The organism is Lysinibacillus sp. K60 (assembly GCF_019731275.1).
Taxonomy (GTDB): domain Bacteria; phylum Bacillota; class Bacilli; order Bacillales_A; family Planococcaceae; genus Lysinibacillus; species Lysinibacillus capsici.
Window position 1 is genome coordinate 57,009 of sequence record NZ_JAASJR010000014.1, and the last position, 43,673, is coordinate 100,681.

At 40.0% G+C, this 43,673-nt stretch carries 51 protein-coding genes (1 of these 51 only partly in view); 5 read left to right on the forward strand and 46 right to left on the reverse strand.

Annotated elements, in window-relative coordinates:
* The 11 genes from HCH28_RS21970 to HCH28_RS22020 all read right to left on the reverse strand — a co-directional run.
* Positions 1–637, reverse strand: partial view of a YndJ family protein gene (locus HCH28_RS21970; protein ID WP_221683089.1) — the 5' portion only. Its footprint begins 920 nt before the window's first position; 637 of the gene's 1,557 nt are visible here — the first part of the coding sequence; the start codon lies at positions 635–637; the stop codon falls past the left edge of the window.
* Positions 606–1,217 carry a DUF4166 domain-containing protein gene (locus tag HCH28_RS21975; protein WP_221683090.1) on the reverse strand — a complete coding sequence of 204 codons (612 nt, stop codon included), beginning with the start codon at positions 1,215–1,217 and terminating at the stop codon, positions 606–608. Before HCH28_RS21975 ends, HCH28_RS21970 begins: the two co-directional genes overlap by 32 nt.
* Positions 1,218–1,222: 5 nt before the next feature.
* On the reverse strand, positions 1,223–2,116 hold the full coding sequence (locus HCH28_RS21980; RefSeq protein ID WP_221683091.1) for a DoxX-like family protein: 894 nt from the start codon (positions 2,114–2,116) through the stop codon (positions 1,223–1,225).
* 385 nt (positions 2,117–2,501) lie between these two features.
* Positions 2,502–3,068, reverse strand: coding sequence for a hypothetical protein (locus tag HCH28_RS21985; RefSeq protein ID WP_221683092.1), 567 nt, complete (start codon positions 3,066–3,068; stop codon positions 2,502–2,504).
* A gap of 504 nt (positions 3,069–3,572) precedes the next feature.
* Positions 3,573–3,830 carry an alpha/beta hydrolase gene (locus HCH28_RS21990; RefSeq protein ID WP_255601724.1) on the reverse strand — a complete coding sequence of 86 codons (258 nt, stop codon included), beginning with the start codon at positions 3,828–3,830 and terminating at the stop codon, positions 3,573–3,575.
* Complete coding sequence (locus HCH28_RS21995; RefSeq protein WP_221683093.1) at positions 3,831–4,355, reverse strand: tubby C-terminal domain-like protein; 525 nt, start codon at positions 4,353–4,355, stop codon at positions 3,831–3,833. It lies immediately after the preceding gene.
* Between the two features lie 83 nt (positions 4,356–4,438).
* Entirely contained in the window at positions 4,439–5,407 is a 969-nt protein-coding gene (locus HCH28_RS22000; RefSeq protein WP_221683094.1) for a DUF4179 domain-containing protein, read from the reverse strand.
* Positions 5,404–5,811 carry a sigma factor gene (locus HCH28_RS22005; protein WP_221683095.1) on the reverse strand — a complete coding sequence of 136 codons (408 nt, stop codon included), beginning with the start codon at positions 5,809–5,811 and terminating at the stop codon, positions 5,404–5,406. The genes HCH28_RS22000 and HCH28_RS22005 overlap by 4 nt, the downstream gene beginning before the upstream one ends.
* A gap of 119 nt (positions 5,812–5,930) precedes the next feature.
* Positions 5,931–6,647, reverse strand: a complete 717-nt coding sequence (locus HCH28_RS22010; protein ID WP_221683096.1) for a toast rack family protein — start codon at positions 6,645–6,647, stop codon at positions 5,931–5,933.
* Between the two features lie 112 nt (positions 6,648–6,759).
* On the reverse strand, positions 6,760–7,140 hold the full coding sequence (locus HCH28_RS22015; protein WP_221683097.1) for an SRPBCC domain-containing protein: 381 nt from the start codon (positions 7,138–7,140) through the stop codon (positions 6,760–6,762).
* 29 nt (positions 7,141–7,169) lie between these two features.
* Positions 7,170–8,378: an MFS transporter gene (locus tag HCH28_RS22020; protein WP_221683098.1), complete on the reverse strand. Its 1,209-nt coding sequence runs from the start codon at positions 8,376–8,378 to the stop codon at positions 7,170–7,172.
* Positions 8,379–8,514: 136 nt separating this feature from the next.
* Between HCH28_RS22020 and HCH28_RS22025 the strand changes: the two genes are divergently transcribed.
* Together HCH28_RS22025 and HCH28_RS22030 are read left to right on the forward strand one after the other, a co-directional pair.
* Positions 8,515–9,372 carry a LysR family transcriptional regulator gene (locus tag HCH28_RS22025; RefSeq protein WP_221683099.1) on the forward strand — a complete coding sequence of 286 codons (858 nt, stop codon included), beginning with the start codon at positions 8,515–8,517 and terminating at the stop codon, positions 9,370–9,372.
* A 109-nt stretch (positions 9,373–9,481) separates the two neighbouring features.
* On the forward strand, positions 9,482–10,351 hold the full coding sequence (locus HCH28_RS22030) for a DMT family transporter (RefSeq protein ID WP_221683100.1): 870 nt from the start codon (positions 9,482–9,484) through the stop codon (positions 10,349–10,351).
* A gap of 34 nt (positions 10,352–10,385) precedes the next feature.
* Here the strand turns inward: HCH28_RS22030 and HCH28_RS22035 are convergent, their stop codons facing one another.
* From HCH28_RS22035 to HCH28_RS22060, 6 genes are all read right to left on the reverse strand, one after another.
* Entirely contained in the window at positions 10,386–11,375 is a 990-nt protein-coding gene (locus HCH28_RS22035) for a sensor histidine kinase (protein ID WP_221683101.1), read from the reverse strand.
* Positions 11,372–12,043, reverse strand: a complete 672-nt coding sequence (locus HCH28_RS22040) for a response regulator transcription factor (protein WP_221683102.1) — start codon at positions 12,041–12,043, stop codon at positions 11,372–11,374. The genes HCH28_RS22035 and HCH28_RS22040 overlap by 4 nt, the downstream gene beginning before the upstream one ends.
* 2 nt (positions 12,044–12,045) lie before the next feature.
* Positions 12,046–13,029: an alpha/beta hydrolase gene (locus HCH28_RS22045; RefSeq protein WP_221683103.1), complete on the reverse strand. Its 984-nt coding sequence runs from the start codon at positions 13,027–13,029 to the stop codon at positions 12,046–12,048.
* A gap of 126 nt (positions 13,030–13,155) precedes the next feature.
* A complete protein-coding gene (locus HCH28_RS22050) occupies positions 13,156–13,575 on the reverse strand; it encodes a DUF1801 domain-containing protein (RefSeq protein WP_004228761.1) in 420 nt (139 codons plus the stop codon).
* Positions 13,576–13,616: 41 nt separating this feature from the next.
* Positions 13,617–15,428: an ABC transporter ATP-binding protein gene (locus tag HCH28_RS22055; RefSeq protein WP_221683104.1), complete on the reverse strand. Its 1,812-nt coding sequence runs from the start codon at positions 15,426–15,428 to the stop codon at positions 13,617–13,619.
* Positions 15,425–17,158 (reverse strand): ABC transporter ATP-binding protein, encoded by a 1,734-nt coding sequence (locus HCH28_RS22060; RefSeq protein WP_221683105.1) that lies wholly within the window; start codon positions 17,156–17,158, stop codon positions 15,425–15,427. The genes HCH28_RS22055 and HCH28_RS22060 overlap by 4 nt, the downstream gene beginning before the upstream one ends.
* 161 nt (positions 17,159–17,319) lie before the next feature.
* On the opposite strand from HCH28_RS22060, the gene HCH28_RS22065 reads away from it, so the two are divergent.
* Positions 17,320–17,643, forward strand: coding sequence for a hypothetical protein (locus HCH28_RS22065; RefSeq protein WP_221683106.1), 324 nt, complete (start codon positions 17,320–17,322; stop codon positions 17,641–17,643).
* A gap of 101 nt (positions 17,644–17,744) precedes the next feature.
* On the opposite strand, the gene HCH28_RS22070 is transcribed toward HCH28_RS22065, so the two are convergent.
* The 13 genes from HCH28_RS22070 to HCH28_RS22130 all read right to left on the reverse strand — a co-directional run bounded on the left by HCH28_RS22070 (position 17,745) and on the right by HCH28_RS22130 (position 27,738).
* The gene (locus HCH28_RS22070) at positions 17,745–18,428 is read right to left on the reverse strand and encodes a hypothetical protein (protein WP_263082450.1); all 684 of its coding nucleotides are present in this window, start codon (positions 18,426–18,428) and stop codon (positions 17,745–17,747) included.
* Complete coding sequence (locus tag HCH28_RS22075) at positions 18,425–18,919, reverse strand: ECF transporter S component (protein ID WP_221683107.1); 495 nt, start codon at positions 18,917–18,919, stop codon at positions 18,425–18,427. The genes HCH28_RS22070 and HCH28_RS22075 overlap by 4 nt, the downstream gene beginning before the upstream one ends.
* A 31-nt stretch (positions 18,920–18,950) precedes the next feature.
* Entirely contained in the window at positions 18,951–19,343 is a 393-nt protein-coding gene (locus tag HCH28_RS22080; RefSeq protein WP_221683108.1) for a bifunctional adenosylcobinamide kinase/adenosylcobinamide-phosphate guanylyltransferase, read from the reverse strand.
* Positions 19,295–19,891 (reverse strand): histidine phosphatase family protein, encoded by a 597-nt coding sequence (locus HCH28_RS22085; RefSeq protein ID WP_221683109.1) that lies wholly within the window; start codon positions 19,889–19,891, stop codon positions 19,295–19,297. The genes HCH28_RS22080 and HCH28_RS22085 overlap by 49 nt, the downstream gene beginning before the upstream one ends.
* Positions 19,864–20,640 carry an adenosylcobinamide-GDP ribazoletransferase gene (cobS, locus tag HCH28_RS22090; protein ID WP_221683110.1) on the reverse strand — a complete coding sequence of 259 codons (777 nt, stop codon included), beginning with the start codon at positions 20,638–20,640 and terminating at the stop codon, positions 19,864–19,866. Before cobS ends, HCH28_RS22085 begins: the two co-directional genes overlap by 28 nt.
* A 20-nt stretch (positions 20,641–20,660) precedes the next feature.
* Positions 20,661–21,236 (reverse strand): bifunctional adenosylcobinamide kinase/adenosylcobinamide-phosphate guanylyltransferase, encoded by a 576-nt coding sequence (locus tag HCH28_RS22095; protein ID WP_221683111.1) that lies wholly within the window; start codon positions 21,234–21,236, stop codon positions 20,661–20,663.
* Positions 21,237–21,248: 12 nt separating this feature from the next.
* On the reverse strand, positions 21,249–21,857 hold the full coding sequence (locus tag HCH28_RS22100) for a histidine phosphatase family protein (protein WP_221683112.1): 609 nt from the start codon (positions 21,855–21,857) through the stop codon (positions 21,249–21,251).
* The gene (locus HCH28_RS22105; RefSeq protein WP_221683113.1) at positions 21,854–22,948 is read right to left on the reverse strand and encodes a pyridoxal phosphate-dependent aminotransferase; all 1,095 of its coding nucleotides are present in this window, start codon (positions 22,946–22,948) and stop codon (positions 21,854–21,856) included. The genes HCH28_RS22100 and HCH28_RS22105 overlap by 4 nt, the downstream gene beginning before the upstream one ends.
* Positions 22,935–23,891 (reverse strand): adenosylcobinamide-phosphate synthase CbiB, encoded by a 957-nt coding sequence (gene cbiB, locus HCH28_RS22110; RefSeq protein ID WP_221683114.1) that lies wholly within the window; start codon positions 23,889–23,891, stop codon positions 22,935–22,937. The genes HCH28_RS22105 and cbiB overlap by 14 nt, the downstream gene beginning before the upstream one ends.
* Entirely contained in the window at positions 23,888–24,571 is a 684-nt protein-coding gene (locus HCH28_RS22115) for an adenosylcobinamide amidohydrolase (RefSeq protein ID WP_221683115.1), read from the reverse strand. Before HCH28_RS22115 ends, cbiB begins: the two co-directional genes overlap by 4 nt.
* Positions 24,572–24,775: 204 nt before the next feature.
* Entirely contained in the window at positions 24,776–24,961 is a 186-nt protein-coding gene (locus tag HCH28_RS22120) for a hypothetical protein (RefSeq protein WP_048390624.1), read from the reverse strand.
* Between the two features lie 104 nt (positions 24,962–25,065).
* The gene (locus HCH28_RS22125; protein WP_221683116.1) at positions 25,066–26,424 is read right to left on the reverse strand and encodes an aspartate kinase; all 1,359 of its coding nucleotides are present in this window, start codon (positions 26,422–26,424) and stop codon (positions 25,066–25,068) included.
* Between the two features lie 561 nt (positions 26,425–26,985).
* Complete coding sequence (locus tag HCH28_RS22130) at positions 26,986–27,738, reverse strand: glucose 1-dehydrogenase (protein ID WP_221683117.1); 753 nt, start codon at positions 27,736–27,738, stop codon at positions 26,986–26,988.
* 202 nt (positions 27,739–27,940) lie between these two features.
* Here HCH28_RS22130 and HCH28_RS22135 point away from each other — a divergent pair, with 202 nt between their 5' ends.
* The gene (locus HCH28_RS22135) at positions 27,941–28,552 is read left to right on the forward strand and encodes a TetR/AcrR family transcriptional regulator (RefSeq protein WP_221683118.1); all 612 of its coding nucleotides are present in this window, start codon (positions 27,941–27,943) and stop codon (positions 28,550–28,552) included.
* Between the two features lie 104 nt (positions 28,553–28,656).
* On the opposite strand, the gene HCH28_RS22140 is transcribed toward HCH28_RS22135, so the two are convergent.
* From HCH28_RS22140 to HCH28_RS22200, 14 genes are all read right to left on the reverse strand, one after another.
* Positions 28,657–29,502 (reverse strand): nucleotidyltransferase, encoded by an 846-nt coding sequence (locus HCH28_RS22140; protein ID WP_221683119.1) that lies wholly within the window; start codon positions 29,500–29,502, stop codon positions 28,657–28,659.
* Positions 29,503–29,610: 108 nt separating this feature from the next.
* The gene (locus HCH28_RS22145) at positions 29,611–31,740 is read right to left on the reverse strand and encodes a type IA DNA topoisomerase (RefSeq protein WP_221683120.1); all 2,130 of its coding nucleotides are present in this window, start codon (positions 31,738–31,740) and stop codon (positions 29,611–29,613) included.
* Positions 31,741–31,903: 163 nt separating this feature from the next.
* Positions 31,904–33,004, reverse strand: coding sequence for an alpha/beta hydrolase (locus HCH28_RS22150; protein WP_221683121.1), 1,101 nt, complete (start codon positions 33,002–33,004; stop codon positions 31,904–31,906).
* A gap of 497 nt (positions 33,005–33,501) precedes the next feature.
* Complete coding sequence (locus HCH28_RS22155; RefSeq protein WP_221683122.1) at positions 33,502–33,819, reverse strand: hypothetical protein; 318 nt, start codon at positions 33,817–33,819, stop codon at positions 33,502–33,504.
* Between the two features lie 152 nt (positions 33,820–33,971).
* A complete protein-coding gene (locus HCH28_RS22160) occupies positions 33,972–34,796 on the reverse strand; it encodes a copper amine oxidase N-terminal domain-containing protein (protein ID WP_221683123.1) in 825 nt (274 codons plus the stop codon).
* 251 nt (positions 34,797–35,047) lie between these two features.
* Positions 35,048–36,163 carry a hypothetical protein gene (locus HCH28_RS22165; RefSeq protein ID WP_221683124.1) on the reverse strand — a complete coding sequence of 372 codons (1,116 nt, stop codon included), beginning with the start codon at positions 36,161–36,163 and terminating at the stop codon, positions 35,048–35,050.
* Positions 36,150–36,647, reverse strand: coding sequence for an RNA polymerase sigma factor (locus HCH28_RS22170; protein WP_221683125.1), 498 nt, complete (start codon positions 36,645–36,647; stop codon positions 36,150–36,152). The genes HCH28_RS22165 and HCH28_RS22170 overlap by 14 nt, the downstream gene beginning before the upstream one ends.
* A gap of 243 nt (positions 36,648–36,890) precedes the next feature.
* Positions 36,891–37,394, reverse strand: a complete 504-nt coding sequence (locus tag HCH28_RS22175) for a hypothetical protein (protein WP_221683126.1) — start codon at positions 37,392–37,394, stop codon at positions 36,891–36,893.
* A 136-nt stretch (positions 37,395–37,530) separates the two neighbouring features.
* The gene (locus tag HCH28_RS22180; protein ID WP_202341909.1) at positions 37,531–38,037 is read right to left on the reverse strand and encodes a GNAT family N-acetyltransferase; all 507 of its coding nucleotides are present in this window, start codon (positions 38,035–38,037) and stop codon (positions 37,531–37,533) included.
* A 101-nt stretch (positions 38,038–38,138) separates the two neighbouring features.
* Positions 38,139–38,369 (reverse strand): hypothetical protein, encoded by a 231-nt coding sequence (locus HCH28_RS25225; RefSeq protein WP_274772861.1) that lies wholly within the window; start codon positions 38,367–38,369, stop codon positions 38,139–38,141.
* A 153-nt stretch (positions 38,370–38,522) separates the two neighbouring features.
* Positions 38,523–38,834 carry a hypothetical protein gene (locus tag HCH28_RS22185; RefSeq protein WP_221683127.1) on the reverse strand — a complete coding sequence of 104 codons (312 nt, stop codon included), beginning with the start codon at positions 38,832–38,834 and terminating at the stop codon, positions 38,523–38,525.
* A 156-nt stretch (positions 38,835–38,990) separates the two neighbouring features.
* Positions 38,991–39,584: a VanZ family protein gene (locus HCH28_RS22190; protein WP_221683128.1), complete on the reverse strand. Its 594-nt coding sequence runs from the start codon at positions 39,582–39,584 to the stop codon at positions 38,991–38,993.
* A 163-nt stretch (positions 39,585–39,747) separates the two neighbouring features.
* The gene (locus tag HCH28_RS22195) at positions 39,748–40,242 is read right to left on the reverse strand and encodes a hypothetical protein (RefSeq protein ID WP_255601725.1); all 495 of its coding nucleotides are present in this window, start codon (positions 40,240–40,242) and stop codon (positions 39,748–39,750) included.
* On the reverse strand, positions 40,239–40,445 hold the full coding sequence (locus HCH28_RS22200; protein ID WP_004228831.1) for a helix-turn-helix transcriptional regulator: 207 nt from the start codon (positions 40,443–40,445) through the stop codon (positions 40,239–40,241). The genes HCH28_RS22195 and HCH28_RS22200 overlap by 4 nt, the downstream gene beginning before the upstream one ends.
* A gap of 227 nt (positions 40,446–40,672) precedes the next feature.
* Between HCH28_RS22200 and HCH28_RS22205 the strand changes: the two genes are divergently transcribed.
* Positions 40,673–41,164, forward strand: coding sequence for a DinB family protein (locus HCH28_RS22205; RefSeq protein ID WP_202341906.1), 492 nt, complete (start codon positions 40,673–40,675; stop codon positions 41,162–41,164).
* Positions 41,165–41,324: 160 nt separating this feature from the next.
* On the opposite strand, the gene HCH28_RS22210 is transcribed toward HCH28_RS22205, so the two are convergent.
* Both HCH28_RS22210 and trhO read right to left on the reverse strand, forming a co-directional pair.
* Entirely contained in the window at positions 41,325–42,218 is an 894-nt protein-coding gene (locus tag HCH28_RS22210) for an SDR family oxidoreductase (protein WP_221683129.1), read from the reverse strand.
* Positions 42,219–42,488: 270 nt separating this feature from the next.
* Positions 42,489–43,427, reverse strand: a complete 939-nt coding sequence (gene trhO, locus HCH28_RS22215) for an oxygen-dependent tRNA uridine(34) hydroxylase TrhO (protein WP_221683130.1) — start codon at positions 43,425–43,427, stop codon at positions 42,489–42,491.
* Positions 43,428–43,673: the final 246 nt, after the last annotated feature.

Consider the following 43,673-nt stretch of genomic DNA (forward strand, 5'->3'; position numbering starts at 1 on the left):
TGGCGAAAATATAAAGAGCAACGGCAATGATTTCGATGAGAACGGAAAAGGCAATACCTATCGCAACAAGGATTGGTCCTGCTAGCAATATCATCACCATGACACGATACCCATTACTATCATGTAATCGACCTAAAAGTCCTACGGAAATGGGTAATAAACAAGCTGAATAATGAAAGTGAATCGCTGTTAACCACGTTATTAATGGTGAAAAACCCGTATCCATGTTGGCGACATAGGCGAAAAACCACAAACCACCAAGAGCTAGGTAGAAAAGCCCCATGTCGATAGCAAACTCCGCAATATTCGTAAAGCCTCGTTGTAAAAACCTTTTCACGCCTTGTATGGCAATATAGAAGGTATACAGTAAATACATGCCTGCCAAAACATTAGCCAATAAGCCATCCGTCGACCAATGCAGCAGTGTAACGGCTAGCATCATCCCAATAATGATGGCTTTGCCCGCTTTTGTAACATCGACAACCATTGAAACCATGGTGGGAACGAAAATCAGTTGAGCAACTGTTAGTAACCATAAGTAATTGGGTTGTCCACTAAGCACAAAGCAAATCACCGTGAACAAAATCCCTAGTAAAAAAATAAAATTACTTCGATTGTTGCGTAAATTCACCAGCATACATCATGAGCCTCCCTATGAATGGATTATGGATGGAGACATGAATGGTAAAGACATTTTTCGATTCATCAAAGCCTTCCTCTACAATGACTCGACCCTCTAACAGTCGAGGCATCGGGCATTCGAAACGCGAGAGGACAAAGCGCTGCTTACCTGACCGAATGACTAATGTCCCCTCTCGTGTCACCGTAAAGTGCAAATCGGAATAAAAAAGCGCGGGTATGCCTAAATAATCTTTCACAATTTTTTGGATTGGATCAATGGTCATCCTTGCATCAAAATGCCTGGTTTTCTGCGGGAAATAAAAGGTACGCTCCCATAGCACCTCTAGTTCCCCACTTGGCAGGGCTCTGCATGTATTCGAAATGGTAAAGGGGATATCCTCCCCTGACTCTGGGAACAGAAATCGCGTTTTCGCAGCCAGTGTATAGAAGGGACGCATCCATTTAGCACCAGATTTTATTTGATGCATCACGCCCTGAGCAAAAAATGGTTCATCTATTGGTAACGCATAACGCTGCTGTAGCATCGGATGAAGTCTCGCAAAATCATCCCCTAATATTGTTTGATAGATCGTCATCCTTGTTATCCTCGCTTTCTTTTGCAACTTTTAGCACTTGGTACATCCTTACTTAAGCTAAATCCGACAATTGACAACACCCATAAAGCGCTATTAAAGGTAAGTGGATTAAAGGGTGCTTGTACACTTGTCGGGTCCGCAACAATAGCAGCTATCGTCAAGAGCGGAAAAATGATAATTTGCATGCCAAAGAGCCAGCGTTTTCCTCGCGGGTAAAGCCAACATAAAGCAAAGAGAATTTCCGCTACCCCTATCCACATAACTAGCTGATCTGCATGGTTTAGGAATGAAGCCGTCATCTTTAATTCCTGCGGATGTAAATGGATAATCTTCGGTACAAGACCATGATAGAACCAGACAAAGCAAAAGAATAGACGCATGAGCATCGTTAAAAAGAATCGTCTATACTGTGCGGCAGGATTTTCTCCTTTTTCTAGCCATCTTTTTAAAACATCAAAGCTGAGTGCCGTCGCCCACCCCATTAATGGACGAAAAAGTAAATCAAAGAATACGCCAAGCTTGCCGTAGCGTGTGTCATAATCATATTGGGTCAGGAATGTCAGCCCCTGTTGATGCGGGATATATTGCCAATAGCCCTTTCCCTCCGCTATGGGTGAGCGCTTTTGAGGCGTACCAAAATGCAGTGAGGATGTTCGCGTGCCATTTTCTTTATGATGCTCCCCCTTGCTTTCTCCCCAGCCGCTTACCTGTAAGCCTGGCATGACCTTCGTTTCATAGGTAAATCGCTGTGGCTCCTCAGGTGCTTTTTTCGGACTATATGTAATGGATGTAAAACGTAAATCCCATTGTTCATGCAGCTGAGGATTTTGTGTATAATCCCATGCTTTCTCTATAGGAGCCTGAATGTCTATCTCGACATAAATAGGTTTTCTGCTCATAAACTCACTCCTTTTTTTGATGAAGCCACTATCATTATAGCAGTAAATTGATAACCTTCTATTAAATGGGTATGCAAATTACGTTTCTCAATAAAAATAAAAAACTTGAATCGAAATGATGACTTGAGTCTAATGGTATCGTTAGTACTATTAGTTTTAACGAGAATACGAGGCTTTATTGATGATGGTATACCCATGTCCTATGTCTTCTTCACATTAGGCATCATGAGCATGCCTTTATGTACTACACTCATTCACTCTCTAGAGGTTATGGGAGGAGCGGACAAAGCTAGAAATTTAAATAACAACAGCCCCTCTATTTAATAGAAGGGCTGTTGTCTTTCGTGTTCAAAATTAAGCTTTTGAAGGGTCCTTTCATAAAATGTTATGGTTTTTGACAAGCAAAATTATAGCCGCCGATTTTTCTAGCCTCTGTCGCATTGGTTTGTCCATTTACACCAGCATCATCTCGGGAGTCAATGATTGGATTGCCTCCCTGTGCAAAGCATTTGTTCATATAATTCATTTTTTCTTTATGTGTCAAGTATCGGTCCCAGAAGAAATAGCCTATGAAAGAAACCAAACCAATTCCTGCAAGCCATGCTATAACAGCATATGGTGTTACTTCTCCATCTTCATTTTCTTTATAAATAATTGTGCCTTCATAATTGTCCATGTCTAGCCCAAAGGTTAAAAGTTTATGATGAACCTCATTAGGAGATAGTGATTCAAGAGATTCGTAATAATTTAATTCTTCATCTGTGAAATGATATAATTTCTGAGCTGCTTCTTCATCAAACTCTAATGTTTGTGTAGCCAAGTTATAGTAGATGGATTCGGCTAAAACACTTTCTTTACGTCCATATTCATCAGCATTCGCAAAATTCGGAAAAATTGTACCAACAATCAACGTAACAATCAAACTGCAAATAAAAAATTGAAGCTTCTTCATCACAATGAACCTCCTTGTTTTAATTTGTTTATGGCAAAATATTACATTAATGGATAATGTAACATTATCTTTATTATACATATAATCCAGATAAATGTATAATATATAAAGAAAGTGAGGTGTTTTTTTGTATTTCTCAAATATACAATTATTAATGCTTGTATTTGCTTTTGTTATTGCGATTTTCAGTGTAATTAAAGTGTATCAAATAAAAAAAGAGTATTTGATTAAACACAGAGAATTAGAGGTGGAATACGAAAGAATCCAACTGGAGAAACAAAAACAAAAGATTCTTTAATTTAGTATGAAACTTACTATATAAAAAGTGCACCTCGTCATTAGATTTTCCCTAACGATTGGGTGCACCTATTTTTTCCTAAATTGCTCTAGCTACTTATCTATTTATACTGACAATGATTTGTAATAGTTTATCGAATTTGGGCAAGCTTTATAGTAAAAATGCCTTCGTTGGATAACCCACTGACCGAAATCCTCTGATAGGCTTCAATCATTCACGACATCCTGCCACCAGTCGTCTACCTGATAGTGTAATAACTGTTCTGGATGAGTGCCATGTCCACGATATAACGGTGCATAGCAAGTATAGCCTTGGTTATGTAGTGCAGTGGCTACTTTCTTCATATCTCTTGTATGACTAGTAAAAGAATGTAAAAGTAATAGGGCATGCTCATTTCCCTGTAAATAAATTTCTTTTGCTGGTAGTATGTTTAGCACATCATCAAGCCCCTCATCTAACTTCATTTAAGCCCCAACAAACAGCACAGCCTGTCCGATCGCAATAAAAAAGGCTTCCTCCTGGATGGGACTACTGTCTTCAATTTCTAGCGTAATATCAAAATGCGTCTCACAGAAAGTCGCTTGCCAACGGGCGATGGGCTGCTCTTTCACAGTAAAAACAGACCAGTCCTCCATCTCCTTGTTAAGCTTGATCTGCTGTTCGCCATCGGTAATGACTAAATCAGGAATCATGATTTGCCAGCCATCATAGGCGATCATATAGTCTTTACCTGTTACCAAATCCTTGCCACGGAAATGCACGCGCCCGCGACGGGATACTTTTTTACACGTAAAAAGCGGCTGACCATGGCGATCGTGGACATCAAAACGAACGAAATAACGATAGTCCATCGTTTTATCGAATGCTTTTTTTAGTGCATTGGAATACACGCGTTGAACAGTGCACGATACCTCCCCCGCTTCATTTAAAATCGTAACGGTCTCTGTTGACTCGATGGCCGCTGGTTGCTTGTATGTATAGGTCTTCAATCTATTCGCTCCTTTGAAACATTGCTTTCTTAAAGCTACCATAAAATAAGCGCCAAATACAAAGGATGTATTTGACGCCCCTATTATTGTACGGGTACTTCTACTGTAAATGGTTGGAAGTTCACTTCTTTATAGGCTGATGGATTGAATGGAAGATGTGTTTCTTTGCCATCAGCATCTATTTGAACGCTCCCACCCCCTGTTGGAATAGCAACATAAGGCGTAATGGTTAATTTTCCAACGTGTTGTGCTATTGGATCAAAGGCTTTCGTGCTGCTTAATTTCCACACCCCATCATCAAATTGCGCTTTTCCACCGCCCGAATGAGAGGCGATCTCCCTGCCTTGCCCATCTGTTATGAAAAATTCTATAGATGCTGGTGGGTTATCGAGGATTCCATTCATCTTTGCTTCATAGTCAAGGGAGATCCCCGATGGACTGAAGGAGATGTTGGATATATCAAGCTCAATGCCTTCAACCTGCTGTCGATGATTCACAGGAACATGGACAATCTCTGTAATCTTTTCAATCGGGGTCGAAAACGTCCATTTTTCTCCCTTTTCGCCTGCTAATATTAAGCCCAATTGAAAGAAATCTGGCATTTCCTCAACCTGTTTGACATCAAACGTCGCAATACCTGTCCGAACCGTAGGACTTAACCTCTGTTCAGAATAGCTACCTGAGCTGACAGTTGGTTGGGCGCCATTAATGGTAAATTCCAAGCCTGCTCCAAAATATAGTTCACTCAATTCCTGCTCAGATTGCATCGTTACCCCAACCGTTATACGAGAATCATCATAAAGCACCTCATCTACTGTGACCGAAATCCCATTGATGGTTTGTGTTTCGCCAACAGCTTTGGTTAGTCCCTGTTCACTGGCTTGTTTTAGCCCAGGCAAGCCTGAGTCATTGAATACGGAACCGATAATTGGTAGCTTGGACAATGTGCTCGCAAATGTTGGTGATACATAGGCTGTGCCAATGGTTAAACTAAAAACGGCAACAGTACTGGCAATAAATACGAATGGTTTACGCTTGCTTCTTCTTTTCATTTGAATTGGTTTACCTTGTCCATCTGCTGGGAATGGTTTAATTGTTGGATAGCTTCTGCTAAATCAATAGGATTCCCTATGACCTGCTCCTGATCATGCAACCGCTCTAATAATTCCCTCTCCTCATAGGGAATCATTTTCTTGCCCTTTTTCAGCAAACGATAGCATTCATGAATTAAAATGCGGAACAGCCATGTCGAGAAAAATGCTGGATTTTTTAGTTGATGAACGGTTAAATAGGCTTTACATGCCGCTTCTTGAATAGCATCTAGCGCATCCTCTTTTTGACCAACATACGATAACGCCGTGTAATATAGTTTTTCTTCCTCTAGCACAAGTAGCTGTTCAAAGGCTTCCTTCTGCCCCGCAATCGCTTGTTTAACGATAGATAAATCATGTTCCATGCTTGTTTCCCCTCCTTCCATACTTAGAGTCTTTTATCCAAGCAAAAGGTTTCACTTTTATTTATTTTTTTGGCCATACAAAAAGAGACTACTTCAATGAAAGTAGCCTACTCCATTTTCTATCGATCTAACTTAAAGGTAATTTCCCCGATGCCCAATTCCGAATTGACCTCTAGCACGACATCCGCCTTGTCGTAAGCTTCGTTGACATAGACACCATTCCCTTTTGACATAAGACCCTCCACAGTAGACGAGCCAATGCCTTTTTCCGTCGTTAGTTTCACGCCAACCTTTGAAGGTAAAATAACTGTTGTTTGACCGACACCTGTTTCAATAGTTGTTGTAAAGCTCTTTTTCCAGTCGCCACCTAGATTAACCGTTAGATCACCGACACCCGCTTCAATATCGAGTTTTTCCAGCTGAAGACCCTGTAAATCGAGGTTGGCAAGAGAGGCACCCGTTTCCACAGTCAGATCCATCGGGATTCTGTCGTTCAGTTGAATCGCCCATGTGTTTTTAATATTGGAGAGCCCCAGCTTTGTTGAGCCCTTATGCTTGATTTCCACTTCTCCTGTATCGCCATGTACATCATAGTCTACCTGAGGGGCTAGCTTTTTTACATTATATTCTGCGTTGCCCTCAACCCATTCCTTTGCACCACTCGATACATTCATTTCGCCAACACCTAAATCAATGTCTACCTCTAATGCTTTCGCTTTATCCTTTTCCACCAAAATGGCTTCCTCTCGCATTTTATTTGGAATAAAGGAAAAGCACCCCGATAATACCAATGCTGACGTGCCCATCACGACACCTAAACCAACTAATTTTTTCACTATTATTTCCTCCCGCCGTATAATCTACCAATAATTTCATTATATAGGAGAAGGGAAATTAAAATACGACCCTACGCTTGAATTTCATCTAAGACCTAAGACGTAGAGAGGCTTACTGATAAGGAATGTCATGCCCCTCCAGCAATGCCTTTAAATTCGCAAGAGAGGCATCATAGCCTGGCGAATTAAAGCTCACCGTAGTGCCATTACCCTGTTCGGCTAGCGTAATAGCAATTAATGTTTCAGGAACTTCTAGATAGAAGGAAAATTCCTCATTTTTCTTCACTTGCTGAATCGTTAGCTCCATCGGCAGTTTTTCAGAAAGCTGATTATGTGCGTTTGGCATTAAAGTAAATGTCATTTTTTCTCCAGCTGCTAGAATAGGAATGTCCCATGTGGAGCCTGGTGCGTACCATCGGGAGAGGGATTGCTCCTCTGTAATCGCTTGCCATACTTTATCAATCTTTGCCTCAATCCAAATCGAACTGGTCATTCGCAGCAACCTCCATTTCCTCTTTTCCATTATTTTACCGAACTTTCAGGAGCTATACTACTTTGGGATGTTCTGTATAAGTGAAATGCCCCAAGTATGACCATCACAGCGATGACATCCAAAGCGAGCTGATAGCTGGAAAAAACAGCAACCAATAATCCATAAACTGTTGGTGCCAAAACAATAAAGAACTGATTAATCGTTAACGCTGCACTAACTGTCAGTCCTACTGCTTGCGAATCGGATTGTTCCGTGACACAGGTGATATATATGGAATACCAGCCAAGCGCTAAAAACCCAAATACACTGCAAAAAATAATCATGAGGCCCTTACTATGTATGACAAAGGGCAAACAGCCAACCATCAGAAATGTAGCGACCATGACGAGCACTAATAAAGGCTCTCGTTTTTGAGCGAAATAATGATCACTCATCCAAGCAAGTACAATTCTGCCAAGCATCCCACCAAGTAAAATCAGACTTAAATAGCGCCCTGCCTCGGTTAATGTATACCCACCTTCATGATGTAAATAGCTCATAAAGTGAGCAATAATAATCATTTGGAGGGACATCATGACCATGCCCACAAAAAATAAAGGATAGAGCGCTCGATTGTGCCGAATAGCACGCATCTTCTCTTTAAAAGGAATGAGAGGTGCCGTAGCGGTGTCATGCTGTTTTGGCTCTTTGTAAAGCAATAAAAATAATAGTCCCCCACCAACTGCCATCAAGCCCTGTGCTAAATGGACAGAGGAAAGATGATGATGTTGATACAAATAGGTCAACACAGTGGAAGCCAATGCACCACCAATTGGAATACCTGTTTGGCGAATCCCAATAGCCAGTCCTCGATGCTTGTTAGGAAACCATTTTACAATAGCAGTACTGCCACCTGTTTGCGCACTGCCATACCATATCCCCACAACTATTAATACGAGAAGCAATGTCGTATAATGATTCACGGGTATTAGCAATAAGGCTGACAGGCCCAGTAATATCGAGCCCCATCCAATAATCTGCTTTTCTCCCTTCTTATCCATGAGATAGCCGAATAGCAGCATGGAGAAAATTGGCCCAATATTGACGGCTGAAACAATTAGCCCTGTTTGGAAGGACGTTAAGTGCCACTCCATTTGATAAAAAGAGGCAACTGGCCCCATTCCGTAGGTCACAAAGGTTGCGGCTGTCTGCGAAAGTGTAGCCACAAGCAAAATGACCCATCGATAATATGTATGCATAATAACCCTCCATCAGGTTACTGCTTTTGCAGTCTACCTTTTCATTATCTAGAGTGTACGTGGACAGCTAGCGTACGTAAAATGGAGGAAAATGATAGCGGCTATTAAAAAAATCTATAGGTATGTGAGGAACAACATGAACATTGAAGAAATTGCCTTAAAAATGGAGCTTTTAGAGAGGCAAAACTTGAGTAAATCGGCTGAAATCACCAATTATACACAATCTGCCTTAACAGCAAAGGTGAAAAAAATGGAGCGTGAAATTGGGCAGGACGTCTTTAAACGAACACCCCAAGGCTTAAAGCTGACAGAGGTAGGTCAACATTATTTACAGTTTTTAAAGAAAGTTGCCGAGCAGTATGAAGACTTTTTACATACCATCGGCCCTGCACAAACGAGTATTTTGGTTGGTACATCTCATACAACCATTAAAATTTATGGTCCATCCATCATGAACGCACTGCAAACTAGTCGAAGTCCGATAGATGTTGATTTCACTGTGGAATCAAGTACAGCCTTAAATCACAAAGTTCATCTGGCGGAAATAGATTGCGCATTAACAAGTAATCCAATCAAGCATTATAGCGATCTACACTATGATGTACTAGCCACAGAGACATTTGAAGTTATCTCAAGCACCGCTCCTATCATCGACTTTGAACAACGAACACCTGTCACATTGCTTGTGTTAAGTAAGGGCTGCATGTATACCCATGCATTAGCACAATGGCTCACTGACAAGCAGGTACCTTTTACGATGAAGGAGATTAAATCGGTTAGTAGTATTTTAGATTTTCTTGAAATCGAACACACATTGGCTGTATTAAATACCAAATTACTAGCACTTTATCCTTGTCCTGACCTGCATTTTTACGATTTAGACGGGCTTCACAATGCGATCGAAACAGTTTATATCTATAAAAAAGATGACAGTAAGCAGCCCTTCATCCTGCAATTAAAACAGGTCATTGAATCCTTGCTTGAGCAGAATTAGCTATATAAACCTATTTTGTGCTAATATTCTAAAAACCCTATATTATTCACACGGACTACACTATAATAGGTTTGTCATTATTAATCTTGTAAATTCTTAGGAGTACATCATGTTTTATTACATCTCGTTATTTTTTGCAGTATTTGCATTATCTACCTCAGCAATCTTTGTTAAGCTAGCTGATGCACCACCAGCGATTACGGCCTTTTATCGACTATTTTTTGCGATGCTAGTGCTTCTTCCATTTTTATTGGCAAAGAAGGACTTGCGGCAGGAGCTTGCAAGCCTATCGAAAAAGCAGTGGGGACTTGGCATTTTATCAGGCTTATTTTTGTCCTGTCATTATGTGTTATGGTTTGAATCATTAAACTACACCTCTGTGGCTAGTTCAACCGTCATTGTGACTCTACAGCCACTATTCTCTTTAGTAGGCAGCTATTTTTTATTTAAAGAGCGATTTTCAAAAGGAGCGATTTTGGGCTGCTTCGTAGCGATCATCGGCTGCTTCATTATTGGCTGGCAAGATTTCCAGATTAGTGGACAAGCCCTTTATGGCGATATTCTTGCCTTTATTGCGGCAGGTATTATTACAGCCTACTTTTTTATTGGGCAATCAGTGCGCAAGGATTTATCGCTCATTCCCTATTCCATTATCGGCTATGGCAGTAGCTCGATCTTTTTAGCCGTTTATGCCCTCTTTATGAAAGAATCGTTTTTCGATTATTCAGCCTCCACCTGGTGGTCCCTTGTAGGGCTGGCTGTCATTGCAACGATTTTCGGACAAACCATTTTTAATTGGCTGTTGAAATGGTTAAGTACAACGGTGATTTCCATGAGTATTTTAGGCGAAACCATCGGCACCTGTATATTAGCTTATTTTATTTTAGATGAGATAATTTCCGTTCAACAGGGGATCGGTATTTTGGTCATTTTACTAGGACTTGCCCTGTTCTTACTACAGCAACGAAAATCAGTGTAAAAGAAAAAACAACGGCAAAGGCTGCCGTTGTTTTTTATTGGTGTGTAAAGTAGAAGGTCGTGCCATTCTTGTTTGATTGTAAGGAAGCTTCGATGTTTAGTGTTTTAGCAATATCCTGAATGATTTTAAGCCCAAGTCCGCCATGCTCATCTTCAGGCGTGAAGCCAATACCATCATCACACATGACAACTTCCCCGTCCTTAATCGTCACCTCTAGCTTGGATGCTTGGGCATGCTTTAATGTATTTTGAAAGACATTATCGAATAAACGCTGTAGCCACAATTCATTGCTAAGCCAAGTTGCTTGTAAATCATCATGCTGAAAATGCAGCGTAATATTCTGCATGCGATATAGATACTGCCATTTCTTTATCATCATTTGTAACAATGGAACAAGTTGAACCTCCTCCTGCATGACATAGGACTGTTCACTCGTATCAAAGGACTGTAACTGAAATGCATTTGTTAAATTCGTGATATATTGAATTTGTGCATGTAAGGATTCCACCAATTTGGGCTGCCCCTGTAGCTGATCCTCTAGATAAAACAGCTGCAAGCGGATAGCCGTTAACGGCGTATGGATGTCATGTCGCAACTTTTGTAGCAGCTCTTTTTGAAGCTCCTGCTGCTGGGCAAGCTCTAATTCTCGGTAAGTTGTACGCTCAATTAAGAGATTGACAGATTGGCTAAGCTGCCCGATTTCATCCTCACTTTTTATCGTTAACGTGTCAGGTATTCGCTCATTACTCGCTAGTTCTCGTATGGTTTTATTAAGTAGTGTAATTTTGGATAGTAAAGAATGAATCGATGTGGAAAATAGCCATGCGAGCATTCCGAAAGCTAGCACAAACGCAATCAGCATCACAGGATAGGCATAGGACTCATGAAACGGAATACCGTCATTTTTCATTTTAAAGGCCTTGTCATACAAAATTGACATGGCCACACTAATGCCTAATAGTACAACCGGCACACTCCCAATGGCTACAAATAATAAAGTACGGTATTTTGTTTTTAATGTCATTTTTTATTATAGGTATTTAAACGATACCCTTCTCCATAAATATTTTGCACAATAGTGCCTGCTGGGTCCTGTAGCTTTGTTCGAATTTTTTTAATATGGACATTCAAAATATTATGATTGCGTTCATCGAGCGGCCAAAGATAATCGAAAAAGTGTTCCTTTGTTAACACTCTGTCTCGATTGTCAAATAAATAAAAGAAAATTTTTCGCTCGATTGCTGTCAGGGCGATTTCATCATGGATACTACGATGAAATACTTGACGGCGCTCCCCATCGATCAATAAATGCTGAATTTGCGTAAATGTACCATACTGTTGTGCTAGCATTTTTTGCATTCTTAGCAACAGCTCTCGCGGATCAAATGGCTTTGTCAGGTAATCCTCTCCGACCATCAACCCCTCTAGCTTACTTTCAATATCATTACGTGCTGATAGAAAAATGATTGGAATATTTAAGCCTAATCGTTTAATATTTTTGCTTAATTGATAGCCATCCTCTCCTGACAGCATAATATCCATTATGACTAAATCCACCTGCTGAATCAGCGCCATCATATCCTTGCCATCTGTTTTCCAGATTGCCTCATAGCCCTCACGCTTCACTATTTTTTGCAGTAGATCACCAATCATGTGATCGTCTTCTATAATTAAGATTCTAAATCCTTTCATACTTATCGACCTTTCTCATCACCCGTTGTTTTCATAAATTCCATTGCCAGTTGATAGATTTCATCTGGCTGATAGAGATAAATACTATGTGTCCCACTGACCTCCTTCACCTGTGCATTAGTGAATTGCTTTGCAAAGTCGGCATAATCCTGTCGGTTTTGCTTCGTATATTTCGAATGTTTATTTTCTTCCGCAATCGCATCAATCAGTAAGATAGGCGTGTCTTGCGGCTTTTTGAGCTGTTCTGATTGTAAACTATTTTCGTAGACCTGTAACAGCTCATTTTGCATATCCTCATTAAAAAATTGCTTAAAGGACAATGCCTGATAGATTTCCTTTTCCTGTGCTGTTAAAAAGGACATGTTCAATATTTGCGGATTATAGACCTGAGATGGCATAAGTCGATGTAAGCCCAGCTTAGTAGCGAGATGCATTCCCCTTACCATCCAACGATCGACCGACCCCATTTTATGCTTTACATATTGACTAGGTAAGCCAATGTCCAGAGCGATGATGCTCTTTACTTCCTCTGGGTATTTTTGCGCCCAGTAAATGGCCTCTAGTCCAGAAATGGAATGTGGCACAAGAATATAGGGCGGTTCAAGCCCACTTTGCAGAAGTGCCTGTCGTGTTTGCGCTACAATAGTATCGATTCCTCTATCATCATGGGCTACGTCGCTATAGCCATAGCCAGCTCGATCCACTACCGCAATTTGATGATGCTGTGAAAACTTACGATACAGCCCTTTTAGCTCATATACGGGCGCTGCGATACCTGAGCCAGCCATAAAAACATAGGTATCCTCGCCAGCCCCCTCCTGATAAACATGGATGTTTTGTCCATCTACATTGTTTAATGTGCCGTTAGGTTGTAAAATAGCTGACTCCTTCTGTATTAAGCTATAGTGATATATACAAACGATCACCATTCCGAGCACAATCAATGCCCCCATATAGACAATTATTTTCTTTGCTTTCTTTTTCATACGTATCTCCTCTTTTCGTTGATACTTGCAAGGATACACGGTAAAAATAAATTTCTACTAAACTTTTGGAGAAAATAGATAAGTTTCATACAAAAAAGCTACCTAACTAATAGGCAGCTCTCTTGATTAAGCATCTGGATAGGTTTTTCGTAAAAAATCGATGGTTTGTTGAATAAGGGCTTTTAAGATGTCTTCATTCACATCAGCAAGCTTATTAATATAAACACAGGCCTTTCCTGTTGTATGTTTACCAAATTGTTGTAATAGTTGCTCCCGTTCATCCCCTGGGGCAAAATATAAGCTAATTTTCGCTTTGCGAGGGGAATAGGCAGCTAGTGGGGCATCCCCTTCATGGCCTGTTTGATATTTGTAATGATATTTACCAAAGCCTATAATGCTCGGTCCCCACATTTTGGCTTCATAGCCTGTGACCTCTGTAAAGATGTCCAATAATCGATAGGCGTCTTCTCGCTTTTTTGGATGGTCTACACTTTCAATAAATTCAATGACACTTACATCGGTTTCTTTGGTCTTTAATTCATACATGTCAATCCCTCGCCTTCCGGAAGATGTCCCTTTATTATTCCCTATTCTACCTGCTCTAACAATAGTTTGTGTTGAAGATGACGATAGATCCCCTGCTGCTGCATCAGCTCTTGATGATTGCCCTGCTCGACAATTTCTCCCTGCTGAATCACGAGGATTTGATCGGCATTTTCGATTGTTTTGAGTCGATGGGCAATGACAAAGCTTGTGCGTCCCTGCATTAAATGCTGTAAGCCTTTTTGAATATCCACCTCTGTTTGGGTATCCACGCTTGATGTCGCTTCATCCAAAATTAAAATATCTGCATTCTCTAATATCGCACGCGCGATCGCAATAAGCTGACGCTGCCCCTGACTTAAATTGGCTCCCCCTGCCTGTACGGGCGTTTCGTATTGAGCTGGTAAATATTTAATAAAATGATGGGCATTCGCAATTTTTGCCGCTTCCACAACCTCTTCATCTGTTGCATCTAGCTTACCAAAGCGAATATTGTCACGAATCGTTCCCGAGAACAAATAGGTGTCCTGTAAAACCACACCAACTCTTTGGCGAATCGTCTCCATCTGATAGTGCTCGATATTATGCCCATCAATCAAAATCTCACCTTGATCGACGTCATAAAAACGTGTTAATAAATTGATAATCGTTGTTTTGCCTGAGCCTGTTGGGCCAACTAGAGCAAATGTCTCCCCTGCCTTGGCATGGAAGTCAATGTTTTTTAACACAGGCTTATTTGACTCATAGCTAAATGATACTTGTTTAAAAACAACATCCCCCTTAAGCGATGCCGTCTTGATGGCATTAGGCTTATCGGCTACCTCAGAGGGTTCATCTAGTATCTCAAAAACACGCTCTGCCCCAGCAATAGCAGATTGGAAGGTGTTTAATAGATTAGATAGCTGATTAAGCGGACGGAAAAATTGCCGAGTATAGGTCACAAAGGCGGCAATAATCCCCACTGTAACAATACTCTTCACTGCTAAAAAGGCACCTGTTCCGATGACGACAGCAAGGCCTAAATTATTCATAAAGTTATTAATCGGACCTAGTAAGCCAGAGGTAATTTCTGCTCGTTGGGCGGAGTTTCGTAGATTTTCGTTTTGCTGATGGAACGTATCAATCGTTTGCTGTTCCTTACCAAAAAGCGTAAGTACCTCCGAACCTGTAATCATTTCCTCAATATAGCCGTTCAGCTTCCCAAGATCCCGTTGCCGTGCAGCATAATTTTTACTGCTGCGTTTAATGATTTGCTTGGTTGTGAAAACGATCAGCGGAATAATAATCAATGTCACGATTGCCAATGGCCAGCTTAATGTAAACATGGCGATACTGACACCAATTACAGTTAAAATGGACGACACGATTTGCGTAACACTTTGCGCAAGTGCGGTATTTAAATTATCAATATCGTTGGTCACACGGCTCATTAGATCCCCAAGTGCCCGCTGATCAAAGAAACGTAATGTCAGCGTCTGTAGCTTTTGAAATAGTTCCAATCGCAAAGTCCGAATGGTTTTCATCGCCACATGAATCATGACATAGGTTTGCAGCCATGTCAGAATAGATGCCACTGTAAAAATAACAGCTAACACAATACCTAAACGAATCGTTCCATTAATATCTTTTTTCATAATGTAATCATCAATAATATGTCCGATCATATAGGGACCTGCAAGGCTTAAAAAGGTCGAGGCAATGACAAAAAGGATAGAGAAAAACAGCCCTACTTTTTGTTGCTTGACATAGTGCCATACACGTGACAATGTCTCCCTTTGATTTTTCGCCTTCTCAGCTGGTCCCCCCATACGCGGTCCACGTCCAAAATTCATTTGCTTTGATTGACCTTGACTCATCCTTGTTCACCAGCCTTTTGCTGTGACGCATAAATTGCTTGATAATGCGCATTTGATTGTAGAAGCTGCTGATGGGTTCCTTGCCCAACAATGTCGCCATCCTCTAGTACCAAAATAACATCTGCCTGCTGTATGGAGGCAATTTTCGACGCTACGATGAAGGTCGTAGTGTCTTGATAATAGGTGGCAATAGCTCGTTGCACATGTTGTTCCGATGCACTATCGAGCGCTGACGTTGTATCATCCAGCACCAAAATGGCAGGCTTTCGAATCAACGCACGACTTAATGCAAGGCGCTGCTTCTGTCCACCCGAAAGATTCGTAGCACCCTGTGACAATTCATGCGCTGAGCCCTTATCAAGTCGCTCTACAAATTCACTGGCACAGGCGGCCTCTAATGCCTGCTGTATGTCCTCAGCTGTGGCATCATCCTTACCAAGACGAATATTTTTTTCAATCGGCCCAGAAAACAATAATGCTTTCTGTGAGGTAAATCCGATATGCTCACGTAGGGTTGCGAGTGAGTAGGATGTTAGCGGTTTTCCGTCTATGCGGATTTCGCCACCAGAGGGATCAAATAAGCGAGGTAATAGCTTCACCAGCGTCGATTTACCACTACCTGTTTTCCCAATAATACCGACCGTTTGCCCTGGTTTTACCGAAAATGAAATCTTTTTGAGGACATCCTCAGCTGTTTCATAGTAACGATAGCTCACCTGATCAAAGTCAATGGCCCCTTTTATTGGATCTGTCAGCGTATGTTCCGCTTCCTTAACAGCAATCTCTTTGTTTAACACGTCCACAATGCGTTCTCCTGAAGGCAAGGCTCGCGCGATTTGCATCAGCACCATACTAGAGGACATCAGTCCATTTAAAATAATCGTTAAATAGTTGATAAATGCAAGAATAACGCCCACTTGAAGCGTACCCGCGTCTACCTTAATGGCTCCAAGCCAAAGCGCGGCTACAATCCCTAGATTGACAACAAACATCGTAAAGGGTACAAGCACGCCGACAATTTGCTCAGCTGTAATAAAACGTTTCGTCAACGCCTCATTTAATTCTCCAAACTGTGCAACCTGCTGTGTTTCACGGCGAAAGGCTTTAACTACACGAATACCCGCCAAATTTTCCTGTAGCTTCGTATTGACGGCATCAATGGCCTCCTGAACACGACGATACAATACACCCGAATACTTCGTAAAAAAGTACATCGCTATAACCAACAATGGAACGATAATGAGCAATATGGAAAAAAGCTCACGTGCTGTGACAAACACAATAATCACTGCGCCGATAAAGAGCAAAGGCCCACGCACAAAAATACGCAGCGTCATCATAAAGGCACGCTGAATACTTTCCACATCACTCGTTAAAATCGTAATCAGCTTCCCCGTTGTAAAAGCATCTCGCTCCTTGGCTGAGTAAGTCATCATCTTCTCATAAAGAGCCTGACGAACATCCGAGGCAAAATGAATCGCCGCCTTCGAGCTATAATACGAGCAACCAACCCCACCAATAAGCCCGAGCACTGCACTGCCAAGCATCCACACAAACATAGTCAATACGTATCCATTATCTCCATTGGCAATCCCCGTATCAATCATATGCTGCATGATGGTCGGCTGAATTAAATCCATCGTCACCTCCAGCACCATCAATAGCGGTGCAATCAGCGTGAAAAATTTATAAGGCCCCAAATATTGCCCTAATTGTTTAACTGCCTGCATACATTCGTCTCCGTTCTATTTAAATCCCATTCGTTCCTCATTATAACTGAAAATCATTCCCATTTGATAAATAATTTTTCGGGTCTCGTAATATTCTGGACTGGACTGGTTGGGGGGAGATTTGTGAGAAGAAGCGGCTTTTGGAGGGGGTGACTCTTTTATTGAGCGGGGTTCTCACATTTTGGAGCGGCTTTTCCCTGCTTAGGAGCGGCTTCCTCACATTTTGGAGCGGCTTTTCCCTGCTTAGGAGCGGCTTCCTCACATTTTGGAGCGACTTTCTTCCACTTTGGAGCGGGGTTCCCCTGCTTAAGAGCGGTTTCCATATACTTTGGAGCGGGGTTCCCCTGCTTAAGAGCGGTTTCCATATACTTTGGAGCGGGTTTACCCTGCTTAGGAGCGACTTCCTCACCTTTCAGAGCGGGCATTTTCCTTTACAAGCAACAGCCAGCTACTTTAGATTCAGCGTCATCCTGTTAATTAAGTAAGGAACCACCCAGAGCAAGGATTATATCGAAGTAAAATAACACTCGCTCTGGATTATCTGGACCTGTCCCAAGAAACAATCATTTTCTCAAAACAAGCCCCATCACTTTTCAGAAATGTGTAGTTTCTCAAAATTTCGCAGGAAAATTTTTTGTGCCTGTGACTCATTGTCTGCAGCAATTCCTAGCAAAATGACGGTACAGGGGCCTGCTGATTTTGCACCATCAAGGGCGCATTCCACATGTCGCTCCCCAAACAGACGGGAAAATTCTCCTTGTAGCCCCCTTGATCCGACTGGCCATACTTGCTGAACAATTTCTGCCTGCCATGCCTTGAAAATAGGCAGCAACTGCGCCACATCTTTAGGCTGTGCCAACACCTCTTCGCCTACAAGCGGCAGGCCATAGGTGTACCAGCTAAGCTGATCGTGATCAAATGCTCGACGCTGCTGGATTTCTCCAAGCATTGTAACAGCTAAGCCTGACTGTAATGTGGGCATATTGGATTCCGTACTCCCCGCAATGGCTGGACATGTAAGATCTGCCTCTGCAAACACTTGCTGTATACCTTTTTCATAGCGAGACCATGCGGCATCTCCAGAAAAATTCGCAAGTAGAACTTGAACAGGTAATGCCTGTGCCGCCAGCTGTTCTAAAAAGGTCACACGTGCTGTCATATAGGCCGTCAGTTGATCGGGTGCTGACACTACATCTTGCGGTTTTTGTCCAATAGCTGCGGCATTATCCATTGTTGCAATGAACGTGCCAACTTTCATCGCATTTCTCACTGTACACGACCTTCCTTACGCACAAAAACCTTTGACAGAATGGGCATAACTACCGCGACAATAATTAAATTGATCACCGTTGCTATCAGAATACTGCCTAAAGCACCCCAGAAAAATGCTGGACTAATAATAAAGTAGAATGGGAGTGGCGCTACAATCCCGTTTAATACTAAGGCAACAGGCCATTTCCAAAAGTGCATGCCTTTTTTATGCATCACCCCAAATACCCATACGACAATCAACATTTCTACCGCGATAATGATATGTAATGGTCCTAATGGGAAGCCAGATGTTAATGCTGTAATAAAATGCCCGATCAATCCAGCAACCCCTGCTAAGATGGGAGATAGAAAGACAACACCTAAAAAGGCAGGAGCCGAATCCAGTGCAGCCGTTGAAATAAACGTTGGAACCTTAATCATTGCCCCTACTGCACAGATGGCCGCTACCATTGCTGTCAAAACCAATTTTCTTAATTTTTGTCGTTCCATTTCATTCCCTCTTTTCTGTTGAATGTCTACTTTACTTCAATGGCTCAGCTATTCCATACCAAATCCGTACAACTTGCTTCGCTTCCTTGAACAAAGCTTGGTATAGACGACCACAGGTATCGCGTAACTGTCGGGCTTGTTTTTCCATTGGCACAACTCCACGCCCCATATCCGTCACAATAAGTGCGAGTGTACATTGCTGCTCAAGCTCTTGTAAGGTTGCTAGCACCTTTTGTACGATTTGTTCATCTTCCTCCAAATTTTGTGTCACAAGCCATTTTTCTAAGTTCTTTAGGACAAGAACATCACAGACGGGCGCTACCTCAGGTAGTTCACCAGCAATCATAACCATCTGTTGCTGTTCATACAAGCGCCTCACATAGTCGGTTTTGCCGTTATAGGCACCTCCGATAAAGACATGCATCGTGCTCCCTCCTCCCAAGCCTTTCTTGTAAATGTTAAAGCAAATTGTTTATCATGTGGCACCTGATAGGACCAAAAAGGCTGTTCTGTTGGCGCAAACGCAACGAGTAAGGCACGAATGACCCCACCATGAACCACTAAATAATAGCTATCCTCATTTTTCGGTATATAATGAAATCCATCTACAACACGTTTCATAAAATCATCGAATGCCTCACCCTGTGGAGGGGGTGTACGGATTGGATCATCTATCCATGCCCGATAGTGAGCATCCATTTTTAGCTCCTCATAGGTTTTCCCTTCGAATGCACCAAAGTTCGTCTCTCGAAGGGATGCTTCTGCCTGGTAGCTAGCATTGGGAAAATAATGAGCAGCCGTTTGTCGGCAGCGCTGTAGATCACTGCCATATACCTTTTTAACATTTGCATCCACAACAGCAAGCTTGGCTGTATCTGCTAATGGTGTATCCGTCCAACCAAGATAACGCTTTTCAAGATTCTCTTTTGTAGGCGCATGCCGCATTAAGCACACAGTAACAATGTCACCCATAGCACTACCTCCATTCCTTCAATGGAGGCACCCAGTAAATCGCCAGATACTCCACCAAAATTACGCAACGTAAATTGTCGAAAAATAAAAAGGGCAATGGCTAAAACGACGACTAAGACAACAGGAAGAAGTAAAAACTGCGTGCTCATAAAAACAACCGTCATTGCCAATATGAGCGACAACAGCATGATCGCTTTTAATCGAGTAGCATTGATATGAGACTTAAAAAAATAAGCAAGACCTTTTTCCTTTGAGCAATGGAGTGACATAAAATAAAAGCTCATGCCCACCCTTGTTAGAAAAGGGACGAATAGTACCATCCACAAGGCGAACCTCTGCTGCACGAAAAGCTCATGTAAAATAACAAATTTCCCCATCAATAAAAACACCACAGCCAATACTCCGAACGCTCCCACACGAGGGTCATCTAAAATCTCCAATCGTTTTTCTCGATCTCGATAGGAAAAATAGGCATCGCCCATATCAATAAAACCGTCTAAGTGCAAACCACCTGTCCATAAAGCAAATAGCCCTATCACAGTGAAAGCTAGCATCACTTCACTGCTTGCTGTCCACTGCATAAGACTATAAAGCACGGCTGCCACCGTTGTTCCCATTAAAGCACCTATCCATGGTAAGCAAGCAAACATGCCTGTGATGGTGGACCTCGTTAACGGAAGCTCTTTATGTACTGGCAATACCGTAAAAAATTGAAATGCCAGTAGGAGGCTATGCCAAAAATTTTTCATCCTCTTGCCTTCCTTCTTAATTATTTCCATCTCTTTACAATGCCATAGTTCATTTCGTAGGCCTCTTGTGCCATAGAAACCAACCATTGATGGAATTGTCCGAGCGTTCGTCGGTATAATTCTACTTCATCACTAGCATAAGGAGGTTCATCAAACAGTTCATTGGATACCACAAAAAAAGTCAAATCCTTCTTCAGTAGTGACAAGATCGCTTGCTTGACGGTCTGTAGCTTATTGGCTAAACACCCAGGCTGTTGTAAACAGGGTGTCCCCTTGTCATAGCCTTCGTAAAAAGCATTGGTCAGCCACGTTGTCACGCAATCCCACAGCACCACATCTCCCTCCTGAAGTGTCTCAAATACTTCTGAAATTGCATAGGGAGCCTCCACCGTCAGCCACTGAATAGGCTGTGCCTGGCGATCTGCCTGATGCCGTAAGATTCTTTTTTCCATTTCACGATCTAAGGCAATACCCGAAGCCAAATAGAGCAAGCGTTTCGCTGTACATGCCTGCGCCTCATAATACTGAAGCGCTGCTTGCTCTGCAAAATGGGATTTACCACTACGTACACCACCTGTAATAAAAATAAGCGGCATGTAGGACACCTCCTATTGTAAATGCTGTAGATTACCAATATCCTTCACAAGCCATTGTTGACCTTGCCGTTCAATCACTGTCACACTTGTCCCATGAATGTACGGGGCTGCCCACAGCTCACTAATGCTGCGTTGTAAAATAGCATTGATAATGCATTTAATCGTTACGGCGTGGGAGACAATGAGGATCGTTTCATTCTGATGTTGGGCTGCTATTTTTTTTAATGTAAACATCGCTCTTTCTGTTACGGCTCCAAAGCTTTCTGTATGACTCGCCACAAACTGCGCAGGGTAGTTCGTATATAGCTCATAATCAAGCTTATGTATCGCCAGTATATCGTCGATTGTCTGCCCCTGCCATTTCCCTAAATAGATCTCCCGTAAATCATCTTCATAGGCAATAGGCAGCTTGCGATTGGCCATCAAAATATCCATCGTCTCTCTTGCACGACCACTTGAACTACAATAAGCAGCGGTAAAAGGAATCTGTTGCAGTTGCTTGTGAAGTTTTTCAGCCGCTGCTCTACCGTTTTCCGTTAATGGAGAATCCAGCCACCCCTGTAGTCGATGCCCCTGATTCCATTGTGTTTCCCCATGTCTTACTAGATAAAAAGTTGTCACTTTTCTCTCCCCTTACTTACGTTAAACCACGCTTGTAGACAATTATGTAAAGCTGTCATGGCTGCAATGTCTTTGATGCCAATACGGAACCACTCACCCTGCAAACCTTGAAAGTTTTTTGTGTGACGCAGCACAACACCCTGTGCAAGACAATAGGTGAAAAAGGCATCCGCTTGCTGTGTTTTCGGTAAGGAGAAGCACACATAATTCGTCACACTATTCGTTACTTGACAGCCATTGTCCTGTAAGTAACGATGCAGCCATTCCCTTTGTGCTGCGGCATAGGTAATTGCCTGCTGACAATAGTGCTGCTCGTCTAAACAGCTTGCCCCAATTACAAGCGCAAAGGCATTTAAATTCCAATGCGGCAGCATATCTTTTAAGGCGCCCACAATAGTAGCATGTGCAACCATATACCCAAGTCGTAAACCTGGGATCGCATACATTTTAGTCATCGAACGAACGACAATAACATGTGGGTTTTGTGCACTAAACGGAATCAGCGAATGCGCCTCATCTACCCAATCCATAAATGCCTCATCGATCACAAGCTCACAGTTAACGATTGCTCCGTGTGCCATTAAGGCGAGTAAATCTTCCTTATTTGGCAGTACGCCAGTCGGATTATTAGGTGTACAAAGATAAACAGCATCAGCTGTCATCATTTCCTGCTGTAGCTGCTCTAATGGCAATGTGTAATCGATAAAATCCGTCACGACAATAGGAACAATCGTAGCACCTGCTGCACGCAATGTTCGCTCATACTCTGAAAAAGTCGGATGCACAATGATCACACGCTTATTGGCATAGCGTCTTGCTAGTACACTAAAAAGCTCTGAAGCCCCATTGCCTAGTAAAATCGTATTCTTCGCTACTTGATGAAAAGCAGCGACCTTTGTTAAAAAAGGTTCTCCATCTGGATCTGGATAGCGCTGAATTAGTGGATAGAAAGTACGCCAACGTGCCTCTACAAAGGCTGGTGGTCCTGCCGCATTGACATTTTCGCTGAAATCATACACCACCTCAGGCATCGTTAAGCCTAATTGCTGATAAACATTATGCGGATTTGCTCCGTGATTAGGTAACTGCATAAATTAACACCTCCACTGCTAACATAACAAGCGCAAACAGCACTGTGGCAATACGCATATGAATAATGGACGTTGCAATATGCTCTTTCGTTAATGGCACTAATTTTTCCCCCATAATTGCTCGATGAGAGACAACGCCCTGATACGTATTTTTCCCTCCTAGCTGTACACCAAGCTGCACTGCAGTCGCTGCCTCTAAATAGCCACTATTTGGACTAGGATGCTTCTTAGCGTCCTGTACCCAACGCTTTAAGCGCTTGCCAAGCGAACGATCTGTTTCATTTTTCGTACCAAGCACGAGCAGTAAGCCTGTAATGCGACTTGGAATAAAATTCAGTACATCATCAAGTTTGGCTGAAAACATACCAAAGTCTTTATATTTTTCATTTTTATAGCCCACCATCGAATCCAATGTATTGACAGCCTTATAGCCCCATAAACCAATTGCCCCAAATAAAAAGGCATAAAAGAGTGGAGCTGTCACACCATCACTTGTATTCTCAGAAACCGTTTCTACCACACCACGCACGATTTCACCCTCACCTAGTTTATCGGTATCACGTCCGACAATCCAAGACAGCTTAACACGTGCTTCGGCAAAATCCCCTTTGACAAGCGGCTCATAGACAGCCATCGCCGCCTCCTTCAAGCTACGCTGTGCCAGTCCGATACCAATCAGAAGACCCTCTACAAGAATGCCGAAAATGATACTCACCTGATAGCTTAGTAATAGAATCAGCGTCACCACAAACATGGTCGTGCCAACAACAGCAAGTGCCATCACCGTGCCACGTAGCTTGCGCCATTTGCCATTATTCCATAAGGCTGTTTGCGATTGAATCAAGTGTCCAATCCAGCGTACTGGATGAGGAAGCTTCGGAGGGTCCCCTACTACTAAATCAAAAATTAGCCCTATGATGCAGGCAATCACAATAGCAATCATTTAGACCTCGCCTCTTTATCTTTTTTGTATTTCCTAACCGCCTCACACATTGTGTCATAAACACCATAGCCAATGACCTTGCCAAGCATGGTGATGGGACCTGCATATTGATGGAAGTCCCCTTCTTCTGTCGAGGCAATAAGTAAGCTATCAGTAGATGTACCTGTAGCTAGTGTGCCTGTTGTTGGATCTGTAATACCTTCATCTACTAGAGCCTTGACCTTGGCTTCTGTAGTTGAAATCATTGCCTGAAAAAGTGCTTCATCAGACAGCTTGCCATTAATCAGCACCCAAGTATTAATGGTGCCTGCATGGTACTGCTCCTCTCGATGAAAAGCACGGGTAATATCCACCGCATTGCCAAGCCCAGCGGTAATCATAATGACAAGGTGGATTCCCTCATATGTAAAGTCACGAATAGTCGCAAACTTGGCTTGGACAGCCGTCATCATAGCCACTGTATTGTCATGCGGGAAGTGCTGTGCCTGCAAAAACTGCAGCAATTCCTGATGTGGCTGTCGTTCATCATAGGTAATAGGCACCGTTCGATTCATCAGATGCGTATAATGACCAAAGCCTGGGTTATGCATGGCTGAGGATACAACCTTCATGGCTGAAGCTGTTTGAAGGGCAACATAATCGTCAAAAATATGAATGCAATCCTTAGTAAGTATAGGCAATCAATCGCCTCCTCGCGATAAAGTTATGACGGAACATAAAAAAACAAATTCTTACAAAGAAGAATTTGTACGGTCGATTCTTTATTAAAATTTGAACCTTCTGAACATTTGTACAGAATAACAACTTCATAATACTCAAATTATTTATTTTCTTTGAAATTGTATCACAACTTTGGCTATTGTCACAATTCCATTTTCAAAGTGTTATTGCTGCTTTTGTTTGAGATTCTTAAAGCGGATAACAGAGCCGACGATAATAAAGACCCACCCAATGCCTATGTAAACAATTTTCATTGTTTTTGTCGATGACGGTAAAATATCCATAATCGTTAAACAGACAAAAAGTATCCCGATGATTGAAAAAAGCATACCAATTGTTAAATTTTTCACAAATAACCCTCCCAACTATGTACGCCCTCGATTTTACCGTATTCTCAGCAAAAAGAAAACACTAATCCAAGCAAGAAACACTTGGATTAGTGATGATTGTGTCATTATGCTTTTGCATGGGCAAAAAACTCTTCATATAATGCTTGTAAAATGCGGTTTTCATATTCCTGAAGGACACCAAACACGAGGCTCACTTCAGAAGAACCTTGATTAATCATTTCAATATTTGCGCCAGTTTTTGAAATCGCTGTGGCAGCACGGGCAGCTAATCCTGTGTTATGACGCATCCCTTCGCCCACAATCACGATCATGGAAAAACCGTGACGCATTTCTACATACTCTGCATGTAGCTCTTCTTTCACACGACTAAGAATGCGTGCTTCATTTTCTGGTGTTAGTTGATTCGAACGCATGATGACAGAAATATCGTCTAAACCAGATGGTGTGTGTTCATAAGAAATATTCTCATCTTCTAAAATTTGGAGTAGCTTACGTCCAAAGCCTACCTCACGATTCATCAAATATTTAGAGACATATAAAGTTGAAAAGCCACTGTCTGCCGAAATCCCTGTAACTGGACGACCTGTTGCAGGACGGCTTGGTACAATACGTGTACCTGGGGCTGTTGGATTATTTGTATTTTTTATGTTAACGGGCACCCCAATCTTGTAGACAGGCATTAACGCTTCATCATGGAACACTGAAAAGCCTGCATATGATAATTCGCGCATTTCGCGATACGTAATTTCTTTAATTTCCACTGGATCGTTGACGACTTTCGGATTCGCGGAGAACACACAATCCACATCCGTAAAGTTTTCATACAGCTCCGCTTCAACGGCTGCTGCTAAAATGGAGCCTGTAATATCAGAGCCACCGCGGTCAAATGTTCGCAATACGCCCGCTTTAGTGTAACCGAAGAACCCTGGGAACACAATAATTTCTTTTGTGTCTTTTAAAGGGGCTAAATTAGCATACGCTTCAGGTAATGCAAAGGTTCTTTCTGGTAAATCATTAACCACTAAACCTTCTTTAGGACTGACATAGCGTGCGGGCATACCAATGGCATTAAAGTAAGCTGCAATAAGCTTGGCGTTATTATCTTCACCTGCTGCTTTAATACTATCGATGAATAATTCCACATTTGTTTTGTCACCTTGTACACGTTCACGTAAATCTTCTGCGATTACGTCACAAATGGCATTATCTAGCCCCAAACCATCAGCAATCGCTCTAAAACGATCCACAACAGTTTGCAATTTTTCCTCTGTATTCTCTTGTTGTAACGCTGCATTTGCTAATTGTATTAATAGGTCTGTTACTTTTATATCGTCACCAGAACGTTTCCCTGGTGCTGAAACGGCAACAATCTTACGCGCCGGATTAGATTTTACAATGTTTGCTACTTTTTGTATTTGTTCTGCACTTGCTACAGATGTTCCACCAAATTTACACACGATCATATCTATCAAATCCTAACTTTTTCAAATTAATTGTATTCCTCCACAAAACAATTGACTGTACACAGTGTACAAATTATCGTTTCCTACGTCAATACAATTTAAAAAATTCACGCAATTTTTCGAGAAATATGGACAATTTTCGTACTGTTTGATTTATTATACGGATTTCACATGAAATAGTTAAGGTTTTTGTGAATTTTTTTTCGTGACGTTGACATAATCGTGAAATTTCTCATTTTGACTTTCTTCTATATAATGAAGAAAACGCTTTCTCCATTTATGATATGCACAAATATCCACTATGTTTGTGCTATTTTTGTATGTATCGTTGATTCCTTCAGCAAGGCTTTTTCTTTTATTTATGAGGGTTCTCTCTCGTATCGAGGGGTTATTGATCAATCGCGGGTATTTGCCTCTCTACCGCGTGTTTTTCCCTTCGATTCGCGGGTATTCATTTCTCTACCGCGTGTATCTTCACTCGATTCGCGGGTATTCATCCTCATCTGCATAAAAAAACTAGGCTCACGTCGAGTGATGCCTAGTTTTGATACTGCTATTGGATTAAATGGCTGTCCAGCCGCCGTCGATTACGAGCTCTGCGCCTGTCATGAAGCGGGATTCGTCTGATGCTAAGAACACTACGCCATAAGCTACATCTTCAGGTTCACCGAAGTATGGTAATTGTGTGTAAGCTTGATAGTATGGCAATGCACCGCCCTCCTCCATCGTAGGCGCTGTCATTGGTGTTACAATAATGCCTGGATGAACAGAATTCACACGAATTTTATCTTTACCATACTCGATCGCAGCCGATTTAGAAAGCACACGAAGCGCACCTTTTGCTGCTGTATAAGGGCTTGTACCAGCCATTCCCACGATTCCACCGATCGAAGAAATATTGATAATTGAACCACCGCCAGCTTTTTGCATTTGAGGAATCACATATTTCATGCCAATGATACAGCCATTCAGGTTAATATCCATAATTTTATTCCATTCAGCCATTTCCATGTCAGCAATCGTTTTTGGTGATGACACCCCTGCATTGTTGACGAGGATATCCACTTTGCCATATGCCTTTACAGCCTCGGCAATCACTGCTTTCCACTCATCCTCAGAAGTAACATTATGTTGAAGACCAATAATGTCCCCACCATTTTCTTTAATTTCTTTTACTAAATTATTCAAGGGCTCGATTTGTACATCTGTTGCAATGACCTTTGCGCCTTCTTGTGCAAATAGTTTTGCCTCAGAAGCGCCCATTCCCATTGCTGCTCCTGTAATAATTGCTACTTTCCCATTTAAACGACCCATCATAAAACTCCCTTTCTTCTATATAAATGAACAATTCGTGAACACGTTAACAACTAGTTGTATTATCGACACGGTGTCGTTAATATGATTATAACGCGCAATTGAAAAAGGGCAAACAACACCACAGCCCATCATGACGCTTTCACAACACTTGCAATCGGACTGTTGTTTAAATAGAAAATTTAATACAAGGAGCTTCAAAATGTCGAAAAAAATGGACCCTCGCGTCATCAGAACGCGCCAATTATTAAGAGATGCACTAGTGGCATTAATTGATGAACAAGGCTATGAAAAGATTACGGTACAAGATATTACACAACGGGCTACATTAAACCGTGCCACTTTTTATTTACATTACCGTGATAAATTAGACCTTCTCTATCAAAGCTCAGAAGAAGCTTTGCATGAGCTTGTAAGTAGTATCCATCCACCCTTCGAACAGAAGAGGGATTTTGATTTATTACCAAATTATGACCAGCCACATGAGACATTTATGTATTTATTTGAACAAATAGCGCTGAATAGTAAGCTATACAAGGTCTATCTCACGGAAAAAAATATCCCTTATTTCTCCGATGGTCTTAAAGACATTATTATCAATTTTGTGTCGAGCGGGATTCAAATGATGGAGCCTGACGATCAAAAGCTGACCGTGCCCCGCGAAATGGCCGTCCGTTTTTATGCCGCCGCCTTTCTTGAAGTAATTGTCTGGTGGTTAGAAAATGATATGCCCTATACCCCCAAATTTATGGCGACCCAGTTAATGCGTATTACCATTAAAGGCCCTTATATTGACAACCCTTTTGAAAGATAAGAGCACTTAATTCACGCTCAAACGAATTTTCAATTAACAGAAAAAGGTAATCACAACACATATGTGATTACCTTTTTCGTTCCCATTTGTCTCGGCCTCGGAAGTTATCGTATTTTCATGTTTAACTCTCTAGTAGGGTTATAGAGTTGTAACCATTTATCCGCTTCACTGACCATCCACGTTCCAAATTCATTTAAAAACAACAACAAAACGTTCGTATCGATTATGGGCGTTATTGCATATTCAAGTGCCCTTCTCATGTCGCTTTCCTTGTCAGGGAAATATTCCGAGAACCGTTTATAGGCGGGGTATAAATCCCTTGTATAGGTGTTTTCCTTCGTTATGACAAGTGCAAGTCCTGCTCTTACTATAATTTTCATAATCCACTTGCAACAATCTTTAATATCCTCTATATCCGCATTATCTTGAAGGTCATCACAGGCATTTTTTATTTGCCCCTGCAAATGAATAAGGTGGTCATTCGCTAAAGCCTCGTCCACCTTATATCTTGGTAATCGAGGTATTAAATCCTCTCCAAACACACATATACTATGGGTTTGGAGGATGAAACTAATGATTGAAAAAGATGTCGTATTTAAAATAGCTTCTTTGCCAAATACACTTAGCTCAATCCCATCTACACAATGATGGTTTTGAGTTAATGCTTGTTCTACTTCTTTTATTCGCTTTACCTGCTGTTTTTTAGGCTTTTGCTTCGTAACCGCTATGGTGTCTAAGTCAGCTACTCCTTCAATACCTATACCCTTTGGAATTGATCCCCTTAGATAAATGCTATGTAAGTCATCTTGGAGAATTGTGCGATAGGTATGAATCACATCGTTGATGACAGCAAGAAAAATAGAGTTGATTTTATTCCAATCTGCATGATTAATTATGTATCCATCACTATCCGTCACACATAAGCTACCAATTTCTTTTATAGTCGTCATTACATCGCTCCTTTTAGGTGACTGATTTGCTTAAAAGTAGGATAGCATGTACTATATCAAACACGCTATCCAGCTTCCAAGTTGGAAGTCCTTTGAAAATAGCAGCATTTACTTTTCATTAAACTCAAATTCAATTTTTCCTTCTACCAAACGTAGGGCTGCATTAAATGGTTTGCCATTCTTTGATTTAAAGCCTTTCATCAAAGCAGTTTTGCCACTCTTACATAAGTCATGAATGTTTTTTTCCGTTAGTTTTTTTCCTAATAGCCTTTGTGGGAACGTTTGCTTACAACCATTTTTATAATTCGAACAACTGTAAAAGCTTTTACGCAAGCCTATTTTCCCTTCCTTGCATGCTGGACAGATGGCAATATCTTTTACCACGGCTGGTTTAAACTGCTCTGCTTCAATTGTCAGAGACTCTAACTGTTTAGGCACCTCTGCTATTAATTGATGAATAAACCTGCCTATGCTTTCAATAAAATGCTTGGCAGAGCCTTCCCCCTTACCAATTTTATGTAAGTAAATTTCCCATTTAGCCGTCATGGAAGGGCTTGACAGTAATGTCCCTTCAATTGCCTGACATAAAAGCTGTCCTTTCGGTGTAATGCTCACGATATTTTTTCGTACTTCAATAAATCCATGCTTCTTAATCGTCTCGATAATGCCACTCCGAGTTGCCTCCGTTCCAATCCCTTCAATCGATTTCAGCACCTCGATTTCCTCTTCATCCTCAACCGATTTACCACAGGTTTTCATCATCGTAATGAGTTGGCCTTCTGTATAGGGCTTCGGAGGTGTTGTCGTGCCTTCTAAAATAGCAATCTTACTTTGTACCAGCTCATCTTGGAAGACAACAGGTAAAGACTCCTCACGCGCCTGTACCTCTGTCTCATTTGAAAATAATTCTTTCCAGCCTTTGACAAGCTCTGTTTTCCCTACTGTTTTAAACTCTACATTTTTGACATTCGTGATAATCGTTTTTTCATCGTATTCATAATCCTGATGAAACATAGCGAGTGTCGTATTGAGGATTTCAAAATAAATATTTCGTTCATCAGCATTCATGGATTGCAACGCTTTGGCCGTCGGTATTTTTTTCGTTGGAATAATTGCATAGTGCTCCCCAACATTGGCACTGTCGACATAGCGCTTGTTCTTCCCTCGATTGATCGGCTGAAATGCTTTTCCCACAAGCTGCTGATAGTTTCCTAATGATTCATTTAAATAGAGAAACTCATTATGTGTAATGAGCTGTGAATCGGTACGTGGGTAAGAAACGAGCTTTTTCTCATAAAGTGATTGCGTAAGTTTCAACACATGCGATGGACTGTATTTCCAACGTTTATTGGCAGCCGCTTGTAATGTTGATAGCGCATGTAGTTTAGGTGGTGCAATCCGCTTCGTTTTGTTCATGACACTTGTAATGAGACCTGTATCATACGGTTCAATCCCATGCTGTTGCAATAACTGCACTGCCTCAGCCCGCTCTTTTGTCTTTAGCTTCGCCTTCCCTTTATACACACCATGTTGAGCTTTAAATACTCCTTCGATTTCATAAAATTTTTCAGGCTTGAACTGTTCAATTTCCTGCTGTCTTTTATAAATTAAATAGACGGTTGGCGATTGTACTCGTCCGATGGAGATACTGCCCTTAAAGCCCTTTTTCTGCAACAGTAGCGTATAGAGGCGACTACAGTTCATACCTACTAACCAATCGCTAATTTGACGCGTTTTGGCTTCTTGGTACATCAGCAAATCACGCTCATTACCTTGCATATGATTAAAACCTTTTCGGATTTCCTCCACTTCTAATGAGTTAATCCATAATCGTTTAACTGGCTTATTTACTTTTGTCATTTTCAAAAGGGAGTAGAAAATATTTGAACCCTCACGTTCACTATCACAGCAGTTATAAATCGTTGTTACTTGGGGATCACTAAAGATTTTTTTGACTGCATTGAATTGTGGATACATTTTAGAGACCACTTTATCTTCAAATTTTTGCGGAATGATCGGTAATGAAGCAAGCGACCACTTCTCCCATTCCTTGTGATATTCTTTCGGCTCCTTTAATTCAACAAGATGACCAACCGCCCAGGTAATAACTGCACCATGAGGAAAAGTAGAACAAGGTTCCAGTTCAATAAAGGTTTTCTCTTTTTGCTTCACTTTAAAAGCGTCTGCATATGCTCTTGCTTGAGATGGTTTCTCTGCTAATATCGCAATTTTCCCCATTAATCATCACATCTTCTTTACAATATTTTAGTAGCTTTTTCTATAAAAACATAAAACTCAACTAATCAGATTAGTTGAGTTGATGGTGAATACCTTACTACTATTTTACTTTAAACCATATAAAATAGCACTTACTAAAATCTTTGACCACTTTTAAAGCAAATTATAAAGAATCAAAAATTTTCTTTACCCATTCAAGATACGCTCGCATATAGTATTCCTGCTTAAAGCCATGATTCTGACCCTCTGCTACTATCACAGTCAAATCCGCGTCTGCGTTTCGTGCAGATTGGATATATTCCTGTGGACCTTTTACCCCGATTGCTAAATCCTTTGTCCCATAAGCTATAAACTGAGGTATATGAGCTGTCCTGAAATGCGTAGATAAATCTGTCTGCTGCAAGAGCTCTTCCCGCTTTTCTGGATTTCTGACATCTTCATCATTAAAAGAAGCAAAGAGCATGGGCACATTATAGCGATACGTCAATGCAGGGTAAATCATTGCAGCGGATGCTACTTGATCATCAACAGCATCAATGGCATCAGGCTGATAACTAGCAGGAAACAGATTTCCACCTTGAATGAGGTTAATAAAGCTACCCGTTTGATAACCTCCAGCACTAAAACCTATCAAACCAATTCGATCTGGATGGAGACCATAATCATTGGCATGGTAACGTAGATAACGGACAGCACGTTGAACATCTAGCTGTGGAATAGGCCACTCATAGGGATTGGAACGATAGTGAAGAACAAATGCATTAATACCTGCTTTATTTAATGATGCAGCTATTTCCTTTCCTTCCGCTGTTCCTCCATCCATTTCCTTAAAGCCATAACCACCACCTGGCATAATAATGACGGCACTGTCACTGTTCGCGACCGTATAAGGAATCAGATAGGGCTCATCTTCATAGGTTGATTTTTCATAACCCCCTTCAATTTCATGGATATAGGTAAAGGTATCAATGGCCACTTCATTGTCTTTATAGTCTTCTCCCACGATGCCAGTGGAAAATTTGAATGTCGCCAAAAGTCTGTTAGGATTGCCCTTAATATTCATATCATCTAGCTTACTTCCCGAATGATTACCTGCCACTTCTTCTCCCCAAATCTCCACCTTGTCTTCAATATCCGCAACTGGCTTGCCTGGTTTATTTCCTAATGGATTAATCACAAGAATAGCGTATCCAATCCCCATAAACAAAGTCAGTATAACTAGAAGGATTCCTGCTATCTTGGCTATCTTCTTCGCTACCCTCATCATCATAACCTCCATTAAATTTACTTATGTATCGTTTACTATTTATTATCTCGGGTAAAGGATTATTAACCTTTAGCTCATTCTTTAGCAAATAACGATTGAAGATCTTGTATAGCATTACAAAATTTTATTCTTCCATTTTCTAAAGGATTAAAATGACCTTACTAAAGAAATGTCTGAAGACCAAAAATTTTTAAAAAACTGCATACGTACCTTGCGTAAACTATATTATTAAAACACAACAATAATTTTTTCTAAATATGGGGTAGGTATTGTAAAAAAAGGAGGGATACGATGTTTGATGAAGCTGCATATTTTATTTTTAGAGCGCTGTTAATTTTAACGGTTTTGGTTGTGGTGGTAGGAATCCCACTTGGTGAAATATTGATTAGAAAAAAATAAAACTGCATCTAAATGGATGCAGTTTTTGATTTTTATCCTACTTTGTGTCGATAATAGATTTTGGAATTGTTGAAATAATGAACTATATAGAAGTCTTAGAATGGATTTTCACCTTTTATAAAAGGGATAAAAACTACATAAATTGAACCAATAAAAATGAGCCAAAAGAGTACGGATGTACGTCGCTGTTTAAAGATATTACTTTCCTGAAAAATAAAAATACCGACAATCAACGAGTATAAGACGAATAAAATATACGATAATCCAAACCAGTTTACCCATACGTCACCTGTAAATTGAATTCCAAAATTCTCGTATATAGGCCTTAAAATATAAGTTGTAAAAAGGAAACCAATCGATAGAATTACAATGATTTCGAGTAAACTAAGTACAACTTTCTTCCATTCATCCAAATAAATTACCTCATTTCTTCTGACAACATGAAAATATAAACCTGCGTAATGGTACAAACAAAGTTGCAATTTTGTTAAAGTAGAAAAAGGCTCTACTCCTTATTAAGAGTAAAGCACTCCGTTAAAACAATAGTAAAATACTATCATCCACCTTATGGAACTGTATTACTCATAACCGTCACAAAGCCGTTCATCGAGGCATTATCAATTAATTGAAGTATGCCTAGTCTTGCGGTATCACTGTATGCATACCAATGATTTGCCGTAGTATCATGCACCAATACTCCGCCTAAGTTCCCTGTTGAAAAATAAATATCAAACCGCTTGATACTGTTCGAGTCTTGGTCTAAAAAATCAAATTGCGCATTTTTATCATAGTCCCCTACTGGAATGGGATGAGTATCCCAAGGATTATAAGTAGGTGCTTCGACTTTACTTCCATTATTTTTTATAAAAGTATTATAAATAGCTTCGTTATAACCATTCCCATTAATTTGCTGTATGACTCCGCCTAATGTCATATGATATTCGTATTGCAAAGCTTTTACTTTTATACCATTAATAAAGAGAGGCTGTGTCTCAACTGTTACTGTACCGTTATTGTAAGTGACATTGCTGCCAAATGTTTCGGCAATAAAACGCATCGGAACAAAAGTACGATTATTTTTCATGTATGGCTCTACATCAAGCAGTTCTGTTTTACCGTTTTTCACCACTTGATTACGATTAAGCTTTAGTATGACCTGCATATCGTTTTTAGTAAGGGTAATTTGAGCATCCGTCCAAGTAACATTTGCCCCTAAATTTTCGCTAATTACACGTAAAGGAACCATTGTCCGATTATTTTTAACTTCGGGGTTTACATCGGATGCAATGGTAACACCGTCAACTTTTATTTGAAAATCGGCTGCATATGTAGGTGATGAAGTCATGATTAAAATCAATGCAAGAAAAATTCCTGAGAACACTTTTTTCAACTTTGAACACTCCTTTTCTTAAAACTCACTATTCTCCCAAAAAATACATTTCACTAAATATTTTACCATAAAAATCCACATATATCGTTAAACTATTCTACTCTTTATTCAATCTACATGACCTATTAAAAGAAGACGCGTTTCGAAATAAACGCGTCCGATTGTTAGATAAGGATACTGATGAAAATTATCCAATAAGGCTTTAGGAAGGTTTTTGCCTTCATGCGTAAATTGATGTTCTTTCTAAAAAGCTAATAAATTCCTCTACTAAAGGCTGGCTGCCAAATTCCTTGGGCATTTTTTTCCATACTTAGCTCTATTGGTCCTTCAAGTGAAATAAATTTTATAACCCCTGTTGTATCTGTTTGCTGCTCAAACTCTGCATGTTCTAACCCCACGAAGAGATTTGCGATAATAAGGCGATTTATTTCCTTTGTAAACAACTTTTGACGTACGATTTTCGTTTTCTCATAATATCTTTGAACACTTTCTGTTTCATCGTTCCTATTTGTTGTGAACAATGCTTCATATGTTTCATAATCTTTTTCCATATCACTCATTAAAAACATTTTAGTAATCGCTTGGGGTGGCATATTTTTTAACTTTTCAATATTATAATCCTCTTTAAAGGCATTAAAAACTTGCTGCTCCTGTTCAGTCAATTCAAATGTTAGCTCAAAATTTTGGAAGCCTACGACCTTACCTACTAATTGTCCCTCACTAATTTTCATAATCGTATGGCCCTCGTCACTGTCATAAACAACCATTTCTTTTTCTTTCGCAGAAATCGATTTGTCATTGAATGGCGCTGGTCTAGTTCCAAAATTATGAAAAAAGTAAGGATTTTTCAATGGGTCATTGATATCCTCTTTTTTTATTTGCTCATTTAATCCATGAACTTTTAATGGGGTATCATCTACTAAAATTTGCCCTTGCTTCATTGTTACATGATCATTACCTAATCCTAATACAGTTGAAACGACAAGCCCATCCGTTCCATAAAAGGCAATATAATCTCCATACGTAATGGGGGCTTCCTTATCGATAATCATTGGCAAAAAATGCAGCATCCATTGTTTCCCAAGTAGATGGGCATATTGCGGCTCAATGATGTCTAAAGAGGAAACATCATCGATAATCGGTAATAGCTCAGTTTGCTGACTTGCGGTTTGTAGGTTATTCTTTTGAGAAAACTCAACGAATAGCATTAACCCAATAATGAAACAGGCTGCAATAGATACGGTGACAACCTGCCAGTTGAACTTTCTTTTTATGGGTTTCTTTTGCAATATACGGTGCTTGATGTCGTTTGTAAATGGGGCATCTTGTCGCAATTCTTCTTTTAGCTTGTCTTTAAATTCCTTCATAAAATATTGCCTCCAGTTCCGGATTTGTTTTCAACAATTCTCTCGCTCGACGAATCCTTGTACGAACGGTGTTTTGTGAGACGTTTAATAAACTAGCAATTTCAGAAACATCAAATTCTTCATAATAAAACAGTACAATGACTTCCCTATAATGAAGTGGTAATGCAAAGACAATTTGCTTTAAGGTTGCAAAATCCTCAGTTGCTATATATGTTTGCTCAACTGAGGGTTCAGTTCTGCCTAGTGGTAAAAGTTTTGAAATAAATGATTTTCTCTTTTGTTTACGTAGTTCATCGTGACAGCAATTAATAGCGATACGGGTTAAATACGTTTTCAATGAAGCATCTTTTCTAAAATCGTCTTTACGTAATAAGTACTTCATGAGTACGTCCTGTGTAATCTCCTCTGCAAGCTGAAAATCCTTCATATATAAATAGCTAAGATGATACAAATATTCACCATATTGTTCTACGATTTGTTCCAACAACAACTCACCTCATTTCAATCCTACTTCTTAGACGCTCGTTTTCTAAAAAATTGTTCAATCTCCTGGAAATATTTTAGAGTAGCCTTTTTATCAAGATTGCAGTAGTATGCAATGCACTTATAGATGATGCAACAGTACCTATGTATTAGATGGGCTTACTGATAATGGCCCTTTTCATGAAGAAAGACGCTTTCCTATTATTTCAGAAAAGCGTCCGAGAAGATCGTTATTCAACTATAACTATAGTTCGTTCAAGAAGGACTGTTCTTTTTTTGATTGGTTAAATAAATCTATTCTTTCTTTTATACTTTCGTTCTTGCTAATATCCCACCATTCAACCACCATATAAATCTCATTTATATCTTCAAGTGTAACAAAGTCACCATTTTTATTGATATACGGCCCTGCAATAGCACCAGTTGTATATTCTGCTATATTCGTCTCACCAGTAACTGAACCAGTATGAACTACCGAATCATCACTCTCGATAACCACATGCGTTTCAAAGTGGAAGAAATCTGTCATATACGTATTGACGTTTTTCATTTTTAAGGTTCCAAATCCTGCTTTAAAGTCTTCTGGTGTTATAACAATTTCATATCCTGTTAGATTCCAGCTTTCACTTTCACCCATCAATAATAAATAATAAGTATTACCACTTTTTTGAGCATTGCAGCCAGATAGTACAAAGAACGACAACATCAAATAAATGCAAGGTACTAAACCTTTTATATGCTCCTTCATTCCATCCCCCTTTGACAAATTTTCGCATAAATATTAAATTCCCAAAAAGAATGCTATTCAACTCTTTAAAAGAAAAAGACACGTTCCTATATATAAACGCGCCCTTTTCTGGAATAAAAAATGAGTTACTCAATATTCATATACTTTTGTAGGCAACTTGAACGATTTGTTGTTCACCATTCTTCTCAAAAATCTTATAATTTTCCATCCCGATTTTTTCCGCAACTTTTTGGGATGGGATATTTTTTAAGGTCGTGTATGAAAATATTTCGGAATAGCCCAGAACATTCCATGCATATTCCTTACAGGCACACGCCGCTTCTGTGGCATACCCTTTATTCCAATACGCTTTAATAATGTGAAACCCGATTTCAGGTAACCATACACCGTCAATGTTCTGCATGGTTATTCCACAATCACCGATAAATTTATGCCCATCTTTTAAAATAACTGCCCATAGTCCGTGATTATATTGCCTATAATTTTTCTCATTCCATCTGATCCAATTTTTAACCTCTTCTTGATTAAAGGGATGAGGATAATATTGCATAGACTCTGGGTCGGAAAGCACTTTTGATAATTCATGATGATCGTCCATTTTTAACGCTCTAAGATATAATCGTTCCGTCTCGATTATCTGCAAAATGCCCACCCTTTGCTTTTAATTTATTTTGCCACAAAATATCACGCATTCCTTTTTAGAAATGCGCAGTACCTGTTTTTAAGCACATTTGAAGCTAAAAGTTACCCAAAGTAATGATGAAAACACCAAACAACAAGAAACAGACTTACGATCCCCCAAGCAGTGGTACTCCATATCCACCAAACTACAGATTTAGCTTTTGATGAATTTTCCTCTTCTTCCATATTCAATTTTATAAAAGCGACCTTACTTTCCATATCTTTTTTCATAGAGGCGAGCACAACAAATCCAATTATTATGAAACCAATAGTTATCAAAAGTAGTAGGTCCACCTATACACTCCCTTTATATAATTGAATTTCACCGCAATTTATTATAATAATTAGATTCTACAAAGATAACAATAAACCCATTGTTCTTTAAATGAAGAGAACATTACTTATTAGCGAAATATGCTCCCACTTAAAACACTGGAATCTACTATCCTACTTTTTGTTCTGTCGGTATACAATAAAAGTAAGTCCATTTAATATAAATGTAAAAATGAGAAGAACTGCTGTGGCTATCACGACTGCACGCGTCGTGTCCATGAGTGCCGTCCAATCCTCAATTTTTACTAAATGATAATTATAGAACATCTGAAAACTAATTGAAATAGCAGAGGCACTGATGCTGAGAACGGAAAGGATGCCCCAATTAGAATGTTCATGTTTTTTATTTCCCATGAGATAAATAACTGGAAGTATCCAAGCGATTAGTCCTAGTAAGAGACTGCCAATATTAAGCCAACCAATCATAACGAATCCCTCTTTCTATTTTGTAATGCTGTTTAACAATACTTAACGGTAAATTGTAGGAAAGGTTTCAAATAACTGTATTATTCAACAATATTGCCCTTTAAAAGAAAAAGACACGTTGATTAATAAACGCGCCCCATTGCCGAAAACTATTATTCAATTAAAACTACCATTATAAACTTTATCTTTTCGCTTCACTTGTATTTGCGTAAATATTTTCACTATTAATATACCAACTATTCCACCAAGCATATTACATAATAAGTAGATACCATCTAGAGAACCAATGTTCCTAGGAACTAAACTAAACGACCCTAATAGTAGACGTAAAAGCTCTATTCCTAAACAACACAATATCACTATAAAAATGGCTTTATTTCTATTTTTAAAATGGAAAAGAACGAATAAAAATATCCCTAAAGGAAGTAATAATAAAAAATTATAAACTATAGCTGAATAGCTCCACAAATACATATTGAAGTGGATACCATCAAAAATTCCAAACCAATCATTAGCTGTAATAAAACTCCTACTTTTGTCTGCTGGATTTAGAGGTAAAAGTGTTATTCCCCCTACTTTAATTTGAAGTAAACATAGTAAATAGAAGAGAAAGCTATATAAAGTAACGCGTCTTTGATTACGCTTGATTTCTTTTCTAAAGTAATCAAGAAATACATCTATAAAAATATAGACCAACAACACTAAAAATCCGAAAGGAACAATATTATATAGAACATAGTTTGTATGCAAGTAAACACCTCCCAAATTTTGTAACAACTATCATTTTACTTATTTTAACAATGTTAGTCAAAACCATTTTTCCATTTAGATGCTTTTAATGTCATATTTAAAAAAACACCCCTATAGACCACCATATCTATAGGGGAAAAAACGGTACGATATTATATGAAGTTTAGTAGGTTACCTCGGAATCTTTTCGCTTTGGCGTAAGTGCCGTAAAAAGTGCAATTAAATTAGGAGGAATACTAAATAATAAAAACAGCCAGTTTGTTGTCAGGATCGAGATGATCGTGAATATAATAATGGACGTCATGAAGACGAATAGGCCCACCTTCACACGCGAGGGCTGTAACGGGGCTGCACTGGACATATTGATGGTCAAAATAATCCCAATGATTCCCCAACTCGCTACGTGTGTTAATAAAAGGATACCTAAAACCATAGCAGTGCTTAATTCTATTCCAAAATTGAGTAACGTAAAGAAAACATACAGCGCTCCTAATGTCACATACCAAGAATAGGATCTGGCCTTTTGCCAAATATGATAGTACAGCTCGTCTAAACCACTGTTTTTTCTAGCTTTCTTTCGTCCTAGCCACCATCCAAGGAGTCCACCAATCACTCCCCCATACAAACCAATCATACCCCAGATATTAATCTCCATCATTCATTCTCCTCCTCTTCAAATATAAACACCTCTTCAATTGTGCTATTGAACGCTTTGGAAATGTTGTAGGCAAGTTCTAAGGATGGATTGAATTTTCCAGATTCAATAGCAATGATTGATTGCCGTGAAACGCCAACTTGTTTCGACAATTCTTCCTGCGTAATCTTCTTCAATTTTCGTAATTCTCGAATTCTGTTTTTCATAATGCCTCCTTTATAAATGTAAAGCAAACTATACATTTAATGTTAAGTAAAGTTTACTTTACATCACTATGTATGTCAAGCTAACTTTACAATTTTATTTTTAGTTAGATGAAATGGCAATGTCGAGTGAAGAACAACAAAATTCTATTACCATGTACTATTTTCGGAAAATTTGATAAATTAATAGTAAGGAATGTTTTGAGCGTTACAACAAGGAGGTTATCCAAATGAGTAAAAAAGAGCTCTTGCAAAATGGAGTCAATCAGGTGTTTTACGAAGAGGAATGGTACCCACCGTTATCAGACGCATTAAAGAATCTCACTGCTGCGCAAGCTAGTTGGCAACCAGAAGGTAATGCTGCTAATACGATTTGGGAAAATGTAAACCATTTATTAATCTTTAAAGAGCGCTTACTTTCTCGCTTACATAAAGATGAGACATTTGTTGCTCCACAAAATAATGATGAAACGTTTGTCCAAGGAGAAGCCCATGATGAAGATGCTTGGCAAGAAACAGTGAAACGAACACTTCACGTACATGATGCCTTAAAATCTTCATTAGCATCCCTTCAAGAAGAGGCATTAGATCAACCTAGTCCCGCTCTTCCAGTTTGGCAACAATATCTAAATATCCTTTTGCACGACGCTTACCATACAGGACAAATTGTTCAACTTCGTAAACTACAAGGTTCATGGCCTGCTAAGCGCTCCTACTTATAAACGATGATTCCAATTGGTGATTGAAAAGCAGATGCCCCCTAAAGTTAGAGACAAACTACTAACTGTAGGGGGTATATCATTTAGTTCGTTTTCATTATCAATCTTAAGCTGTTAATCTACCATACTCAGATCACTGATGTCGAGAGAGGTTTTATTAAGTTTACAAGTCTATCGGCTTACCACCTGTCACTCCATAAATCTGACCCGTGATATAACTTCCTTCATCGGAGGCAAGCAGAACATACACTGGTGCAAGCTCTACTGGCTGTCCCGCACGGCCAAGGGGCGTATTTTGGCCAAACTCAGGAATCTCTCCTTCCAATTTTCCATTATCCAACTGCAATGGCGTCCAAATTGGTCCTGGTGCAACACCATTGACACGCACCCCTTTCGAAGCAAAATAGGAGGACAGGGATACCATAAAGTTGCTTATTGCACCTTTTGTCGCAGCATAATCCATTAAAGATGAGGATGGATCGAAAGATTGGACCGATGTGGTGGTGATAATTGCACTTCCTGGTTCCAAATGTTCTTCAGCCGCTTTTACGGTCTCGAACATGCTGATGATGTTTACTTTGAAAGTATCTTGCACTTGTTTAATTGTTAAGTCACTTAGGGAGGGCTGTGCGATCTGTTGCGCAGCATTTAATACAAGAATGTCCAATCCACCAAAGGCTTCCACGGTTTTTGTAACAATCTCTGTCGCTGCGTTATCTTCTCGTAAGTCATACGGTAGCAGCAATGCTTTTCTTCCTGCTTTTTCGATTAATTCTTTAACGACGTTGGCATCTTCCTCTTCACCAGGGAAGAATTGGATGGCTACATTGGCCCCTTCACGTGCATAGGCAATAGCGGCAGCACGGCCAATCCCAGAATCGCCTCCTGTAATTAACGCATTACGCCCTTCTAGACGATTGTATCCTTTATATGATTCTTCTCCGCAGTCAGGTTTGGGGATCATTCCATGCTGTAGCGCTGGCGTGTTCTGTTCTTGATTTGGGAATTTTTCAGTATGAAATTTTTTACGTGGATCGGTTAGATGTGGGTTTCCCATCAACTATCATCTCCTATTTTGAATATTTAGTGACAAACACTTTGTTTGCTTGCACTATTTAAATCCTGTTACATTTTGTTGAATACCCTTTGAACATTTACTTTAAACAGTTTCAGAACTTATGATTGAGTCATTTACTCTTCTTACAAAAGAAAAAACACCCTATGGAAGCGAGCAGACTAGTCCAATGCTGAAATGGATAGTTTGAACACTTACATTGAGTGTTTTAAGAACCTCTATAAAGTAGGTTATGAAAGATATTTTGTATATTTAAATTAACGCCTCAATTGCTTGCGCTACTTGCTCTTCTGTTAAATTGTGGCGCACGATGTAGCGGTTGCGCGCATGCTTTGTACATTCAATGGTACAGCCACCTAAATGCTTTGCTTCATTTTCTTCTGATGCGATAATTTGCTTGTTACATTCAGGATTTGCACAGTTAATGTAACGTTCACAAGGTTCACCGTCATAGTGATCACGACCGACAATCACATGCTCTACTTGATTGATTGGCACTGTTAAACGCTCATCGAAAACGTACATTTGCCCATCCCATAATTGACCTTTTGCAACAGGATCTTTTCCATATGTTGCCACGCCACCATGTAATTGACCAACATTGCCAAAGCCTTCACGTTTCATCCAACCTGAAAACTTCTCACAACGAATACCACCCGTGCAATAGGTTAAAACATTTTTCCCTTCGAATAGCTCACGGTTTGCACGGACCCATTCTGGTGTATCACGGAAATTTTTCACCTCTGGTCGAATCGCACCACGAAAATGGCCGACATCGTATTCATACGTGTTACGCACATCTAATACTACTGTATTTTCATCTTGCATTTCAGCAAGGAATTGTTCTGGTGACAGGTAGCGACCTGTTAATTCATGTGGGTTGACGTCTTCTTCTAAGCCTAAGTTGACTAACTCAGGACGTGGGCGAACGTGCATTTTTTTGAATGCATGTCCTTCTGCCGCATCCATTTTAAAGACAATGCCTTCAAATAATGGGTCTGCTTGCATGTTTGCCATGTATTGCTCTGTTTGCTCAATCGTCCCCGAAACAGTCCCGTTAATACCCTCATTGGCTACTAAAATACGACCTTTTAAACCGATTTCTTTACACATTGCTAAGTGCGTTTCTGAAAACACCGCTGGGTCTTCAATCTTCGTGTAATGGTAATATAATAAAACTTGATAATTCATTGTTTTCCACCTATCATTTCAATATTTGCAGGATATTCCTGATAGTGTCTTTTACGACCTATTAACCATAAAGGATAATCCGTTAATATGCTATCGGTAATTAGACTGAAATGAGTAGAAATATTTTCCCATATTCCGCTAGATGAAAAAAGACACATTCATTCTAAAGTGTACCCTATAAGATAGACACTTGAAAAAGGTCATCTTATAGGGCATTTTTGTTTATAATTGAAAAAAACAAGATTC

Coding starts and splice junctions, on each gene's coding strand:
- HCH28_RS21975 (WP_221683090.1), bottom strand. CDS start 1,217: ATGACGATCTATCAAACAATATTAGGGGATGATTTTGCGAGACTTCAT.
- HCH28_RS21980 (WP_221683091.1), bottom strand. CDS start 2,116: ATGAGCAGAAAACCTATTTATGTCGAGATAGACATTCAGGCTCCTATA.
- HCH28_RS21985 (WP_221683092.1), bottom strand. CDS start 3,068: ATGAAGAAGCTTCAATTTTTTATTTGCAGTTTGATTGTTACGTTGATT.
- HCH28_RS21990 (WP_255601724.1), bottom strand. CDS start 3,830: ATGAAGTTAGATGAGGGGCTTGATGATGTGCTAAACATACTACCAGCA.
- HCH28_RS22000 (WP_221683094.1), bottom strand. CDS start 5,407: ATGAAAAGAAGAAGCAAGCGTAAACCATTCGTATTTATTGCCAGTACT.
- HCH28_RS22005 (WP_221683095.1), bottom strand. CDS start 5,811: ATGGAACATGATTTATCTATCGTTAAACAAGCGATTGCGGGGCAGAAG.
- HCH28_RS22015 (WP_221683097.1), bottom strand. CDS start 7,140: ATGACCAGTTCGATTTGGATTGAGGCAAAGATTGATAAAGTATGGCAA.
- HCH28_RS22020 (WP_221683098.1), bottom strand. CDS start 8,378: ATGCATACATATTATCGATGGGTCATTTTGCTTGTGGCTACACTTTCG.
- HCH28_RS22025 (WP_221683099.1), top strand. CDS start 8,515: ATGAACATTGAAGAAATTGCCTTAAAAATGGAGCTTTTAGAGAGGCAA.
- HCH28_RS22030 (WP_221683100.1), top strand. CDS start 9,482: ATGTTTTATTACATCTCGTTATTTTTTGCAGTATTTGCATTATCTACC.
- HCH28_RS22035 (WP_221683101.1), bottom strand. CDS start 11,375: ATGACATTAAAAACAAAATACCGTACTTTATTATTTGTAGCCATTGGG.
- HCH28_RS22040 (WP_221683102.1), bottom strand. CDS start 12,043: ATGAAAGGATTTAGAATCTTAATTATAGAAGACGATCACATGATTGGT.
- HCH28_RS22045 (WP_221683103.1), bottom strand. CDS start 13,029: ATGAAAAAGAAAGCAAAGAAAATAATTGTCTATATGGGGGCATTGATT.
- HCH28_RS22050 (WP_004228761.1), bottom strand. CDS start 13,575: ATGTATGAATTAAAGACCAAAGAAACCGATGTAAGTGTCATTGAATTT.
- HCH28_RS22055 (WP_221683104.1), bottom strand. CDS start 15,428: ATGAGTCAAGGTCAATCAAAGCAAATGAATTTTGGACGTGGACCGCGT.
- HCH28_RS22060 (WP_221683105.1), bottom strand. CDS start 17,158: ATGCAGGCAGTTAAACAATTAGGGCAATATTTGGGGCCTTATAAATTT.
- HCH28_RS22075 (WP_221683107.1), bottom strand. CDS start 18,919: ATGGAACGACAAAAATTAAGAAAATTGGTTTTGACAGCAATGGTAGCG.
- HCH28_RS22080 (WP_221683108.1), bottom strand. CDS start 19,343: ATGCATGTCTTTATCGGAGGTGCCTATAACGGCAAAACCGACTATGTG.
- HCH28_RS22085 (WP_221683109.1), bottom strand. CDS start 19,891: ATGGGTGACATTGTTACTGTGTGCTTAATGCGGCATGCGCCTACAAAA.
- cobS (WP_221683110.1), bottom strand. CDS start 20,640: ATGAAAAATTTTTGGCATAGCCTCCTACTGGCATTTCAATTTTTTACG.
- HCH28_RS22095 (WP_221683111.1), bottom strand. CDS start 21,236: ATGCCGCTTATTTTTATTACAGGTGGTGTACGTAGTGGTAAATCCCAT.
- HCH28_RS22105 (WP_221683113.1), bottom strand. CDS start 22,948: ATGCAGTTACCTAATCACGGAGCAAATCCGCATAATGTTTATCAGCAA.
- cbiB (WP_221683114.1), bottom strand. CDS start 23,891: ATGATTGCTATTGTGATTGCCTGCATCATAGGGCTAATTTTTGATTTA.
- HCH28_RS22125 (WP_221683116.1), bottom strand. CDS start 26,424: ATGATCGTGTGTAAATTTGGTGGAACATCTGTAGCAAGTGCAGAACAA.
- HCH28_RS22130 (WP_221683117.1), bottom strand. CDS start 27,738: ATGGGTCGTTTAAATGGGAAAGTAGCAATTATTACAGGAGCAGCAATG.
- HCH28_RS22135 (WP_221683118.1), top strand. CDS start 27,941: ATGTCGAAAAAAATGGACCCTCGCGTCATCAGAACGCGCCAATTATTA.
- HCH28_RS22140 (WP_221683119.1), bottom strand. CDS start 29,502: ATGACGACTATAAAAGAAATTGGTAGCTTATGTGTGACGGATAGTGAT.
- HCH28_RS22145 (WP_221683120.1), bottom strand. CDS start 31,740: ATGGGGAAAATTGCGATATTAGCAGAGAAACCATCTCAAGCAAGAGCA.
- HCH28_RS22150 (WP_221683121.1), bottom strand. CDS start 33,004: ATGAGGGTAGCGAAGAAGATAGCCAAGATAGCAGGAATCCTTCTAGTT.
- HCH28_RS22165 (WP_221683124.1), bottom strand. CDS start 36,163: ATGAAGGAATTTAAAGACAAGCTAAAAGAAGAATTGCGACAAGATGCC.
- HCH28_RS22175 (WP_221683126.1), bottom strand. CDS start 37,394: ATGAAGGAGCATATAAAAGGTTTAGTACCTTGCATTTATTTGATGTTG.
- HCH28_RS22185 (WP_221683127.1), bottom strand. CDS start 38,834: ATGATTGGTTGGCTTAATATTGGCAGTCTCTTACTAGGACTAATCGCT.
- HCH28_RS22195 (WP_255601725.1), bottom strand. CDS start 40,242: ATGATGGAGATTAATATCTGGGGTATGATTGGTTTGTATGGGGGAGTG.
- HCH28_RS22200 (WP_004228831.1), bottom strand. CDS start 40,445: ATGAAAAACAGAATTCGAGAATTACGAAAATTGAAGAAGATTACGCAG.
- HCH28_RS22205 (WP_202341906.1), top strand. CDS start 40,673: ATGAGTAAAAAAGAGCTCTTGCAAAATGGAGTCAATCAGGTGTTTTAC.
- HCH28_RS22210 (WP_221683129.1), bottom strand. CDS start 42,218: ATGGGAAACCCACATCTAACCGATCCACGTAAAAAATTTCATACTGAA.
- trhO (WP_221683130.1), bottom strand. CDS start 43,427: ATGAATTATCAAGTTTTATTATATTACCATTACACGAAGATTGAAGAC.